Origin of the sequence: Jannaschia sp. M317 (genome assembly GCF_025141175.1) — a bacterium.
In the GTDB taxonomy this organism is placed as follows: Bacteria; Pseudomonadota; Alphaproteobacteria; order Rhodobacterales; family Rhodobacteraceae; genus Jannaschia.
On record NZ_CP081155.1, the window covers coordinates 497,585 to 551,474 of the forward strand.

The following is a 53,890-nucleotide window of genomic DNA, read 5'->3' on the forward strand; positions in this document are numbered from 1 at the left end:
TCGAGATCAACGCAGACTACCGGTCCTGATGCGATGACCAAACCTGTTGTTCTGGTATCTGCCGTGGCCCTGGTGGATGCGGACGGTCGCGTTCTGCTGGCCCAACGCCCCGAGGGAAAATCCATGGCCGGTCTCTGGGAATTTCCCGGCGGCAAGGTCGAACCCGGCGAGACGCCCGAGCAGGCACTCATCCGGGAGTTGCACGAGGAATTGGGGATCGAGACCTGGGAAAGCTGTCTCGCCCCCCTCACCTTCGCGTCGCACAGCTACGATTCGTTCCATCTGCTCATGCCGCTCTTTGTCTGTCGCAAGTGGGGCGGCCAGGTGACGTCGCGCGAAAATCAGGCATTCGCATGGGTTCGCACAAATGATTTGCGGTCCTATCCGATGCCCGCCGCAGACTTGCCATTAATTCCACATTTGAGGGACTGGTTGTAACTTTCTAACAACTGTTTCCTGATCGCAAAAATTTGTGTCACTTAGAGGGGTGACGCGGGCCGAAAATGTCATATTTATGAATGACACTCACAGCCAGTCGGAGGAAACTGGATGCTACGTACGGTCACTATCGGGAACCACCTCTCTATTCAGGGTGTGTTCGTCCAACTTCTGAAAAACGGTCTGATGCAGGTTCGCGTCGGCGATCGGACCGTAACAGGTCGGCCCATCGGATAAGGTTGCCTGACGGCCAACGGAAATAAGTGTGCACAACTTTGGCGGGTATCGGAACACTCACACGAACCGACCAGCCAGCATTTCCCAAGGTCCGCAACCAAGCCGAATGATCCAGTCTGTGACGAGCGCCACCTTTTCAGGTGGCGCTTGGTCTTTTCAGGCCTTGGGCGACAGCCAACCTGACAGGTTTTCCCGAACGATATCGGCCAGGGCGTCCATATGGGCGTCGTCGTCATTCAGGCAGGGAATATAGAGAAACTCTTCCCCGCCGCCTTCCTCAAAGCTTTCCTTGATCTCTTCGTTGATCTCTTCGAGCGTCTCGATGCAGTCGGCACTGAACGCGGGCGCGATCACCGCGATGTTGGTCTTGCCTTCCTCGGAGGCGAGACGCGCGACCTCTTCGACGGTATAGGGCTGCAGCCATTCCTCCGGCCCGAACTTCGACTGAAAGGTCGTCACGATCTCGGTCTTGTCCCAGCCTAGCCGTTCACGCAGCAGGCGCGTCGTTTTCTGGCACTGGCAATGGTAGGGATCACCTTCCATCAGGTACCGCTTGGGCACCCCATGGTAGGAACACACGAGGATCTGCGGTTTCGTTTCGGCTGCCGCATAGGCCCGTTCCACCGACTGCGCGAGCGCCTCGATATAGCGGGGATCGTCGCTGTAGGCAGGCACCGTGCGGACCGAAGGCTGCCACTTCAGCTTCATCAGGACGCGAAAGAACTGATCGTTGGCGGTGGCCGTCGTGGCCCCTGCGTATTGGGGATACAGCGGAAAGAACACGATCTTGGTGCAACCTGCGGCCTGCATCTGCTCGACCTTCGACCTGGTCGACGGATTGCCGTAGCGCATGCAGTAGTCGACCACGACATCGTCGCCGAACATCGCCTGCATCCGCGTCGCCATCTTGGCCGTCTGGGCCTTGGTGATGGTGGCCAGCGGGCTTTCGCCCTGGGCTTCGTTCCAGATCGATTTGTAGGCCGCGCCCGAGCTGAACGGCCGTTTGGTCAGGATGATCCCCTGCAACAGGGGCTGCCAAAGCCAGGGCGAATAGTCGATCACGCGGCGATCCGACAGGAACTCGTTCAGGTAGCGGCGCATCGACCAGTAATCGTAGCCGTCGGGCGTGCCCAGGTTCGCCAGCAGGACGCCCACCTTGCCCATGCGGACCTTGGGGTGATCGGCGGGGGCATGGGGCAGGCTGGTGTCGGTCATCATGTTCATCTCTCGGATCCCTGTTCCGGAACCCCCAACGCATCGGCCAGCCGTGCGGTGGCGGATCCGGGGCGCAGGGGTTTGGGTTGATCGGCGGACGGGGCCCAGCCCGTCAGAAAAATCATCTCGAAGGTGGCGCGAATGCCGTCTGCATCCGGGAAAGCCTTGCCGTAGATCTGTGCCGCCCGCGCGAACAGCGCCCGGCGCGGCGTGCGGCGGTGGCGCGCGTCCAGGGCGTTGGTCTCACCCATGGCGCGCAGGTCGGCCATCAGGCGGAACATGTCGCGATAGCGCACACGGCGCGGCAGACTATCGGCCACCGGCAAAGCCAGCCCGGCCCGCTGCAACAGCCCACCCATGTCACGCACCTCACCCATGGGGGCGACCCGCGGGCTAAGCCCGCCGCTGACCTCGGCCTCGGCCTCGGCCAGGGCGGCGCGCAGCTCGGCCAGGGTCTCCCCTCCAAGGGTCGCGACCAGCAGCAGACCATCGGGGCGCAGGGCGCGGCGGCACTGGATCAGCTGACCCACCGGATCGTCAGCCCAGTGCAAGGACATGGCATGGATCACAAGATCGTGTGCACCCGGCTGCAGATCCAGAACCGAATCGTCGGCCACGACGCGGGCATTCGGCAACAGATCCGACCAGATCCGGGGATGCCCGGTCACAATCGCGGGCACCGTAAACCTTCTGTTAACGTCTATAAGCCTTTCCTGAATCTCATCCATCGCTTCCTCATGCAGGAAGTCGGCGCTGTCGTCGGCGCGTGCGCGGTGTGCAGCCAGCGCCGCGCGGTCGGTCAGGGTCGGATGGGGAGAGGTTTGGGGCATCGAAGGGCATCTAGGCGATGGACGGCACATTGCAAAGGTTTCTCGGCCAGGGTGCGACCGTGCTGCGCGACGCGCTGTATCCCCAAACCTGCGTTCTATGTGACGAACGGGTGGAAGAGGCCCATGGCCTTTGCCCTGCCTGCTGGTCGGAAACGCCGTTTGTGGCCGGGGCGGCCTGTGACCTGTGCGGGGTGCCTTTGCCGGGGGCGGGGGATGGCCATGCGGACCGCTGCGACGACTGCATGACCCACGCGCGACCCTGGGACGAAGGGCGCGCGGTCCTATCCTATACCGGGGGCGCGCGGCGAATGGTGCTTGCGCTGAAACATGGCGACCGAACGGAACTGGCCGAGGCGGGGGCCCGATGGATGCTGCGCCGGGCGCGCGATCTGCTGTCGGATCAGACCGTCTTCGTTCCCGTCCCGATCCACCGCTGGCGGTTGTTGAAACGACGCTACAACCAATCCGCCCTGATCGCCCGCCGACTCGGCCTGCTGACCGGCGGCGACTTTGCGCCCCAGGCGTTGATCCGGCACCGCCAGACGGCCAGCCTGGACCACCGCAGCAACGTGGAACGCTTCGCAGAACTGGAGGGCGCGATTTCCGCCGGGGTGGACGACCTGTCGGGCCGACACGTGGCATTGGTGGACGATGTGATGACGTCGGGCGCGACATTGGCGGCCTGCGCCGACGTTCTGCGCCGCAGCGGCGTATCACGGATCACGGTGCTTCTGCTCGCACGCGTTGCGAAGGACCGCTAGGGGCATATATATCGGGGCCAACCTTTCAAAGGATCCCAAGATGAAGCCCGTCGAAGTCTATACCCAGCCGCTTTGCGGTTTCTGCACCGCCGCACTGCGCCTTCTGGCCAGCAAGGGGGCCCAGATCACCGAGATCGATACCGCGCGCCAGCCCGGCAAACGCGCCGAGATGATCCAGCGCGCCAATGGCAAGCGGACGACCCCGCAGATCTTTATCGGCGACACCCATGTCGGCGGCTGTGACGACCTTTACGCGCTGCAGGACGCAGGCAAGCTCGACGCGCTGCTGCGGGCCTGATGCGTCTCGGCCTTCTGCAACTGACGTCTTCGGACGATCCGGCTGCGAACCTCGACGAGGTTCGCAGCCTGTTGTCGGCGGCCAAGGCCGAAGGGGCAGAGTTCGTTGCCACCCCCGAGGTCACCAATTGCCTGTCGTCGGACCGCGCCCACCAACGCGCCGTCCTGATGCCCGAGGCGCGCGATCCGACGCTTGCCGCGCTGCGCGCCGATGCCAGGACCCATGGTCTCTGGCTGCTGATCGGGTCACTGGCCCTGCGCACGGCGGATCCGCAGGGCCGTTTTGCCAATCGGTCGATCCTGATCGACCCGGACGGCAGGATCGTCGCCCGCTATGACAAGATCCACATGTTCGACGTGGACGTCACCGCCGAAGAAACCTATCGCGAATCGGCCGGATATCGTCCCGGTGCCCGCGCCACCCTGGCAGAAACGCCCTGGGGCAAATTGGGCATGACGGTCTGCTACGACATCCGCTTTCCGATGCTTTACCGGCGGCTGGCGCAGGCCGGGGCGTCATTTCTGACGGTGCCCGCCGCCTTTTCGCCGGTGACCGGCGCCGCTCATTGGGAGGTTCTGCTGCGCGCCCGCGCGATCGAAACCGGGTGTTTCATCATCGCCCCCGCCCAGACCGGCCTGCACGCGGCCTCGGTTGGCAAGGCGCGGCGCACCCACGGACATTCCATGGTCGTCGCACCCTGGGGCGAGGTGCTGCTGGATGCGGGCGAAGACCCCGGACTTTACGTCGGCGACATCGACCCGGCAGAGGTGACGAAGGCGCGCGCGCGCGTCCCCTCCTACCAGGCCGAACCCGGCTGGGACGGCCCATGACAGACGAGATCGAACGCCTCGCCACGGCGCTCTTTTCGGAGATGTTGACCGCGGATCAACTGATCCGCGCCCGGCTCAGCCGCGCCCTGCCCAAGGGGATGGAGCTGAGCCATTTCGTCGTTCTGAACTATCTTTCGGAACACCGCGACGAACGGACCCCCGCCGAACTGGCCCGCATCTTTCACGTCACCCGCGGGGCGATGACCAACACGCTGACCAAACTGCAATGGGCGGGACATGTCCACGTCCGACCTGACTGGGACGATGCACGGCGCAAGCGGGTCGCGATTTCGGGCGCGGGCATCAAGGCACGGGACGCCGCGCTCAGCGTGATCCGCCCCATCCTCGGGGATGCCGTGGCCGAGTTGGGAACCGGCCCCGTGCGCGCCGCAATCCCGGTGCTGCGCGCGATGCGGCAAAGGTTCTCGGAACCCGACAGCTAGGACAGCGGGCCGAAACCCTGCCCCGCCTCCGACCGCGAAATGCGTCAGTCCAGCCGTCGCACCATCAGTTGATTGCCTTCCATCCGCGTTTCCAGCCGTTTGATTTCACGCACCAGGTCCGACAGCTTGCGCTTGCCATAGGTGCGGGTATCAAAATCGGTGACTTCGGCCACGATCTGACTGCCCAGCGCGCCCAGCGCGTACCAGTCGTCATCCTGGTCCATCCGCTCCATCGCGCGCAGGATCAGCGGCAGGGCATCATGGGGTTTCTTCTTGTCGGACGGGGTTCCAGACGATTTCGCCTCTGGCTCGTCCAGCAGGTTTTCGATCTGGATGAACCGGTTACAGACCTTGCGCAGGCTTTCGGGGGCCTTGCCCTCGCCGATGCCGATGACGTCCAGCCCCTCTTCGCGGATGCGCGAGGCAAGCCGGGTAAAGTCGCTGTCCGACGACACCAGCACGAAACCATCGAACCGGCCCGAATGCAGGATGTCCATCGCGTCGATCACCAGCCCGATGTCCGAGGCATTCTTGCCCTTGGTGTTGGCGGTTTCCTGATGCGCCACCAGACCCAATTGCAAAACCTTGTCCGCCCAGGTCCGCAGATGCCCGCCGGACCAATCGCCATAGACCCGGCGCAGGGCAGGCTCTCCCAGGCCGGTGATCTCCTTCATGATCGCCTCGGCGTATTTGGCCGGGATATTGTCGGCGTCGACAAGAACGGCAAGCAGGGGGCGGTCACGTTCGGGCATGGGGGTCCTCGCGGGGTTCGGATGATGCAACCGCCATAGCCGCCGTGGCGGCGCGATCACAAGGTGTCGTTACAGGGCGCGATAGAGGATCAGGGCATCGACCGGGCCGTCGGTCGGATGGTCGAACGCCTGAGGCACGCGGCCGACCATCTCGAAGCCCGCGCGCGTCCAAGCATCGATGGCGCGCGTATTGGTCGCCACCACGAAGTTGAAGACCATGCCGCAAAAGCCCAGCGCCCGCGCCCGGTCCAACGCGTGCTCCAGCATGGCGCGCGCGACGCCCTGCCCCCGTGCGGCAGGGGCCGTGACGAAGCCACAGTTGCAAAGGCGCGCGCCGCCGCCCTTGGCGTTCTCGCGGATATAGAAGGTGCCAACGGGCGCATCGTCCAGACGGGCCAGGTAGCAGCGTTCCGCCAGCCAATAGGTCAGCGCCGCCGCGCGGTCGATGCCGCTGTCGACGGCATAGGTGTCGCCCGCACGGAACACGGGCTCCAGCATCGACCAGATCGCGTCGTCGGCCTCTCCGGGCGCGACCTCCTCTATGTGGACGCTGGCGCTCAATAGAGGACGACGCTGCGGATACTTTCGCCCGCATGCATCAGGTCGAAGCCCTTGTTGATGTCCGACAGCGGCATGGTGTGGGTGATCATCGGGTCGATCTCGATCTTGCCGTCCATGTACCAATCGACGATCTTCGGCACATCCGTCCGCCCCCGTGCGCCCCCGAAGGCCGTGCCCCGCCAGACGCGGCCGGTGACCAGCTGGAAGGGACGGGTGCTGATCTCGGCGCCCGCCGGTGCCACGCCGATGATGACGCTTTCGCCCCATCCCTTGTGCGCGCATTCCAGCGCAGTGCGCATCACCCCCACGTTGCCGGTGGCGTCGAAGGTATAGTCCGCGCCACCCTTGGTCAGGTTCACGAGGTAGGGGACCAAGTCGCCCTCGACCTCCGAAGGGTTGACGAAATCGGTCATGCCGAAGCGGGTCGCCATCTCGATCTTGGAGGGATTGAGATCCACCCCCACGATCTGATCGGCACCCGCCAGACGCAGTCCCTGGATCACATTCAAGCCGATCCCGCCCAGACCGAAGACGATCGCGCGCGACCCGATTTCGACCTTGGCGGTGTTGATCACCGCGCCGATGCCCGTGGTCACGCCGCAACCGATGTAGCAGATCTTGTCGAAGGGCGCGTCTTCGCGGACCTTGGCCAGGGCGATTTCCGGCAGGACGGAATGCTGCGCAAAGGTCGAGCAGCCCATGTAGTGCAGGATCGGATCGCCATCGAGGGTCGAAAACCGCGACGTGCCATCGGGCATCAGGCCCGCGCCCTGGGTTGTGCGGATCGACTGGCAGAGGTTGGTCTTGGGGTTCAGGCAGTATTCGCATTCCCGACACTCGGGCGTGTAAAGCGGGATGACGTGATCGCCCGGCTTGAGCGAGGTGACGCCTGCGCCCACCTCTACCACGACGCCTGCGCCTTCGTGGCCCAGGATCGCGGGGAACAGCCCCTCGGGGTCGGCCCCCGACAGGGTGAACTCATCGGTGTGGCAAATGCCGGTGGCCTTCATTTCGACCAGGACTTCGCCCGCACGGGGACCGTCGAGGTTCACCTCCATCACTTCGAGCGGTTTGCCTGCGGCGATGGCGACGGCGGCTTTGGTGCGCATGGGATCCTCCTGGTTGTTGCGGCGGAAAGTGACCGGTTCCGCGCGGGCACGCAACCCGGCCATGACCTGCCTTCGCCCGAGACCTTCTGACGTGACGGCAACGGCTCAGCCGCGCCGGAACGCCTCGAAGGTGGCGCGGATCCCGGCCTCTGGCGTGACCGACGGATAGTCGCCCAGCAATCCCCGGATCGGTCCGTCGTCCAGATCGGGCGGCACCGGCAGGGGCGTGCCGGTCGTCGTGATGCGGTGACCGGGGACCAGATCCGACAGGATGGCCAGCCCCGCCTCCACCGTCATCGTGCTGCCGTTCAGGTCGAAGACGGGCGCGCCGTCCCCGTCCCGGCAGATCGCCGCCACGAAGGCCGAAGCGCATTCCCCGGCATAAAGCCAGCTGAGCGCACCGCCATAGGGCACCTCGAACGCCGCGCCCTGCACCGCATGGGCGATGGCCGTGGTGAAGGCAGAGGTCATGCCCTGATCGCGGGCCACCCCATAGACCACGTTCGGACGGATCCCTACCGACGGCACGCTCCAATCCAGCCAATAGACCTGCGCCGTGTATTCGTTGGCCAGTTTGTACGCCCCATACAGCGTCGAGATCACCGGCCCGCCCGGCGGCATCCCGTGCACGGCGGTCGAACTGGCATAGGCCAGCCGCTTCAGTCCCAGCCTGCGCGCGGCTTCCAGGATGTTGATCGTGCCCTCGACGTTGACCCGTGCGCCCATCGCCGGATCGGCCTTGCAGAACGGGATCTGCAAACCGGCCAGGTGGATGATCGCCCGGATGCCATGTCGATCACAGATCGCATTCAAGGACCCTGCGTCGGTCACGTCGCAGGTTTCCCACGTCAGGGCCTCCGCGCGCCCTGTGCCCATCACCTGCGCGACGCGTGCCCTGTCGTCGCGCAGATCGCAGGCCACCACCGTCACGCCGGACCGCGACAGGATCGACACCACCCAGGCCCCGATGCAGCCACCCGCGCCCGTGACCAGCACCGGGCCATCGACCCGAGTGCCGTCGATCAGAAAACTATCGGTCAAGTCGTCCATGGCGTGCCCTCCCTTGCCTGCCGCAGGATCACGGTCGCGCGCTGCAGGCATCCTGTCCAGTACAAGCCGCCCTTGCATCCTGCGGCCGACTCCCCTATGTGCCTCTCAACAGCGGCGGCCTTCGGGCCCCACCGGGAAATTCCAACGGGCCGCGGGCCCGTTTTTTTGTGCCCGTGCGCCGCGAGACCAGAACTGGATGTCATGTCGGACCTGATTGCCAAGACCGCGCTGGACAAGCGCCTCGCTGAGATCGTCAGCCCTGTCATCGAAGACATGGGCTATGAGCTGGTGCGCCTTCGGTTGATGACCGGCAAGAACGCCACGCTTCAGATCATGGCCGACCTGCCCGAAGGCGGGATCGAGGTCGACGCCCTGGCCGAGATTTCGACCGCGCTGTCGGCCACGCTGGATGTCGAGGATCCGATCACCGAGGAATACACGCTGGAGGTTTCCAGCCCCGGCATCGACCGTCCGCTGACCCGGCTGAAGGACTTCGCGGTCTGGGCCGATTACGAGGCCCGGATCGAGACCGAGAACCTGATCGACGGACAGCGCCGGTTCAAGGGCTGGCTGCGCGGGGTGGAGGACGACGAGGTCCTGATCGAGATCGAGCAGGGCACCGAGACACCCACCATCGGGCTGAAATTCGACTGGCTGAGCGACGCCAAGCTGATCCTCACGGACGAATTGATCCGCGAAGTGCTGAAGAACCGCAAGGACAAGGGTCAGATCGACGAGACCCAATTCGACGAAGTAGAGACACTCATGGACGGTGAGGAAGACTGAGATGGCCATCACATCCGCAAACCAGCTGGAGCTGCTCCAGATTGCCGACGCGGTCGCCCGCGAAAAGATGATCGACCCCGGCCTCGTGATCGAGGCCATGGAAGAGAGTCTCGCCCGCGCCGCCAAGAGCCGCTACGGCTCCGAGATGAACATCCACGTGTCCATCGACCGCAAGACCGGTCAGGCCACCTTCACCCGCGTCCGCACCGTCGTGGACGAAGAGGTGCTGGAAAACGAAAAGGCGGAATTCACGGCCAAGACTGCCGCGGAATATGTCGCCGCCCAGGGGCGCGACATCTATGTGACCACCCGCAAGGTGCCGATCTACGGCGAAGAGGGTGAGCAGACCGGCACCCGCGAAGTGCGCGTCTTCAACCTGCGCAAGCCGTCCGAGATTGACCGCAAGCTGTCCGAAGGCGTCGATCAGGACACCGCGCCGCAGCTGGGTGACCAACTGGCCGACGTGGTGCCCCCGGTCGACATGGGCCGGATCGCCGCGCAATCCGCCAAGCAGGTCATCCTGCAAAAAGTCCGCGAGGCCGAGCGGGACCGCCAGTACGAGGAATTCAAGGACCGTGCCGGGACCATCATCAACGGTCTCGTCAAGCGCGAGGAATACGGCAACATCATCGTCGATATCGGTGCCGGCGAAGCCGTTCTGCGCCGCAACGAAAAAATCGGCCGCGAAAGCTATCGCCCCGGCGACCGCATCCGCGTCTACATCAAGGACGTGCGCCGCGAACAGCGTGGGCCGCAGATCTTCCTGTCGCGTACCGCGCCTGAGTTCATGAAAAAGCTGTTCGAGATGGAAGTGCCAGAGATTTACGACGGCGTCATCGAGATCAAGGCCTGCGCCCGTGATCCGGGATCGCGCGCCAAGATCGCGGTCATCTCCTACGACAACTCCATCGACCCTGTCGGTGCCTGCGTCGGTATGCGCGGCTCGCGCGTGCAGGCCGTCGTCAACGAGCTGCAGGGCGAGAAGATCGACATCATCCCGTGGAACGAAGACGCGCCGACCTTCCTGGTCAACGCGCTGCAACCCGCCGAGGTGTCCAAGGTCGTTCTGGACGAAGAGGCAGAGCGCATCGAGGTCGTCGTCCCCGAGGAACAGCTGTCGCTGGCCATCGGTCGTCGCGGCCAGAACGTGCGTCTGGCCAGCCAGCTGACCGGTCTCGACATCGACATCCTGACCGAGGAAGAAGAATCGAAGCGCCGCCAGGCCGAGTTCGAGCTGCGCACCAAGCTGTTCATGGACACGCTGGACCTGGACGAGTTCTTTGCCCAGCTGCTCGTCTCCGAGGGCTTCACCAACCTCGAAGAGGTCGCCTATGTCGAGCAGGACGAACTGCTGGTCATCGACGGCGTCGACGAAGGAACGGCGGACGAGCTTCAGGCCCGCGCCCGCGACTACCTCGAAGAGCAGAACAAGAAAGCCCTGGAAGCCGCCCGCGAGGCCGGTCTGCAGGACGATCTGGCCGGGTTCGAGGGTCTGACCCCGCAGATGCTGGAGGCGTTGACCGCCGATGGCATCACCACGCTGGAAGAATTCGCGACCTGCGCCGACTGGGAACTGGCCGGCGGCTGGACCACCGAAGGCGGCGAACGTGTGAAGGACGACGGCCTGCTGGAGAAATTCGACGTCTCGTTGGAGGAGGCTCAGGACATGATCATGACCGCCCGCGTGATGCTGGGCTGGGTGACCCCCGAAGATGCGCTTGGTTCCTCTGACGAGGATGCCGAGCCCGCCGCCGAGGAGGCCGGGGCGTGATCGCCCCGGATTTTTCCCCTGACGCGCGGCGGCAGAGACAAAAATCGCGACGAGCCTGATCGTCGCTGCATCGTAACCGGAGAGGTTGGGCCCAAGGCGGGCCTGATCCGATTCGTCGTCGGACCCGACGATGCGATCTATCCTGACATCACCGGCAAACTGCCGGGGCGGGGCATTTATGTCACCGCCGAGCGTGAGGTCTTGGAAAAGGCCATCGAAAAGCGCATATTCTCCCGCGGGGCGAAACGGCAGGTTGCCGTGCCCGACGGGCTGATCGACCTGATCGAAGCCGGAACCCTGAAGCGGTTGCAGGATGCCATCGGCATGGCCCGCAAGGCCGGTAAGGCCATCGCGGGCTACGAAAAGGTCAAGATCATGTTGGACCGGGGCGAGGCGCAGGTCTTGCTCCAGGCGTCCGACGGATCGGAACGCGGCAAGGGCAAACTGTCCACGCCACAAGGTGGCAAATGGATCGGTTTTCTGACCGCGGATGAGCTGGGCCTCGCCTTTGGCCGGGACCGGGTCATCCACGCGGCGGTGGCCGCTGGCACCTTGGCACGACGTATTGTAGAGGAAGCCGCAAGGCTTCAGGGCATCAGACAGAACAACGGCGGCAAACCGGCTGCCGAGAAGGATATCGGGAACGCATGAGCGATACTGACGGAAAGAAACCCCTCGGCCTCTCCGGAGGCGCGCGGAGCGGCCAGGTAAAGCAGAGCTTTGCACGGGGTCGCACCAAGAGCGTGGTCGTGGAGACCAAGCGTAAACGTGTGCAGGTCCCCAAGCCGCAGGCGCAGTCCGCGGCTGCGGTCAACGCACAAGGTGGCAAGGCCAGCGGCACGACCGACGCCGAAATGGATCGCCGCCTGCGCGCGCTTCAGGCCGCCAAAGCCCGCGAGGCCGAAGACGCGGAGCGTCGCGCCGCCGAAGAGCGGGAGCGCGAAGAAGCCCGCGCCCGTCGTCGCGAAGAGATCGAGACGAAGGAACGCGAAGAGCGGGAGCGCGAAGAGCTGCTCAAGCAGAAGGCTGAAGAAGATGCGCGCCGCAAGCGCGAGGCCGAAGAAGCCAAGAACCGCCCGGCACCCGCCCCGGCCGCCGAAGCCGATGCGCCGAAATCCGACGCCCCCGCGCGCCAGCGGAACCTGGGCCCCGATGCCCGCCCCGGTGGCGGCAACGATGCCAAGCGCAAGCGCGACGACGACAGCGGCAAGCCGCGTGGCGGCGAACGCCGTGGCGGCAAGCTGACCGTCAACCAGGCTCTGGCCGGTGGCGAAGGCGGGCGCCAACGCTCGCTCGCGTCCATGCGCCGCAAGCAGGAGCGTCAGCGCAAGGGCGGCGGCGGCGGCTCTCAGAACCAGGAAAAGGTGGCCCGTACCGTGCAGCTGCCCGAGACGATCGTCGTCTCGGAACTGGCCAACCGCATGACCGAACGGGTTGCGGCCGTGGTCAAGGCGCTGATGCAGAACGGCATGATGGTCACCCAGAACCAGGTGATCGACGCCGACACCGCCGAGCTGATCATCGAGGAATTTGGCCACAAGGTGCAGCGCGTCTCCGAAGCGGACGTCGAACAAGCCATCGAGGTCGAAGCCGACAAGGACGAGGACCTGAAGGACCGCGCCCCCGTCATCACGATCATGGGCCACGTCGACCACGGCAAGACCTCGCTTCTGGACGCGATCCGCAAGACCAAGGTCGTGTCGGGCGAGGCCGGTGGCATCACCCAGCATATCGGGGCCTATCAGGTCGAAACCAACGGCACCAAACTGTCCTTCCTGGACACGCCGGGCCACGCGGCCTTTACCTCCATGCGGGCCCGTGGCGCGCAGGTGACGGATATTGTGGTTCTGGTCGTGGCCGCCGATGACGCGGTCATGCCCCAGACGATCGAGGCCATCCATCACGCCAAGGCGGCAGGCGTTCCGATGATCGTCGCGATCAACAAGATCGATCTGCCCGCCGCCGACGCCAACCGCGTTCGCACGGACCTGCTGCAGCACGAAGTCATCGTCGAAGCGATGTCTGGTGAGGTTCAGGACGTCGAAGTGTCGGCCGCGACCGGTCAGGGCCTGGATCAACTGCTGGAGGCCATCGCGCTTCAGGCCGAGATCCTGGAGCTGAAGGCAAACCCAGACCGCGCTGCACAAGGTGCTGTTATCGAAGCACAACTGGACGTTGGTCGCGGTCCCGTGGCCACCGTTCTGGTGCAGAACGGCACGTTGCGCCGGGGCGACATCTTTGTCGTGGGCGAGCAGTGGGGCAAGGTCCGCGCGCTGGTCAATGACCAGGGTGACCGCGTCAACGAGGCCGGTCCGTCCGTCCCCGTCGAGGTGCTGGGCCTGAACGGCACGCCGGAGGCCGGCGACGTTCTGAACGTTGTGAAGACCGAAGCCGAAGCGCGCGAGATCGCAGAGTACCGCGAGCAAGCCGCCAAGGACAAACGCGCCGCTGCGGGTGCCGCCACGACGCTGGATCAGCTGCTGGCGAACGCCAAAGCCGACGAAAGCGTGTCGGAGCTGCCGATCCTGGTGAAAGCCGACGTGCAGGGGTCTGCCGAGGCGATCATTCAGGCGATGGAAAAGATCGGCAACGATGAAGTACGCGTCCGCGTGCTGCACTCGGGCGTCGGTGCCATCACCGAATCCGACATCACCCTGGCCGAAGCTTCGGGCGCGCCGGTTATCGGCTTCAACGTCCGGGCCAACGCGCCCGCAAGGGCCGCGGCCAACCAGAAAGGCGTGGAAATCCGTTACTATTCCGTCATCTACGACCTTGTGGATGATGTGAAGGCGGCGGCGTCGGGCCTGTTGTCGGCAGAGGTTCGCGAGAACTTCATCGGCTACGCAGAGATCCGCGAGACGTTCCGCGTCACCGGAATCGGCAATGTTGCCGGTTGCCTGGTGACCGAGGGCGTCGCGCGTCGCTCGGCGGGTGTGCGCCTGCTGCGGGACAACACCGTGATCCACGAAGGCACGCTGAAAACGCTCAAGCGCTTCAAGGACGAGGTGAAGGAAGTGCAGTCCGGTCAGGAATGCGGCATGGCCTTCGAGAACTACGACGACATCCGCAAGGGCGACGTCATCGAGATCTTCGAGCGCGAAGAGGTCGAGCGTTCGCTCGCCTGATCCGACATCGGAAATTCACGGATTGGGGCCCTTTCGGGGGCCCCTTTTTACGTTTTGGGGGAAAACTCCGGGCCCTGCGGTCACGCCCTACTTGGGCGGACGCGCCATGAAGATGGGGTGCGGCTCGAACGGCTTGCCCTTGATCGGCTCGGACGTGCTGGCGCGGGATATGGCCGGGGTCACGCGGCGCTTGGCCGGGCCGGGCACGGTCGAGCTGGGGGCATAGGTCGCGGGGGTCTCTTCGGGAGTGACGCGCGGTGCGGGGGCGCGGATCGGGGTGGGGCGTGACTGCATACGCAGCAGGCTCAGCACCTCCAACGTCAGACGCATGTGCACGCCCCGCAGCATCAGGCTGAGGCCCAGGGCGATCAGGAGCGCTGCGGGCAGCGCACGGGTTGCCAGCGCCCCTGGACCGGACGCCACGCCCTCCCCCTGCCCCAGAGCGAGAGCCGCTGCGAACAGTCCCCCTGCGACTGAGAGGACACCCACCGCGATGCCGAGCGCGGCAAAGCTGCGGGGTAGGCGGGCCTGTGTGGGGTCGGTCATCGGTTTGCTCCGGTGTTTTCCCCAGTGTTCGGAAAATCCCGAGTCGCGCCAATGAAAAAGGCCGCCCCCGATGGGAGCGGCCCGATTTCTGCCGATGGTGCCTTAGACCTAGGCGGTTTCCCGCGGGCCCTTGCCTTTGACCGGCGCCCAGATGCGCTTGTTGGTCAGATACAGCAGGACCGACAGGACCAGCAGCATCAGAACGGCGGTAAAGCCCATCTGCTTGCGCGCGGCCAGCTTCGGCTCTGCGGACCACATCAGGAAGGCCGAGACATCGACGGCGATGTTCTCGATATCGGTGGGGGCACCGTCGTCATATTCGACATCGTCGCCGTAGATCGGCGGCGCCATGGAAATCCAGCCCCCCGGAAAGGCGGTGTTCTCATAGAGAACCGTGCCCGCCTGTTCCTTTTCCTCGCCAGTGTAACCCAGCAGCAGGGAAGCGATGTATTCCGGGCCGCCCATACCGTTGACGAACTGGTTGATACCCAGGTTCGCCGGACCGTGGAAACCGGCACGTGCCTTGGCCATCAACGACAGGTCGGGGGCCCCGACCGAGTTGTTGGCCGGGAAGGGATCGGTCCATTCCATCGGGCGCAGACCGTCGATCGACGGATCATAGAGGTGACGGTTCGCGGTTTCGTCCGCAACGAAGATCTCGTTGGCGACATAGGCTTTGGCCTGCGCCTCGGAGAAGCCGACGCCCCCCTCGTCCGCAAGCGTCCGCAGCGGCACGAACTTCAGCCCGTGACAGCCGGCGCAAACCTGAGTGTAGACCTTGAGCCCGCGTTGCAGCTGGTTCTGGTCATAGGTGCCGAACGGCCCCTCGAACGGGAAGTCGAAATCCTCGACGTGGCCCGCCCCCCCGGCGGCCAGAGCCGCCGAGGTGGAGAATGCCAGGACGGCGAGGGTCTTGGTGATGATACGCATCTGTCTGTCCCTCATTCGGCCGGAGTTGCGGATTTTTCAGCGGACGCATCCGCATCCTTGCCGCCGTAGTGCGATTTGAAATCTTCTTCGATGGTCGCGGGCCGAGGCAGCGGCTTCTCGGTGACGCCGAGCAACGGCAGGATCACCAGGAAGTACGCGAACCAATAGGCCGAAGCGATCAGCGAGATGGAGGCCCAAGGCTCCTCTGCGGGCATGGCACCCAGCCACATCAGCAGGAAGAAATCGAGGACCAACAGCCAGAACCAGAACTTGAACCGCGGACGATAGCGACCCGAGCGAACCGACGACGTGTCGAGCCAGGGGGCGAACGCCATGATGGCGATGGCGCCGAACATGGCCAGCACGCCGAAGAACTTGGCGTCGATGATGCCGCCGGTGATCCAGCTGGCCCCGATGACGACCCAGACGTCCGCCGTGAAGGCGCGCAGGATCGCGTAGAACGGCAGGAAGTACCATTCGGGCACGATGTGCGCCGGCGTCGCCAGCGGGTTCGCCTCGATGTAGTTGTCGGGGTGACCCAGGTAGTTGGGCATGAAGCCTACGATCGCAAAGAAGATCAGCAGCACGACCGCAAGCGCGAAGACGTCCTTGATCACGAAGTACGGCCAGAAGGGCAGCGTGTCGGCCTTGGCTTCGGCTTTCGACGTGCGGCGCACCTCGACCCCGGTGGGGTTGTTGTTGCCGGTCGTGTGGAACGCCCAGACGTGCACGATGGTCAGGCCCAGGATCAGGAAGGGCATCAGGTAGTGCAGCGAGAAGAAGCGGTTCAGCGTCGCATTGCCGACCGCCGGTCCACCCAGCAGCCAGGCCTGCAGCGCCTCGCCCACGAAGGGAATCGCGCCGAACAGGCCGGTGATCACAGTCGCACCCCAGAAGGACATCTGACCCCAGGGCAGAACGTAGCCCATGAATGCGGTGCCCATCATCAGCAGGTAGATGACGATGCCGATGATCCACGTGATCTCGCGCGGGGCCTTGTAGGACCCGTAGTAGAGGTTGCGGAAGATGTGGGCATAAACCGCCACAAAGAACAGCGACGCGCCGTTGGCGTGGATGTAGCGCAGGGCCCAGCCACCGTTGACGTTGCGCATGATGTGCTCGACCGAGGCAAAGGCCAGGTCGACCTGCGGGGTGTAGTGCATCACCAGGACGATGCCGGTGATGATCTGCATGACCAGGGTGAAGACCAGGATGATGCCCCAGATCCACATCCAGTTCAGGTTCTTGGGCGTGGGGATCATCAGGGTGTCATAGAGCAGCCCGACGATGGGCAGGCGCTTGTGAACCCAGGTTTCGGCTTTTGTGCCCGGCTCGTAATGGTCGTGGGGAATACCACTCATGGCGTCTCTCCTCAGCCCAGCTTGATGATGGTGCCGTCGAAGACGGCGGGCGGCACAGGCAGGTTGCGCGGCGCGGGGCCACGGCGGATCCGACCGGCGGTGTCATAGTGCGAGCCGTGGCAGGGACAGAACCAGCCACCGAAGTCGCCGGCCCCGTCACCCAGCGGCACGCAGCCGAGGTGCGTGCAGACGCCCATCATGACCAGCCATTCACCGTCTTCCGACAGGGCGCGGTTTTCGTCGGTCGCGGGGGCCGCGTCCTCGATGTTGGAATTGTAGGCCAGCGGATCGGGCAGATCGCCCAGATCGACGGCACGTCCGGCCTCGATTTCCTCGGGCGTGCGTCGGCGGATGAACACCGGCTTGCCCAGCCAGAGCGCGGTGATCTGCGATCCCGGCTCCACCTCGGAGACGTCGACGTCGATGGAGGCAAGCGCCTTCACGTCGGCGGAAGGGTTCATCTGGTTGACCAGTGGCCAGACCGCAGCCCCCGTCGCCACGATCCCCGCGCCAGCCGTGGCGTAGTAGAGAAAGTCGCGGCGGGTGCCTGTGTGATCGTCTGCATGTGACACTGAAGGCATCTCCCGTATCGGTGAGGCGTATCTGCCCCGTCCTTGAAATTCGCAAAGGCGCACCCAAGGCGCACCCGTATCGGTGCCTCTTAGCCCGAACGCGAGGCAAAGTGCCAGCGGACAATCGACCGCAGGGGGGCGGTTATCGCGCCAGTCGCATCAGGGCGACACTGCTCAGTGTCACGAAGGTAGAGGCGTTGCGCGCCAGGTCCACCCGTTCACGCAGGATCAAGGCCCCGGTCAGCACGGCAAAGACGATCGACGTCTCGCGTAGGGCGACCGCCAAGGCCAGCGGGACCAAGGTAAAGGCTTGGACACCAATGGCATAGGCGGCAAGGCTGGCCCGACCGCCGAAAGAGAACGGCAGCAGGGCAGCGACCGGACAGGGCCGGCCGCTTGATCCGGACGCTGGCCCCCAAGGGCAAAGGCCCCGGGGACGGTGATACGGTCGAAGAAGGCGACCGGACGGCCCGACAGGCGCGCCGATCCGGTTGACCGTGCTTTAAGCCGCGATGAAACGCCCGGTTATCAAAGCCGCCACCAGGGCACGGGGATTCGCGCGACCCGCGCGGGCCGGGCCAATGGACAGAATACCGATGGCGCTCAATCCCTTGGCCGCCATCGTCAGCCCCGGCACCATCGCCCCAAGCACCGCGACCGCGACCTGCGCCACGATCAACCGGTCAGCGGACAGACCTGGGTCCGGGCACCCAGATGGCAGGCCTGCGACGGGAACCACCGGGGGCCGAAGGGCAGCACGACGCCCAGCGCCATTCAGGGCCGGGACGCGGCGTCCGGGGTTGGACAGGCCATTACCGCCAGCACGCCGCCGCCCCTATGGCCAATGGACATCCCAGCCATTTCCGTCCGCTTGCCGTCGCCCATTGACCACTGCGGCCCTGGTCGCGTGCAGGAAGGCGGCGAGCGGACCGGTAAGGAACACGGTCACGCTGATGCGGCCATCTGGCGGCACCGCAGGCGCCCCGTCAATTGCCATGGGCCGCGGCGGTGCGCGGGGCGGGGTTCTCCAAGGGAGCGGCGCAGCCCCCTTGGATAGGGGAGCGCGAGGGGACAAGTCCCCTCGTCCCCGCCTCACAGATCGCGCGACAGGTCGCGATGTGGCAGGCCCGCGTCATCGTAGATCGGCCCATGCGCCACGAACCCCAGCCGTTCGTAGAATCGAATCGCCTCGATCTGCGCGCCCAGTGTTGCGCGGGCAAAGGCCATACTGCGCAGCTCTGCCATGACGTGCCGCATCAACGCCGCGCCAAGCCCCCTGCCCCGTGCCCGGCGCAGGACGGCGACGCGCTGGATCTTGGCGGTGGGGCCCAGGATCTTGACCCGCAGGGTTGCGACCGGGCCATCGGCATCGGTGCCCAGCCAATGCAGACAGTCGGGGTCTTCGCCGTCGATTTCATCGGCCAGCGCGATGCCCTGCTCTTCGACGAAGACGACCGACCGGATCGCCAGGGGATCGGTCAGGTCGGTGACCCGTTCGATCTTCATGCAGGGGCCGTACCCGCCATTGCGGGGCGCGTGGCAAAGGTCTCGGCCCAGGCGGTCAGGGCTGGCCGGCCCTCGCGCCAATCGCGATCCGCGTGACGGAAATCCAGGTAGCCCAGCGCGCAGCCGACAGCGATTTGCGCGGCATTCAGAGGTCCCTGAAGCAAGGGCATCGACCGCGCCTCCAACGCGTCCAGCGACCGCGTCACCTTGGTCCACTGCGCGTCCATCCAGGGCGCGTACCACAGCTCTTCGGGACGCAGGCGCCGCTCGTAGACGATGCCGACGGCGGCCTCCATGATCGCATCTGCATTGGCCTCCAGCGCGAGCACGTCCCAAAGCCGCGCCTGCGGATAGAGCGTCCCATCTGCATGATCGTTCAGAAACCGCGTGATGACCCGGCTGTCATAAAGCGCAGGGCCATCGTCGCGGATCAGCGACGGGATCTTGCCCGACGGGTTCGCGGCATTCACCTCTTCTTCGCCGCCCATGGGGTTGGCATGGACATCGCGGACCGTCACGTCGCTCAGGCCCAGTTCCTGCAGGGTGACACGGCATTTACGCGCGAACGGAGAGGCGGGAGAGCTGAGGAGTTGCATCGGTTTCTCCGAAGGACCATGTGGATTTGCGGCCACCCTATCGGCGCATCCCGAAAAGGCAATCGCCGCCCGCAGGGGGACGGCGACCGCACTGCAACGCTACCATGGGGTCACTTGGGCAGAAGCACGCCCTCGACCACGTGGATGACGCCGTTCGATTGCATGACATCGGCGGTCGTGACTTCCCATGCGGTCCCGTTTTCGTCGTAGACGAAGACGCGGCCCGACGGTGTGGTCTGGATCGACAGCGCATCGCCGGAGACGGTCCGAAGATGGTTGAAGTCGCCAGCTGCCAGCCCGCGCGTCAGATCCTCGGACCGCAAGCGCCCCGGCACGACATGCGCTGTCAGGATCTTTTGCAGGCTCTCCAGGTTTTCGGGCTTCAGAAGCGTTTCGACGGTCCCGGCAGGCAGCGCGGCAAAGGCGTCGTCCGTGGGCGCGAAGACGGTGAACGGACCGGGGCCCTGCAGGGTCTCGACCAGACCGGCGGCCTGCACCGCGGCCACCAGCGTCGTGTGGATCGGAGAGTTCACGGCGTTCGAGACGATATCGCGATCCATGAACATCACGGCGCCACCGACGGTCGGGTTCTGACCGGTCCCCGCCTGAGCCGCGGGGGCGTCTTCGGAACCGGGCAAGAGCACCGCGTCGATCACATGAATCACGCCGTTGGACTGCACCACGTCGGCAATGGTCACGCTGGCCACACCGCCTGTTTCATCCTCCAGCTTGATCGTGTCACCGTCCAGGAACGCCTGAAGGGTGCAGCCCCCCACCGTCTCGACCGGATGGCGACCGCCGTCGCCTGCGATCATCCCACCGATGACATCCGACAGCGCATTGGCGGCGACCACGTGACAGGTCAGCACCTCTTGCAGCGCGGCCTTGTTCTCGGGCTTCAACAACGTCTCTACCGTGCCGTCGGGCAGCGCCGCGAAGGCCGTGTCGGTGGGCGCGAAAACCGTGAAGGGGCCCGGCCCCTTGAGGGTTTCGACCAGATCGGCGGCCTGCACCGCAGCCACAAGCGTCGTATGGATCGGGGAATTCACGGCGTTGTCGATGATGTCGCGATCGACCATCATCGCCGCCCCGCCGACGTCAGGATTGGCGGCGACATGGCCGTCGGCTAGCAGTTGCCAGGTGGTGCCAAGTACCAGCGTGGCGGTGAAGGCGGTGGTCAGCGTCAACGTGCCCAGGGTGTTCATCGGTCTCTCCGTGTTGTCTCCGATGTCAGGTGCATCGGTCAGGGACAGTCACGGAGGCGGCACGGGCGGAGTTTCACCGCACCAGATCACGGTTTCGTGAGGGGTGGATTCAGCATGAGCGCAGAAAGGGTCTCGGTCTCGGATCCGACGCCGCCAGCGACCTGGCCTGCGGCCCGGCGGCGGACATCTTCGGGTTTGTTCTGGCCCAGTTTCCAGGTGGCATCGATCCGCGTGATGTCCAGCCGGCAGGGCACGATCTGCCGCATCATGCGGTCCAGCACCTCGGGCGTCATCTTGTCGGCGGTCCAGGGCGTCTTGGGCAGACGGTGTTCGAAGCCCGCGCTCTGACGGTCGAGCATATCGCGCATCGTCTCTTCCGGCAGCCGCGTCAGGCGACCGCGCAGGTGGGCTGCGACATAGTTCCAGGTCGGCACCTGATCGTCGACGCCATACCAATCGGGCGACAGATAGGCATCCGGCCCGGACACGGCGATGACCGCAGGGGCGTCCAGCAGGCGCAGGATCGGGTTCGATCGCACAAGATGCAGATCCGCCGTCGTCGCATCCTCGGACAGAAGAAACGGAACATGCGAGATCAGCGGTCCCTCATCCGCATTCACGGCCAGAACGCCGAAGGCGCGGTCGCGCACGAAGGCCAGGGTGGTCGCGTCGGGGGTCTGTCGAAAGGCGGGGTTCGGATGCATGGCGGATCTGTGCCGCAGGCCGGGCGGCCTGGGCAACGATTATAATGTACCCACACGATCGCGCGGTTGCACGTGTCGTGGGGCGGGCGCAGTCTGTCAGGATGGAACCGGCTGAACATGCCCCCGACCGCCTCGGCTCTGCCGTGGCGCTGCGTCTTCTGGCGGCGGCGACTGCGACGCTTCTGGGGTTTTGCGTCCATGCTGCCTCGGCCCATGCGGGCACCGGACAGGTGGTGTTCCTGCGTTCGGTGCTGTCGATCCCGCCGCTGCTGCTTTGGGCGGTGCTGACCGGGCCCTTGTCGGACATGCGTCCGCGCGCACCGCGCCGCCATCTGATCCGCGGGATCATGGGCGGGGCCACGATGCTTTTGAACTTCTACGCCCTGGCGCAGCTGCCTGTGACCAATGCCCAGACGTTGAGCTATCTGACACCGGTGCTGTCGATCCCCGCTGCGGTGATCCTGCTGGGGGAACGTCTGTCAACGCGCAGCGTGGTGGCCGTGGCCCTTGGCTTCGCGGGTATGATGGCGATGCTTTATACTGCGACCGTCCGACCCGATTGGGGCTGGTCAGAGATGTCGGGGATGATCGCGGGTATCAGTTCGGCCTTCCTGATGGCGCTGACGCGGGTGCAGATCCGGGCGATGACCGCGACCGAGACCATCACCTCTATCGCGCTGAGCTTTGCGGTGATCACGACCGGGATGGGGGCGGTGGCCGTGGCGGTGACAGGATGGACACCGATGACCGGGACGCTGTGGCTCTGGGCCGGTGGCGCGGGGCTGCTGGGGGCGGTGACGCATATCGCGGCGACGGCCTCGGTGGCGCGGGCGCCGATCTCGACGCTTGCCCCGGTGGATTACAGCGGGCTGGTCTTTGCGCTGGTGCTGGATTTCGTCCTGTTCGCGCATCTGCCCGGCGCCTGGGGCTGGTTGGGAATCGCGTTGATCACAATCGCCGGTTTGCTGACGGCGCTGGCCGGGCGGCCCGTCGCCTCGGGCCTGCGCGGACGATAAAAAGGGGGCACCCGGGTGGACTGCGGGTGCCCCGAAGGCATCAGGGCAGCAGAACGCGGTCGATCACGTGGATTGTGCCGTTCGACGCAAAGACATCGGGCGTGGTCACGGTGGCCCCGCCCACATGCACGCCGCCATCGCGACCGTTCACGCGCAGATGCTTGCCGTTGACCGTCGGGATCGAGCCATGGGCCCCGATCAGGGACGAGGCCGGGTAATTCGCGGGGGCCACGTGATAGGTCAGGATCGAAACCAGTTGATCCTTGTTCTCGGGCAGCAGCAGGCGTTCGACCGTGCCGTCCGGCAGCGCGGCAAAGGCGGCATCGGTGGGGGCGAAAACCGTGAAGGGGCCGGGCGATTTAAGGGTGTCCACAAGGCCCGCGGCCTGCACGGCGGCGACCAGCGTGGTGAAGGATCCGGCGGCAACGGCGGTGTCCACGATATCGGCGGGCCCGGCGGTCGCGGTCACGCAGCCCGTCAGGGCGGTGGCCCCGACGAGGCCTGCAGTCAGCGTCAGAAAGCGGCGGCGGTGAAGCGGATTGGTCATGGTGATGTCTCCCTTGTCTCCAGAGCGTTTGGCTTCGGATGGATGGGAAGTGATCCGCGTCCCGGGCGGATCAATCACGAGGGGATCACGGCTACGTGAGTTGGATCAGACCGGGGTCGCGGTCAGGCGGGTGCCGTCCTGTCCGATGATACGGGCGATTACGATCGCACCCTCGGGTTGGTCGGCATCAAACATGACCTCGGCGAACTGCTCCGTCCGGCCCATACGGGGACTTTCCATCAGAACGCGGTGTCCCTGGCCCTGCTGTGCGGCCAGGTGACGGGTGACGGCGGCCTGACCGGCGGCGCGCAGCCGCGCGGCGCGGGTCTTGATCGTCGCACCGTCCACGGCGGGCATCCGGGCCGCAGGCGTGCCGGCACGGGGCGAATAGGGGAACACGTGCAGCCAGGTCAGGTCGCACTCCTCCACCAGGGCCAGGGAGTCGGCGAAATGGGCGTCGGTTTCGGTCGGGAAGCCTGCGATGATGTCGGCCCCGAAGGTCATGTCCGGGCGCAGGCGGCGCGCCTCCTGCACGAACTGGATCGCATCGCCGCGCAGATGGCGACGCTTCATCCGTTTCAGGATCAGGTCCGCCCCGTGCTGTAGCGACAAGTGCAGATGGGGCATCAGGCGCGGTTCTTCGGCAATCGCGCGCATCAATGCCTCGTCCACCTCGATCGAATCGATCGAACTGATGCGCAGGCGGGGCACGTCGGTCAGACGCAGAATCCGGCTGACCAGATCGCCCAGCGGCGGCTGACCGGGCAGATCCCCCCCCCAGGAGGTCAGGTCCACGCCGGTCAGCACGACCTCGTTGAAGCCCCGCGTCACCAGCCGGTTGATCTGATCCACGACCACGCCCGCGGGCACCGACCGGCTGTTCCCGCGCCCGTAGGGAATGATGCAGAAGGTACAGCGGTGATCGCAGCCATTTTGCACCTGCACATAGGCGCGCGACCGGGTGCCGAAGCCGTCGATCAGGTGGCCCGCCGTTTCGGTGACAGACATGATGTCGTCGACCTGCACCGGCTCCGACCCGCCGGTGGCGAGGCCCGCCCAGGTGGCGGGCTGCATCTTTTCGGTATTGCCGACGACGTGGTCGACCTCGGCCATGGCGGCAAAGCTGTCGGGATCGGTTTGCGCGGCGCAACCGGTCACGATCAGGCGGGCGTCCGGGTTCTGACGGCGCAGGCGGCGGATGTCCTGGCGGGCCTTGCGTACCGCTTCGGCGGTGACGGCACAGGTGTTGACGATGACGGCATTGTCCAGACCGGCCTGCCCGGCCAGATCGCGCATCGCCTCCGCCTCGTAGGCGTTCAGACGGCAACCGTGATTCGACAGGATCGGCGCGGTCACAGCCAGTCGCCCCGCAGGACACCATCGAAGACATGGGCGGTCGGTCCGGTCATCCAGACGCCATCGTCGCGCCAGTCGATCTGGATGGTGCCGCCGTCCAGGTCGATGCGCACCGCCCGCCCGGTCAGCCCCCGCCGCGCCGCAGCGACCGCCACCGCACAGGAAGAGGAGCCGGAGGCCAGCGTCACGCCCACACCGCGTTCCCAGACCCGCATGCGCAGGTGATCGGGCGCCACGATATGCGCGACCTGCACGTTGGTGCGTTCCGGGAACAGGGGGTGATGTTCGTGGACGGGGCCGAAGGTCGCCAGATCCACCGCTTCGGCGTCGGCCACGAAGAAGGAGCAGTGCGGATTGCCCATGCCGGTGGCGACCGGATCGCCGTCGATCGGCAGATGCAGGGTGCAGGCGTCCTGCGCCAGGGGAATCGCGCGCCAGTCCAGGATCGGTTCGCCCATGTTCACCGCCGTCAGGCCCTGGCCGCGATCTTCGGCCAGCAGCAGACCGCGTTCCGTGCGCAGGGTCAGCCGGTCGATGCCACGGCGCGCCATTTCCCATGCGGCGACGCAGCGGGTGGCATTGCCGCAGGCGCCCGCCGTGGTGCCGTCGGCGTTCCAGAACAGCAGCTCCAGATCCGCATCCCCGTGGTCCCGGATCACGGCGAGCTGGTCGAAACCCACGCCCCGTTGCCGGTCGCCGACCGCCCGCGCCAGGCCCGAGTCCACGCGTGCGCCGGTGGCGCGTTCGTCCACGACCACGAAATCGTTGCCCAGCCCGTGCATCTTCATGAAGGGCAGATCGGAGGAAGGAGTCACACTCATGTGGCGGCAGATAGCCCTCGTGTCACTTTTTTGAAAGACCCCCGCTTGACGGCATCTGTCCCCGGCGATAGGTCCGCCCCCGGAGAGCCGATAGCTCAGTTGGTAGAGCAACTGACTTTTAATCAGTAGGTCCAGGGTTCGAGCCCCTGTCGGCTCACCACTTTACCCGATCCTGACGTCACCCAATCCTGACAATGCGTCTTGCCGCACGCGGATTGCCTGTGACTACTGTGCGGCATGGAATTGGACATCATCCCTTCGGAACGGCGGGCTGCGTTGGACGGCCGGGACCTGGCCATCGGGGCGCGGGCGTTCGATGTGCTGGCCTTTCTGCATGCCCATAGGGACCGGGTCGTGGCCAAGACCGAGCTGCTGGATCATGTCTGGTCCGGTCTACTGGTCGAGGAAAGCAACCTGTCGGTGCAGATCGCAGGCCTGCGCAAGGTTCTGGGCCGGGATGCGATTCGCACCGTTCCCGGGATCGGTTATCAGCTGACCCTTGGCACCCCCGCCCCGCAGGCCCCCGCCGACCCGCCCCCCGTGCCGGATCGTCCGTCGCTGGCCGTGCTGCCCTTTGCCAATCTGACCGGCACCCCCGATCAGGATTACCTGGTCGACGGCATCGTGGGCGAGATCACCGCCGCGCTGTCGCGCATTCCGGCCTTCCTGGTGATTTCCACGACGTCCAGCTTCACCTATCGCGGGCGTTCGGTCGATCTGGGGCGGGTCGGGCAGGAACTGGGCGTGCGCTACGTGATGGAAGGGTCGATCCAGCAGGCCGGCGCGCGGTTGCGCATCTTTGCCCAGGTGGTCGAGGCCGAGACGGGGCACATGCTCTGGTCGGAACGGTTCGACGGCTCTGACGCCGATATTTTCGAATTGCAGGATGCCGTGGCGGAACAGGTCGCCGGCGCGTTGGAGCCGACGATGATCTGGGCAGAATCCGCCCGTGCCCGCGCCAAGCCGACCGATAGCCTGTCGGCCTACGACCTCTGCCTGCGGGCGGCGCCGATGGTCTACCGCCAGAACAGCCTGGCGGACCTGACCGAAGCGATGACCCTGACCCGCCAGGCCATGGACCTGGACCCCGATTACATCCAGGCCAAGGCCCTGTTTGCCTATGCGCACACCTGCGCCCTGGCGACCCGGTGGTGGACATATGAACAGGCGATCGCGGCCGTGCCCCAGGCCTATGAGGTATTGGAGTCGCCCACGGCGGATGCGCTGGCGCTGACCTATTGCGGTCACTACGTCGCCTATGTCGAACGCGACCGGGCCCGCGGGCGCGAGGCGTTGGAACGGGCGGCCCGGCTGAACCCGAATTCGGCGACGACCGCGATGATGTTGGGATGGGTCTGCAATTACGCCGATGATTCCACCTCGGCCCTGCCCCATTTTGAACGGGTCCTGAGGATCAGCCCGCTGCATCCCCAGATCGGCGTGACGACCTGCGGGATCGGCATGGCGCAGATGCAGCGCGGGGACTTCGAGGCAGCGGCAGAGGCCTATGAGCTGGCGATGTCGCAATACCCGGAATTCGCGACGATCCAGATGGGGCTGCTGTGTGTCTATGTGCGACTGGACCGGATGGAGGAAGCGGCGCGCCTGGCCGATTGGCTGCGCGCGAAGGTGCCGAACTTGAGCGTCGCGCGGTTCCTGAGGACGACGCCGCATACCTCGCCCCTGCATCATGAGCTGATGGTGACGGCGTTGCGGGCGTTCGATTTTCCCGAAGACGATCTGGCCTGACGCGTTTCCCGAAGACCCAAGTCAGTCTTGGCAAAGACCGCCTTTGATCAACGGCGCAGCAACGCGTCTGTGGCGGCACGGGCGGCGGCCTGACGGGCGCGGGCGGATTGCAAGGCGTCGGCGTCGATCTCCGGGCGGGCCAGCCGCAGGGCACGGGCGACGACGCGGGTCAGCAGGGGGCGTAAACCCAAAGCGGGGCGGCGGATCGGGTCGGTGTCGGTGGTCAGCAGGGTCATGGCGGGTATCCTTGGGTGTGTTTGCCCCCTGACTCTCGCATTCGGTCCCTGTTTCCGTCCTGAAACGGATCTTAAGCTGTCCTAAACCGGTCCTAAAAGGTCCAAAGCCCACCGAAAGGGGCGGGCTTTGGCATTGGGTCTCGGGACATGTCGGTCAGCTGCCGCACGGGCGGAAGGGTTCCAGCACGTCGACGTCGATGGTCTTGATGCGGGCGAACCGCTCCGCCCCGTCGTTCTCGACCGTCCAGATGTGCCGGGTCTTGGTCACCAGCTCATTGCCGTCGGGCAGGATACCCTCCCAGTCGAAGTTCATGGTCAGGCGATAGGTGCCCGCGCCGGTGTCTTCGGCCGCGAAGTTGCCGAGGACGTGGGTGCTGGCCCCGACCTGCGAGGCCGGTCCCGCAAGCCAGGCCTTGAAGGTCAGATAGACCGACCGCGACAGGGCGTCCTTGTCGGCGTGGTAGCGATCGACGGTGCCCACCGCGATGCCCGCGTGCCGGGGAATGGTGGCGACAGAGGCTGCGGCGGTGCCGACCTCTGCCACTTCGTCGATGGTGGCGCGATGGATCGCGGCCAGCTTGTCACCTGTCTTGGTTCTGGCCGTGCCCCCCGGCTTCCGGGGCGGACGATGGCGCGCGGCGGGGCCGAGGCAAAGGCGCCGTTCAGAGGTTGGTGGGCAACAGAACCTCGGTTCGGATCTTTTCTTGTGCCTCGAAGATACGGCTGTTGTCGGACAACGCCTTGAGCCTGCGGAAGGCGCTGCGCACCAGGTGTCCCGGGTCCTGGGTGATGACCGCGTCCAGGCACCCGTCGCGCAGGGCGGCCTCGGTCGCGGTCGTCCGTTCGTGGGCGATGCAGACGACGCCCTCGGGCAGGTCGAGGGCACCCAGCGCCTCCAACGCCAGGCGCGCTTCGGAGCCGAGCAGATAGATGCCCAGAATATCGCCGTGAAACCGCAGGGCATTGCCGATCACCGCCTGCGTCCGGTCCGGCGTGCCACCGGTTTCCAGCGAAGGAAGACCAGAAAGATCAGCGTGATAGGCCGTCAGTTGACTGTCAAACCCATGCCGGCGATCCAGACTGTCCTGAGAACGCATGGTGTCCGCCACAACCAGCACCTTGCCCTGTTTGCGCCCGATGAACCGCCCCATCAACAAACCCGCTGTGGCCCCAGCCGCGCGGTTGTCGATGCCGACGAATGGTGCGCCATCGGTGCGGGCCTGGGCCGAGATGAAGGGCAGGACATGGGTCCCCCGTTCGGTCAACCGCCGCGCCGCGTCGCGCAGTTGCGGCGACCGGGGCGCCATGAGCGCCACGCCGTCCCATTCGCCCGGGGCCAGGCCAGTCAGATGATTCGCCAGCGCATGGGGATCGTTGGTGTCCAGATGCGCGACTTCGGCACGGATGCCGTCGCGGGCAAAGGCATTGGCGGCGTCCGAAATCCGCGAGACCAGTTCGCGCAGGAACAGATCGCCGGTGCGCGGCAGCACGAAAAGAAAGCGATAGCTGCGCCGCTTGGCGAGGTTGGCAGCGGCGATATTGCGTTCAAAGCCAAGGTCGCGGATCGCCTGATTGACCCGGTCGACCGTCTTTTGCCGCACACCGTCGCGGCCGTTCAAAACCCGGTCGACGGTCGCGCGACTCACCCCCGCGGCCTTGGCGAGATCCTTGGTGGTGGGCATCGATTCGACGGCGCGGTCCGGCATCTGGCCTGATTTTCCCTTGGTCCGAACAACGGAATACCCCGGAAAACCAAGGGAATCCAGCTTAATGAGGCACGTGTCTCAGAAATCTCTTGTCTTGAGGCACGTGCCTCATTTACGACTGACGAGCCAGAAGGACGCGGCAGGGAGGTCGCGACGGTGGCATTGGGAGATCTGAGAGATGAAAAAGTTTCTGCTTGCAGGCGTGGCCTGCAACGCGATGGTCGCGGCATCCGCCCTGCCCGCGCTCGCCGATGGACATGGCACCGAGCTCACGCTGTGCTGGGCGGCCTGGGATCCGGCCAACGCATTGGTCGAGCTGAGCAAGGATTTCGAAGAGAAATCAGGTCATTCCATGAGCTTTGAGTTCGTGCCCTGGCCCAATTTCGCCGACCGGATGCTCAACGAGCTGAACTCCGGCGGGCAGCTCTGCGACCTGATGATCGGGGACAGCCAGTGGATCGGCGGCGGGGCCGAAAACGGTCACTACGTCAAGCTGAACGCCTTCTTCGACGAGAAGGGGATCAGCATGGATGATTTCATCCCCGCGACCGTCACCGGCTATTCCGAATGGCCCAAGAACACGCCCAATTACTATGCCCTGCCCGCCTTCGGCGACGTCGTCGGCTGGACCTACCGCAAGGATTGGTTCGACCGCCCCGACATCCAGGCCGCCTTCCAGGAGGCCTATGGCCGCTCATTGACCGTGCCCGCCTCGCTCGAAGAGCTGAAGGACATCGGCGAATTCTTTCAGGGACGCGAGATCGACGGCAACACCGTCTACGGGGCCGCAATCTATACGGAACGCGGGTCTGAGGGGATCACCATGGGCGTGACCAACGCGCTCTATAATTACGGCTTTCTCTATGAGGATCCGGAAAACCCCTACCAGATGGATGGTTTCGTCAATTCCCAGGGCGCCGTCGCGGGGTTGGAATACTACAAGGCGCTCTATGATGCCGCCACGCCGCCGGGATCGTCGAACTGGTACATGGGCGAGAATATCGACGCCTATAAATCCGGTCAGGTCGCGATGCAGATGAACTTCGCCTTCATCTGGCCGGGGGTGGAGGCCGATCCGAATGTGGGCGGGGGCAAGTCCGGCTATTTCCCGAACCCCGCCGGTCCTGCGGGTCAGTTCGCGCAGCTGGGCGGTCAGGGCATTTCCGTCGTAGCCTATTCCGAAAAACAGGACGCCGCACTGGAATACATCGAGTGGTTCGCCCAGCCCGAGGTGCAGGCCCGTTGGTGGGAACTGGGCGGCTATTCCGCCCTGCGCGCCGTGGTCGAAGACCCGGACTTCGTCACCAGTCAGCCCTATGCGCAGACCTTTCTCGACAGCATGGCCATCGTCAAGGATTTCTGGGCCGAGCCGGCCTATGCCGATCTGCTGATCGCGATGCAGGATCGGGTCCACAACTATGTGATCGCAGGAACCGGCACAGCGCAGGAGGCCCTGGACGGCCTGGTGCGCGACTGGACCGAGACCTTCGAGGACGAAGGCAAGCTCTGATCACGAGACGGTGCCCCGGTTTCGCCGGTGTGCCCGCCCCCGCGCCGCGGCTCTCTTCCCGCGCGGCGCGGGGCCCTTTCCCCGCAGTCTGCCACGTCGATCTTCGTCGAACGGCGTCGGTATGACCATCTGAAGGATAGAGACATGGGGACAGATTCCCTTGACCGACTGGCCCGCGCGACGCCCGAAGGCGTGGCCCGGCGCGTGCGCGGGTTGTCCGACCGCACGATCGCCTGGATTTTCGTGGCCCCCTCGATTTTCCTGCTGCTTGCCGTGAACATCTTTCCGTTGATCTGGACGATCCGGCTCAGCTTTACCAACTTCCGCGTCAATCGCCCGAACAACGATGTCGAATGGGTCGGTCTGCGAAACTACGAACGCATCCTGACCGATCCCGACGTCTGGCAGACCATGCAGGCGACGGCGCATTTCCTGATCTGGACCATCGTGTTGCAGGTCCTGATCGGGTTCTTCCTGGCCTTTCTGATCAACAAGAAATTCCGGGGCAACGATCTGTGGACGACGATCATCGTGTTCCCGATGATGCTGTCGCCCGCCGTGGTCGGCAATTTCTGGACGTTCCTGTATCAACCCCAGATCGGCCTGTTCAATTACGCGGTGACCTTCTTTACCGGGGGCGATCCCGCCAGTTTCTCGATGATCGGGGATGTGCATCTGGCCCCCTGGGCCATCGTGATCGCCGACACCTGGATGTGGACGCCCTTTGTGATGCTGATTTGCCTGGCGGGCCTGCGGTCGATCCCGGATTCGATCTATGAGGCCGCCGAGTGCGACCGCGCCAGCACGCTGCGGCAGTTCTTTACCATCACCCTGCCGCTGGTCCTGCCGTTCCTGATGCTGGCCGTGCTGTTCCGGGGGATCGAGAATTTCAAGATGTTCGACCTGGTGGTGCAGCTGACCGGCGGTGGTCCTGGCAACATCACCACGCTGACCTCGATCGACCTCAAGCGCGAGGCCTTCGAGAAATGGCGCACCGGCTATTCCTCCGCCTACGCGGTGATCCTGTTCGTGACCGTCTTCGGCCTCGCCTCGATCTACGTCAAAGCCCTCAACAAGGTGAAAGAGAGATGAGCTTCTCCGTCACGGAACCCGCCCCCCGCACCAAGTGGTTCGCCGGCCTGATGGTGATCGGCTATGCCGTCATCACGCTGCTGCCGCTGCTTTGGATCATCGCCACCGGCTTCAAGTCGCCTGCCGATTCCATCGCCTACCCGCCCAAGGTCCTGTTCGAGCCGTCGATGGAAGGCTACGTCAACCTGTTCACCGACCGGACCCGCATCATCGACCCGGCGGACCCCAACCTGCCCCCGGCGGCGACCTGGTACGAACAGATCGCCCGCGACAACGGCCAGATCATCACCGGGGCCTCGCGCTATGGCGAGCGGTTTCTGAACTCGGTTATCATCGGCTTCGGCTCCACCCTGCTGTGCATGGTGCTGGGCACCGCGGCGGCCTATGCGTTCAGCCGGTTCCGGGTGCCGCTCAAGGACGATCTGCTGTTCTTCATCCTGTCGACCCGGATGATGCCGCCCATCGCGGTGGCGATCCCGATCTTTCTGATGTTCCGGCAGATCGGGCTGAACGACACGCACCTGGGCATGATCCTGCTTTATACGGCAGTGAACCTGTCGCTGTCGGTCTGGCTGCTGAAGGGGTTCATCGACGAAATCCCGATCGAATACGAAGAAGCGGCGCTGATCGACGGCTACACGCGGTTTCAGGCGTTTTACAAAGTCGTGCTGCCGCAGGCGGCGACCGGTATCGCCTCGACCGCGATTTTCTGCCTGATCTTTGCCTGGAACGAATACGCCTTTGCGGTCCTGCTGACCTCCGGCACGGCACAGACGGCCCCGCCGTTCATCCCGACGATCATCGGGGTCGGCGGCAAGGACTGGCCCGCCGTGGCCGCGGGCGCGACCATCTTTCTGGTCCCGGTCATGGTCTTCACCATCCTGCTGCGCAAACACCTTCTCAGGGGCATTACATTCGGAGCGGTACGCAAATGACCGATTTCATCAAGGGCATCGTCGCCTTTCGCCGGGGTCCGTGGGAAATGCTTGCCTCGATCCTCATCGCGCTGGGCGTGGTGATGCTGATGCAGCCCTTCGCGCTGGTTCTCTACACCTATTCCTTCCTCGTCACGCTGGTGGGCACGGTGATGTTCATCATCGTCAGCCACTTCCCGGAGTAACCGACATGGCACAGATCAGAATCGACTCTGTCCGCAAGGAGTTCGGGGCCTTCACCGCCGTTCAGTCGTCCAGCTTCACCATCGAGGATGGAGAGTTCTTCATGCTGCTGGGCCCCTCGGGCTGCGGCAAGACGACCACCCTGCGGATGATGGCGGGGCTGGAGCTTCCGACCTCGGGCGACATCTACATCGACGGCCAGGAGGTCGGGCAGAAACCGGCGTCGCAGCGCGATATCGCCTTCGTCTTTCAGATGTTCGCGCTTTATCCGCATATGAATGTGCGCGGCAACATCTCCTACCCGCTCAAGTCGCAGGGCATGCCGCGCGCGCAGATCAAGGCCAAGGTCGGCGAGGTGGCCGAAATCCTGGGCATCACCGACATCCTGGATCGCCCCGTCGGCGGGTTGTCCGGCGGCGACCGGCAACGCGTCGCCCTGGGCCGGGCCATCGTGCGCGATCCCAAGGCGTTCTTCATGGACGAGCCCTTGGGCGCGCTGGACGCCGAGTTTCGCGAACACATGTCCGAGGAGCTGCGTGCGTTGCACGACCGGATGGGGGCCACGACCGTCTACGTGACCCACGACCAGTTGGAAGCGATGCAGATGGGCGACAAGATCGTCGTCATGAACCACGGCGTCGTCGAACAGTTCGGCGTGCCGCAGGACATCTACGACTGGCCCGCGACCAAGTTCGTGGCGCAGTTCATCGGGTCTCCGCCGATGAATTTCCTGTCGCTGCCGGATAGTCTGACGCCCGGCCAGGCCAGCGTTTCGCTGGCGGGCCAGGACATCGCGATCCCCACCCCCATCGAGGGGGCCAGGGGCAGGCTGACCTTCGGCATCCGGCCCGAGTTCGTGTCGCTTGACGACAGTTCCGGCTATCGCGGGCAGGTTGTGGCGTCGGAGTATCTGGGCACCACGCAGATCCTGACCATCGACAGCGCGAACGGGCGGTTGAAGGCGCGGATGCCGTCGTCCACCCCGGTGCGCAGCGGCGCGCAGGTCGGCCTACGGTTCGACCCGCGCACCATCACAATTTTCGATGACGCGACGGGTCAGGCCCTGCGGTCGCACGCAAACGACGGAGTGTTGGCCCATGGCTGAGGTCGAACTGAAAAACGTCACCCGCCGGTTCGGCACGGACGTGGCGCTGGACGATGTGTCGATGACGGTGCCCGACGGATCCTTCGTGGTTCTGCTGGGCCCGACCGGCGCAGGCAAGACGACGACGCTGCGCATGGTGTCCGGGCTGGACCTGCCGGACAGGGGCGAGGTCTTTATCGGTGGGCGGTCCATGGCCGGTTTGACCCCGGCGCAGCGCGACGTGGCGATGGTGTTTCAGCAGTACTCGCTCTACCCGCATCTGACGGTGCGCGAGAACCTGGAATTTCCGCTCAAATCCCCGACCCTGCGCACCCCCGCCGCAGAGATCGCCAAAAAGGTGGGCGAGGTGGCAGAGGTGCTGCAGATTTCGCACAAGCTGGACAACAAGGCGACCGCCCTGTCGGGCGGTGAGATGCAGCGCGTGTCGATCGGGCGCGCGCTGGTGCGGCGACCTGCGGTCTATCTGATGGATGAACCGCTCAGTTCGCTGGACGCCAAGCTGCGCTCCGACTTGCGGGTAGAATTGAAGAGCATTCAGGCCAACTCCGGTGCGACGCTTCTCTATGTGACGCATGACCAGATCGAGGCGATGACGATGGCGACCCACGTGGGCGTTCTGGATCATGGCCGGTTGGTGCAGTTCGGCACCCCGCGCGAGATCTATGAGAACCCGGTCAGCATCTATGCCGCGTCACGTCTTGGCCAGCCACGCATCAACGTGCTGCCTGCTGACGTGTTCGGCCACGCACCGACCGGGGCCACCACAATCGGACTGCGCCCCGAACAGATCCGGCAGGGCGAGGGCGCAGCCAGCACCGTGCGCCGGGTGGAACGGCTGGGCGACGAAACCCGGCTGCACCTGGCGTTCCGCAACCACGACATCATCACCGTCACCGATGCACATACCAAGTTGCGCGGCGGCGACACCGTAATGATCCGGCCGGAAGGCGCGTTCTATTTCGACGCCACCGGCAACCGTATCGCCTGAGGGAGGGACAGATGGCGCATTTCATCAACGACAAGGCCAGCGCGGTCACCGATGCCATCGACGGCACCATTGCCGCGTCGGGCGGGCGGCTGACACGGCTGGACGGCTATCCGCACATCAAGGTCGTGGTCCGCTCGGACTGGGACAAATCCCGCGTGGCCATCGTCTCGGGCGGGGGGTCGGGGCATGAACCGGCCCACGCCGGGTTCGTGGGCGCGGGTCTGCTGACGGCGGCGGTCTGTGGCGACGTCTTTGCCTCGCCTTCGGTCGACGCGGTACTGGCGGCCATTCTGGCAGTCACCGGCGAGGCCGGCTGCCTGCTGGTGGTCAAGAACTATACCGGCGACCGGCTGAACTTTGGTCTGGCGGCAGAACGGGCGCGGGCCTTTGGACACAAGGTGTCCATGGTCATCGTGGATGATGACGTGGCCCTGCCCGACCTGGCGCAGGCGCGCGGCGTGGCGGGCACCTTGTTCGTGCACAAGATCGCGGGGGCCATGTCCGAGGCGGGTGCGGATCTGGATGCGATCACCCAGACCGCCTTGCGCATCATTGCCGAGACCCGGACCATCGGCATGTCGCTGGACACCTGCACGATCCCCGGCTCTCCGAAGGAGGATCGGATCGCGCCCGGCAAGGTCGAACTGGGCCTTGGCATTCATGGCGAGGCGGGGGTCGAACAGATCGCCTATGAAACCGCACGCCAGGCCATGACCGCCGTTGTCGCCAAACTGGGGCCGACCTTGGGCGACGGGCCGCATGTGGCCTTGCTCAACAACCTGGGCGGGCTGTCGGTTCTGGAAATGGCGGTCCTGTCAAAGGAGCTTCTGGCCTCGGGCATGGCCTCGCGCATCGCGCTGACCGTTGGGCCCGCTTCGATGATGACCTCGCTCGACATGCGTGGTTTTTCAGTCTCGCTTCTCGCACTTTCGGGTCAGGATGCCGAACATCTGGCGGCGCCGGTCGCCCCCTCGGCCTGGCCCGGTTGCCTGCCTGTGACGCAGGCCCCGGTCTTGCCGGTGCCGGACGGGTTGAAGCCGATCCGGGCCATGGCCTCCGCCCACGCGCCAACCCGGATCTTCCTGACCGACTGTTGCGAGACCCTGATCGCGGCCGAAGCGGATCTGAACGCATTGGACGCGAAATCGGGCGACGGTGACACGGGATCGACCCTGGCGAACGCGGCGCGCGCCCTGATCACGGCGATGGACGATCTGCCGCTTGCGGATCACACCCAACTGTTCCGCGCCATCGGGCAGGAGCTGTCGCAAACCATGGGGGGATCGTCGGGCGTGTTGTTGGCGATCTTCTTTGCGGCCGCAGGCGACGCCGCCTCTTCCGGCTATCCCATGCGGGAGGCGCTGCAGGCGGGCCTGCGACGCATGCAGGAAATCGGTGGCGCCAAGCTGGGCGACCGCACCATGGTCGACGCCCTGGCCCCTGCGCTGGACGCGTTGGAGGATGGGCCGCAGGAGGCCGCCAAGGCGGCGCGCGCAGGGGCGAATGCCACCGCCAGCATGCGCCGCGCGAACGCGGGTCGCGCGTCCTACATCAGCGCCGAACAGCTGGACGGGCACACCGATCCGGGTGCCGAAGCCGTCGCCCGTCTGCTTGAGCATATCGCCGCCTGACGCGACCCGTACCGGTTCCCTGTGCGGGGGACCGGTGCGATGCGGCGGTCAGGTGCAGGTGTCGTCACCCAGAACGCGGGCCAGCCCGGTCGCGGGGGTGCAGGCAGGCACCGGAGGGAGCAGGTTGCCAGCCTCGTCGATCGGCGGGATTTCCGCTTCGCCCCGGTCGACGCGCTGCCACAGCTCACCGCGCAACCCGGTTTCCTGCAGCAGACCCTTGCGCTTGGCCTCGTAATAATAGCCGCGCGCGTACCACATCATCGCCTCGTGCTCATCCCCGTCCGCGACCATCCAGGCCCCGCGCAGGTAGCGAACCGAGTATTTCAGGGCCTTGTCCGCCTCCAACAACTGCGACGGGGTCCCCTGCATCCCCATGTTGCGGGCGGTGGCGGGCAGGATCTGCATCAGGCCCCAATATGGACCGTTGCGCGCAGCCGGGCGGTAATCGCTTTCGCGCTGAATGACGCGATGCACCAGGCTGCGGGGCAGGTCGTAATGATCGGCCCACTTGTTGACCAACGCACGCACGCGCGGTGTCTCACCGGGGTACAGGGCCACGGCGGGCACCACGGGCGTCTCGACGGGGTCGGGGGCAGAAGAACAGGCAGCCAGCAGCAGGCAAAGCGGTATCAGGACTCGAAGCATCTTGGATCACATCGTGGATTCGAACTGATTGCAGTATCCCCGCTGTCGCTGTTGCGCCAAGCCTGTCGTTTCGCGATGCGCGGCGAATTGCCAATCGGCCTTGCGCCGCGCGACGGTCTGGGCCACGCGGGTGGGGTGAGAAACCTGTCCTATTGGCTCCAGAGCGCGGCGCTTCGCCTGATGCTCCTGATCGTTTCGGTCTTTCCGTTGCGGGTGCGCCGCGCAATCGTGGGCCGGGTTGCGGAACGGGCCGTGCGTCTGCTGCCGCCGCTGCGGAACCGGGTGATGTCGAACCTGGCCCTGATCTGGCCCCAGATGCCGGAGGCCGATCGTCGGGCGCTTGCCGCGCAGGCCGCGCGAAACGCGGGCCGCACCCTGACCGGGATCTGGTTCAACGCCGACCTGGCAAAGGAAGCAGCGCAGCTGACGCCCGAAGGCCCCGGCCTCGCCACCTTGCGCGCGGCCCGCGCCGAGGGGCGCGGCGCGATCATCGTCTCGGGCCATTTCGGCCAGTGGGAAGCAATCCGCCACGTCCTGAAACGCGAGGGGCTGGAGACGGGCGCGCTCTACCGACCCAACAACAACCCCTATTACGAGCCGATCTTTCGCGCGGGGATCGAACTGGGCGGTGCCCCGATCATCCCCAAGGGCGCGCCGGGAATGCGGGTGATGCTGAAGCATCTGAAGGCGGGCGGCTTTGTCGCGCTGCTGGCCGATCAATATGTGACCGACGGCCCCTTCATCGACTTTCTGGGCGAACCTGCGGCGACCTCCCTGTCGCCTGCCGAACTGGCGCTGCGCTACAAGGTGCCGCTGGTGCCCGCCTTTGCCCCTTGGGAAGATGGCGCGCCGCGCATCGTCTTCGAAGACGCCATCGCACCGTCGGACCCTTTGACCATGATGACGGACTTCAACATGCGGCTGGGGTCGTGGGTCGCCCGCCATCCGTCGCAATGGCACTGGCTGCACCAGCGCTGGAAGTATTACGACCATAACGCAGAGGCGCGGCAGGCTGCGCTCCACCGGTGAGGGCCCCATGTTTCTGAGCATCTTCGATATCTTCAAGCCGGGCATCGGACCGTCGTCGTCCCACACCATGGGTCCGATGGTCGCCGCGGCTCGGTTTCTGGACGCGCTGCGCGGCGGCGCAGAGCCAGAACCGGGGGCCGGTCCCGCCGCCCGGCTGGAGGCGACGCTGCACGGGTCGCTGGCCTTTACCGGCAAGGGCCACGCCACCGACCGCGCGGTACGCCTGGGCCTGTTGGGCTATGCGCCCGCGACCGTCGACATCGACGCGGCCGAGGCGGCACTGGTCACGCTGTCGCGGACCAGGATGGTGACCCCCGATGGCCTGCCCGAGATGGCCTTCGACCCGGAGGCGGGCGTGGTGTTCGACTATGACGTCACGCTGCCTGGCCATGCCAACGGCATGGTTCTGCGCGCCTTCGACGCCGCCGGGAACCTCCACATGGAGGAGACGTATTATTCCGTCGGCGGCGGCTTTGTCGTCACCACCGCCGAGCTGACCAGCCCCCCGGACCTGCACGCAGCGAAAGCGGCCGAGGGCTTCCCTTACCCTTTCGGCACTGCCGTGGAGATGTTGGAAATGGGCGCGGCCAATGCCCTGACCATCGCCCAGATGAAGTGGCGCAACGAGGCGGTAGGCACGCCGGAGCGGGAGCTGGGCGCCAGGGTCGACGCCATCTGGGAGGCGATGGACGGTTGCATCGACCGGGGTCTTGCCATGGACGGCGTCCTGCCCGGCGGCCTGTCGGTGAAACGCCGCGCGCGCGCGATCCACGAACAACTGAAGGCAGAGGCCGGGATGAACCTGGCGCAACCGCATGTGGTGAACGACTGGCTGTCGGTCTACGCCATGGCCGTCAACGAAGAAAACGCGGCGGGCGGCAAGGTCGTGACGTCGCCCACCAACGGGGCCGCGGGCGTGGTGCCTGCCGTGATCCGCTATTACCGCGACCATTGCGTCGGTGCCACGCCAGAAGGCATCCGCACCTTTCTTCTGACGGCCGCCGCCGTGGGTGGATTGATCAAGCACAACGCCTCCATTTCCGGTGCCGAAGTCGGCTGTCAGGGAGAGGTCGGGTCGGCCTCGGCCATGGCCGCCGCCGGATTCTGCGCGGCGCTGGGCGGGACCAATGCGCAGATAGAAAATGCCGCCGAAATCGCGCTGGAACACCATCTGGGCATGACCTGCGACCCGGCGGGGGGGCTGGTGCAGGTGCCCTGTATCGAGCGTAACGGCCTGGGCGCGATCAAGGCGGTCTCGGCAGCATCTTTGTCACTGCGCGGCGACGGCACGCATTTCATGCCCTTGGACAATTGCATCGAAGCCATGCGCCAGACCGGCCGCGACATGTCCGAGAAATACAAGGAAACCTCTCAGGGGGGGCTGGCGGTCAATCTGCCCGAGTGCTGAGCGGTCTCTTGACGCGCGGAGCAAGGGGGCCCTGACCCCCGTCGTCTTTTGCGACTCCCCCCGAGCGTCCGACTCACCCCGTCATAGCGACCTATCCCCTCACCTTTGTTGCGGTTTCGCGGGGTTCGATAACGCCCGCGTGAGGCCTCGTCGCGTGGGCGTGAGGGGGGTGCGGGGCGGAGAGGTTTATGTGCATATGTGCACGTTTATCGCGTCATCCTCACGGGTTCGTTTGTTGAATGTCAGGTCCCCAAGGCGCAAATAGGGTTCATCAGCAGGGCGACACACACCGCGCCCCGCACCAAACCCAAACGGGCCCGCCGCAACCACAGGGTCCACCGAAAAAGGACTAACGTTATGAAAACCCTCATCATCTCCGCCCTCGTCGCTTCCGCCGCTCTGACCGGTGCCGCTTCTGCTCAGGTCGGTTCGGGCGCTGCCGCCGCCATCGCACACTTCAACCAGGACGTGGACGTCGCGAACGACGCCGTTTCGCTGATCAACCTGGACGGCGACCGGGTCGTCGTCTCCAGCCGCTCGGGCGGTCTGGGCGCGGTCTTCGCGCTGTTCAACTCGGACGCCGACGTGGCCAACAACTTCACCGGCCAGAACGGCGCGACGCTGGTGTCGGGCACCCCGGCCTACAACGCCGACATCTTCGCCGAGATCGAGCGTCAGCGCGAACTGGACGACTGATTTCACGCACGCCTCACTCACATGACACGACGGGCCGCGCGACAGCGCGGCCCGTTTGTTGTCTGCGGCCTCGCTCCGATCAGGCGGGCTTTGGGCGCATCGTGTCGCCGGGAAGGAACGTGGGTGTCAGCTCGACACGCCGGTCGTCGCCTTCAAAGACATGTTCGCCGGTGATGATCCGGGCCGCCATCTCTCCGACTTCGCGTCGTCGGCTGTCCACCGTCGCCAATTGGCGCGGCAAGCCATTGAGAAGATCGAAGGCATTGAAGCCCGCCAGACCCAGCGCGCCGCCGACATCCAGCCCCTTGTCGAGACAATAAAGCAGGCCGCCCGCCCCGGTCAGGTCATTGGTATAGAACAGGAAGTCCACATCCGGCGCACGGTCCAGCATCTGGGCCGTCATCTCGCGCCCCTTGGCGAAACCGGACCAGCCGGAATAGGCCATGGAATCGACGACCGAGATGCCCGCCTCGCTCAGCGCACGTTCCAACCCCTCGATCCGCTTTCGGGCCCGGTGGTCGCCATCCATCTTGGTGCCGAGAACCCCGACCCGGCGGTATCCGCGGGCCGCGATCTCTTGCCCGACCTCGAACCCCGCGCGCCAGTGGCTGATCCCGACGGCTGCGTCGATCGGGTCGCCGTCCACGTCCATCACCTCGATCACCGGCACGCCGGAATTCGCCAGCATCGCACGCGTTGCATCGCTGTGTTCCAGCCCGGCAATGATCACGCCCGATGGCCGCCAGGACAGCATCTCGAACAGCGTCTTCTCTTCCTTGACGGGATCGTAATTCGTGGCACCGATAACGGGCTGAAGCTCCGTCTTGTCGAGCACGTCGGAGATTCCGGCCAGAACTTCCGGGAAGACCAGGTTGGCCAGACTGGGTACGATCACGGCCACAAGATTCACGCGGTTGGAAGCCAGCGCCCCGGCGATCTTGTTGGGCACGTAACCCAGCATGCGCGCCGCCTCCAGCACCTTGGCACGGGTCTTGGCAGACACATCGCCCCGGTTTCTCAGAACCCGGCTGACAGTCATCTCACTCACCCCGGACGCTTCGGAAACGTCGCGCAGGGTCAGGGGCCGTTTCGAGCTGTCGCGCATGAGTGTCCCTGGGTCTAGGCGGCCTTTAGTGTTTACCTAAAGTGAGGTTGATGCAAGCTGTAGCCAGGAAATTGAGGGGGAGGTCGTCACGGTTAATACGGTCGAGAGATGTGACGATTTTTTCCGGAGGGACCTGGGCAACCGGTCACCGGCGTCTTTGGCGAAGACACCCTCAGGGGCCTTGACAAGGATGATGGTGTGAACGCGCCGGTGCAGGGCGATGACACAACCGAGGGCGGGTTTGGAAACAACGCGCTGCGGGGCGATACGGGCGGCGACAGCATCGCGGGCGGCTTCGGGGCCGAAACGGTGATTGGCGGCGCGGGGAACGACAGGCTGACCAGGTCGGCCTTTAGGGACGTGATCTTTGGCGGGGACGGGATGGATTTCGTCAACGGCGGGTTCGGGTCGGACCGGGTCAATGGCGGCGCCGGAACGGATACCTTCTTCCATCTGGGGGTGGCGGATCACGGCTCCGACTGGGTGCAGGATTACGACGCGGCACAAGGCGATGTTCTGGTCTACGGCGGCAATGCCACCCGCGACCAGTTTCAGATCAACGTCACCACCACCCCCACGGCGGGCGCGGATGAGGTGCAGGAAGCCTTCGTCATCCACCGTCCAACAGGACAGATCCTCTGGGCGTTGGTGGATGGGGATGGACAGGGCGAGATCAACTTGCGTCTGAACGGACAGGTCTTCGACCTGACGGTTTGACTTCGGCACACTTGCTGCGCCAAACAGGCGCTGCCGGGGCCGGATGCCATTCCGGTCCCGCCTGCATGGCCCCGTGGCTCAACTGGATAGAGCAGCCCCCTCCTAAGGGGCAGGTTGCAGGTTCGAATCCTGCCGGGGTCACCATGCGGAACAACAGGGTGAACGCAGGCAGCCTCGACTGAGACGTATGTCTTCCGTCCTTACAGCCGCAGTTCAGGGCGCAATGCCGCGCAGACGGGTGGGCGCGCGCCCGCGGGCGCGCAAACCTGGCAGCCGGTCAGGCTGATGCAAGCGCCTTGCCCGCAGAGGCCCGGATCAGGTCAGAGACCTTCTCGCCGATCATGATTGCCGGGGCATTGGTGTTGCCAGACACGATTTCCGGCATGATCGAGCAATCTGCCACCCGCAGCCCGGCAATGCCGTGCACCCGTAGTTGATCGTCGACGACAGATCCGCCGTCGGATCCCATCTTGCAGGTCCCCGTCGGGTGATAGATCGACACGCTGTTGTTGCGCGCCCAGTCCAATGTGCCCGCATCGTCGTCCAGGTCCAAGGCGGACGTCGGTCGGAACTCCTCGGAGATCTTGCTGGACAGGGGGGCGTGCTGCGCGATGCGGCGTGCGATCTTGACCCCCTCGACGATGGTGGCACAGTCACCCTCGGTCGACAGATAGTTCGGGTGGATCTTGATCTTGGACCGGGCATCCGGCCCATCCAGGCGCAGCTCACCGCGGCTTTCGGGGCGTAGCTGACAGACGGACATGGTGAACGCCGAGAAGGGGTGAACCCCTTCGCCGGGGCTGTCCGCCGACCAGGGCTGCACGTGGAACTGAATGTCCGGGGTCGCCACATCGGGGCGGGTTTTCATGAAACCCGTCGCCAGGCTGGCCGCCATGGTCATAGGACCGGACCGGAACAACGCGTATTTCAGCGCGATTCGCGCCTGATTCGGCAGGCTGCGCACCTCATCGTTCAACGTCGGTTCGTTGCATTTGTAGACCAGCCGCGCCTGCAGGTGGTCCTGCATGTTGCGCCCCACGGCGGGCAGGGCATGCAGCGGCTCGATTCCGTTCTCGCGCAGGTGATCCGGGTCGCCGATGCCCGACAGCATCAGGATCTGGGGCGAGTTGATCGCCCCCCCCGACAGGATGACTTCGCGCCGTGCCTTGATGGTTTTCTCGGCCCCGCTCTTGTCGCGGTAGGTGACGCCGGTGGCGCGTTTGCCGTCCAGATTCACGCGCTGCACCAGGGCGTTGGTGATGATCGACAGGTTCTGGCGATTGCGAGCTGGCTTCAGATAAGCGACCGCCGCGCTGCACCGGCGCCCGTTCTTGGTGGTCAGCTGGAAATAGCCCACCCCCTCCTGGGTGGCCCCGTTGTAGTCGGGATTGAACGGGTATCCAGCCGCCTGTGCCGCAGCGACCCAAGCATCACAAATCGGCCGTTGAATCCGCATGTTAGACACGGCCAGAGGCCCATCTTCCCCGTGAAATTCGTCCGCGCCGCGCTCGTTGGCTTCGGCGCGTTTGAACAGCGGCAGAACATCGTCCCAAGCCCAGCCGCGATTCCCCATCTGGGCCCAACGATCGTAGTCCTCGGCCTGGCCGCGCACATAGAGCAGCCCGTTGAGCGACGAGGATCCCCCCAGAACCTTGCCGCGTGGCCAGTCGATCGCGCGCCCGTTCAGACCGGGATCGGGTTCCGTGCGATAGCACCAGTCGACCGTCGGGTTATGCATCGTCTTGAAATAGCCGACGGGGATGTGAATCCAGGGGTTCCGGTCAGGTGGCCCCGCCTCCAGCAAGACAACCTTGACCGTAGGATCTGCACTCAACCGGTTCGCCACCACGCAGCCCGCTGACCCCGCGCCCACGACGATAAAATCCGCTTCAATAATCTGGTCTGCCACGTTTGTTCCCCTTCGCTCCGAAAAAAATTCTATGCAAAGCTTGAACTCCATACTAGTCTTTTTTGGAACGTAAGGTCTCAATAATGAGCATTAAGGGAGGAAGTTATGGGAGTGAGTGATAAGTTGAGCCGGATCTCCCGGCGAGATTTGTTCAGGGTTGCAGGGACTTATGGTATGTCCTCGACCCTCTTGGCAGCAGGTGCCTTTGGCGGGGCGATGAGCCTTGGCAACTTGGCGAAAGCCGCCGAATCCACCTACGAGCGGCGCTTTGCCAAGGAACCGAAGCACACGCTGAAATTCGGTGCCTCCGGATTCAACGCCCGCAACCTGCTGATCGAGCGCGCTGGCGCGCTGGAATTTGCACGTGACCTGGAGGCGCGCACCCAAGGGGAAATCCGCGTCGAATTCATCGGTGACAACCAGATCTGCGGGCAGCTGTCCTGCGTCGAAAAGGCCCAACAGGGCATAATCGACATCTATGCTGCCTCGACCCAGAACTCGGCAGGCGGCGCGCCTTACCTGAACGTGCTGGACTACGCCTACATGTTCCCCAGCCGGGCGGCGCAGTATCACTTCCTCTACAGCCCCGAAAGCCAGCGCATCCTGCGTGACCCGTTCGAAAAGCGGCATGGCCTGAAATTCCTGTTCAGCCACTGCGAATTGCGCGGCATCCAACTGGGCCTGGGCTGGGAAGATCGCCCGACCGTCACCAAGGTCGAGGAACTGTTCGGCACAAAGAACCGCGTCACGGGCACCCAGCTGGGTCGCATCGCGATGCAGGCGCTGAACCTCAACCCGGTGCCGGTTGCCTGGGAAGAAACCCTCGACGGTCTCAAGCAGGGCCTGATCGACGGGGCGGAGACCTGGGCCTCGGCCGTGGCTTACGCCAACATGTCGCCGGTGGTCAGCCAGTCGGTCGACCTGAAGTTCTTCTGCGGCACCGAGCATACCGCCATGTCCGCGTCGATCTTCGACGGCATGGACGGCGAATTGCAGGACGCCATCATGGAGAGCGCCTACTGGACCCAGGCCCACATCCAGGCCGCCAACGAAGTCGCGCTGATCCGGACCGTCGGTCATTCCGACCCGATGTTCCCGGACACGATCTTTGCGCAGAACAACGTGCGCAACGCCTTCCTGGCGGACGATCAGATCAAGATCGCCGAAGAGATGTGTTCGCCCGAGTTCCAGCCGCAGCTCTGGGAAGAGTGGCGCGAGCGGATCAACGGCTGGGCCGGTGGCATCGACACCTACCAGGAAATCTACGACATCGCGCGCGAGATCCCCAAGGATATGCTGCCCGAGAACGTAGAGCCGCGCCGCTGGTGGCAGAGCTGACCGCAGTTCGGACCTAAGACGAGAACCGGTCCGCGCCCAGCGCGGGCCGGTTTCTCACGACCAACAAGGCGGGGAGGAGCCCGCCGGTTTTTCAGGGGGAGGAAGCCATGTCAGTCATTGCTGATATCGGCGCAATTTTCAGCGCATTTGCGACACAGGACTCTTTCGAGATCCGCAACGCGCTGCGGTCCGAAGCGGCTTGGTATGTCGGCACGCTCATCGGGCTGGCCGGCGGACTGGGCATCATGATGATCTATCGCAGCGTGCCGCTGCTCGACCGATATCTGGAACGGACGGTGATGGTTTTCAGCTATCTGGCCATCGCCTTCATCATTTTCTGGGGCGTCGTCGACCGCTTTATCTTTTCCAACCAACAGCCCTGGTCGACCACGATCCCGCCGCTGCTGTTCATGATCATGGCCTGGTTCGGCGCGACCTATAACGTCCGCCTGCGCACGCATCTGTCGTTTTCGGAATTCCGTACCGCCATGCCGCGCCCCCTGCAGATGGCCTGCCTGACGCTGGACGCCGTGCTCTGGTTCGTCTTCGCGATTATCGTGATCGTCACGACGACACGGCTGACGGCACTGTCGGCGTCGAACTTCCAGATCGTTCTGGGAACCGACAACACGATGCAGTGGTGGTTCCTGCTGACTGCGCCCGTGGCCTTCATCCTGATGTGCGGGCGGGTGTTCGAAAACTTGTTCGAAGACCTCGAAAACTATCGCACTGGCGAGCCTTTGATCCGCCAGGCCGTCATCGGGGAGGACGCATAATGGACGTCTCATTCTGGGTCACCACGATTTCTATCGGGGTCACGCTGCTGTTCATGCTGGGCGTGCCGGTCCTGCTGGTGATCGCCTATTGGGTGATCGGCTGTTCCTTCGTGCTTGGCCTCACGCTCGACAACATGGGTGCAGAGCTTTTGAACGTGTTCAACAAGGGCTTTGCCCTGTTAGCCATGCCGCTGTTCATCCTGACCGGAGACCTGATCAACCAGTCGGGCATCGCCCGAAGGCTATCGGACTTTGCCTATTCCTGCCTTGGCTGGCTGCGCGGCGGTCTGGCGATGGCGGCCCTGGGGGCCTGCGGGTTGTTCGCGGCCATTTCGGGTTCCAACTCGGCCACGACGGCAACCATCGGTTCGATGTTGCACCCCGAAATGGTCAAGGGCGGCTACGACGAACGCTTCTCGGCGGCCACTGCGGCGGCGGGCGGCACGGTGGGGATCATCATCCCGCCGTCGATCATCTTCATCGTCTACGGGTTCCTGATGAACCTGCCGATCTCGGACCTGTTCGTCGCGGGCATCCTGCCGGGCACCTTGATGGTGGTCGGCATGCAGCTGGCCTGCTGGATCATCTGCCGCCTGAACGGCTGGGGTTTCCTGATCCCGCTGCAACTGAACCGCGTGCTCAAGACCGCCTTTGGCGCCTGGCTCGGCTTCTTTGCCATCGGCCTGGTCCTCTGGGGGATCTACACGGGCAAGTTTTCGCCCACCGAAGCGGCGGGCGTGACCGTGGCGTTCTGTGTGTTCGCAGGGGTCGGCAGCTGGCTGATCTGCAAGATCTTCCGCGTTCGCACGGACAAGGAATGGCACGAGAAATCCTACCTGGAGATGCTGGTCGTCGAAGGTTTCACCGTGCCGCAGATCCCGGGGATCGTCATGCGCTCGGCGCAGATCACGGGCATCCTGGCCCCGCTGATCGCCATCTCGGTGGTGATGCAGCAGATCCTGTCGTTGCTGGGGGCACAGCAGGTGATCGGCGATTTCGTGACCTCCATGGGCGGCTACTACGCGGTGCTGTTCACGGCGATGGTGATCGTCTTCTTCTCGGGCATGGTTCTGGAATCCCTGCCAGTGACGATCATCCTGGCCCCAATCCTGGCACCCATCGCGGCCAGCGTGGGGATCGATCCGATCCACTTCTCGGTGATCTTCCTGGTGGGGGCCTCGATCGGCTTCATCACGCCGCCTTACGGGTTGAACCTCTATGTGGCCTCGGGTGTGACAGGCGTTCCGTACTTCCGCCTGCTGCGCTATACGGTACCCTATCTGGTGGCTCTGATCAGCGTCTGGCTGATTGTGGCTCTGGTGCCTGATATCGCCTTGTTCCTGTTGCCGGATCGGTAAGCCCTGTATGAATGCCTGAAGATCAATCATCCCAAGGCGCGGATCAGATCCCGACCAATCTGAGGTTGCTGATCCTTCTGGAGGAGACCGTGCGCGCAGGCGTCCCGGTCTCCCCCAGGACGCTGGTGGAACACCTTGGCCTGCCCAAGGCGACGATCCACCGGCTGCTGGCCACGGCCGAGGCAGAAGGCTTTCTGCAACGCGACGTGGATGGAAGATCCTACGGCCCCGGTCAGCGTCTTCGGATGCTGGCCGCAAACACTCTCTCTTCCCAACGTATTCGAACCGACCGGCTGGCCATCATGAAGGCCCTCGCCGACGAAATCGGCGAGACCTGCAACCTTGCTACACCGGGTCGCTACGGCATGGTCTACCTGGATCGGGTCGAAACCCATTGGCCCCTGCGCATCCAACTCCCTGCCGGCACCCAGGTCCCGTTCCACTGCACCGCCAGCGGCAAGATGTATCTGTCCTCGCTGCGCCCGGACCGGTTGAACCGCCTGCTGACCTCCGGCCCGTTGCAGCCACAGACCTCGCGCACGAACACCGATCCGGTTTCCTTGGCCGAAGAACTCTCGCTCACGCGGCGGCGTGGGTATTCCACCGACACCGAAGAGTTCATGGACGACATGGTCGCCATCGCCGTCCCGATCGAGGATAACCTGGGCCGGCTCCTGTCCACGCTGTCGGTCCATGCGCCTAAGCAACGGCAGTCACTGGTTCAGCTGGAACGGTCACTCGACAGAATCCGTCAGGCCGCCGACAACCTTGCCAGCCTCGTCAGTCCCGTCACCGAAGACGACGATCTGCGATCCTAGTCGAAGAACCCGGACTCCTCGTAGAACCGCTCTGCCCCGGGATGCAGCGGCAGCCCGATCGCGTCGAGCGCGGTTTCCCGCTGGACCAATGCAGCCTTTTGATGACCACCATCGAGAAGCTGTCGGCTGGTCTCGTTCCAAAGCGCGGCGGTCACCGCGTAGATCAGCTCTGCGGGTTGGTCCATCGTGGTGATCCACTGGGCGTTGACGCCGATGGTCCAGACGTCGTCTGGCTGACCCGCATAGGTGCCACCCGGTATCAGGTCGTAGGTCAGGAATTCATGCTCGACCAGGATCATCTCGGTCGCATCCTCGTCGAAGGGCAGGATGCGGATGTCGATCTCTGCGGCCAGTTCGCTGATGGCGCGGGCGGGATAGCCGCCGACAAAGAAGAACGCATCCAAGGTGCCCGCGCGCATCGCGTTGGCGGCATCGACCGTCTTCAGATACTGCGCCTCCATGTCCGTGACCGACAGGCCGACGGCCTGCAGGATGAATTCCGCCTCGACCAGGGTGCCTGACCCCGGTTCGTCCAATGACACCCGCGCCCCCTTCAGACCGGCCAGGGTGTCGATACCGCTGTCGGCGCTGACAACCACATGGATGGATTCCGGATAAAGGTTCGCAATCGCCCGCAGCTCCTCGACCGGGGCACGGGGGGCCCAGATGCCGGTGCCGGTCCAGGCCCAGGTGGCCACGTCCGATTGCACAAAGGCGCTTTCGATCTGACCCGCGGCCAGGGCCTCTACGTTGGACACGGATCCATTGGTCGAAATCGCGGTCGCGGTCAGCCCCGGCACACCACAGGCCCCGCCGTCGGCACAGGGGCGCGACCCGGGGGGCGCGGAAATCGCGGCGGCCACGATGGTGCCCACCGGAAAATAGACCCCGGCCGTACCTGCCGTGGCGATCCGGAACGACTGCGCCTCCTGCGCGGCCGCCAGACCCGGAAGCACCCCTAGAAACAGCCCGAAAACGGCCCCGATCCATCGCGTCATGAAAACCCCCATCCAAACCCCGGCAGGCTTGCCTATCCGGGGCCCTGAGGGAAGAGAGCGATTGCAATCGGTCTTGGGGCGTGGCCGTCAGACCATGCGGATGACCTTGGGGTCCAGCGCAAGGACATATCCTTGCCGCGTGATGTTTCGGATCAGCAGATGCGTCACGATCTGATTGCCCAGCGCATCGCGCAGCCGCTTGATCCGGGTGGCCCCGGCCGCCTCGTCGCAGTCGGCCTCGTGCTTGCCGGAAATCATCGCCTCGATCTGCGCGCCGGTAAGCATGTCACCGTCCAGCCGCGCCTCGGCCAGGACGCTCAGCGTCTCCATCGCCGCTTCGGTCAGCTTCAACTCGATATCGTTGAGCATCACGGCATTTTCGGCACGGGCCAGGACCAATGACGTCACCTGTATGCCCGACCGCTGAATCTCGCCCATGCGGCGGTTCAACATCACCATGGCCAGCAACAGAACGACGCAGGCGATCAGCAGGGCCGTCGCAAAGACCAGCAGAACAAAGATGATCACACGGTAGCTGCCAAGCACCTCGGAAAAGGCAGTGCCCGACTGGGCCAGAACCTCCAGCAGGCCAATCTCGGCCGGGGTGGTCAGGTCGCTTTCGACAAACAACTGTTCCACCCGCGCGTTGAAGGCGTTGGCGTCCGGCAGGGTCGCGAACAGGAACACCGCCGCCGCCAGCAGGATGACGACGATGGCCCCGATGCCAATGGCAACGATACGGGCCGAGGCGGCGCGGGTCTCAGTAACGGAGGAAGTAGGGGCCTGCACTGGCTCTCCTCTGATCTAGGCCTTCGGGACCGAAGACCGAGACGATATTCAGCAATTGCCACCCGTCCTGCAACCGCTCGGCGATCAAACCTGCGGCTGCCTGCGGGTTGCAGGCGCTGTCGGGCAGTTCGGCGACGCCGTAATGCAGGCGCAAGGGGTCGTCCTGCTTGGCCTTGTAGTCGGCGTAGCAGGCCGCGTTGGCGGTGCCGGCGCTGATGCCCAGCGCAAACAGAAGCGGGATGAGGCGTATCATGACCCGACTGTGGGCGAGGTCGGGGCCGCAGGCAATAACAGCAAGGCGGATATGCCATGGCAAACCGGCGTTATTGAGGCGCAACGGCAACGGGTCCGACCCTTGGGGGTATCCGAAACCCAAGCCGGAGATGTTCCATGTTCCTCGCCCCTATCAAGCCCATCCTCGCCGCCGTCCTGTCGCTGGCGCTGGCCCTGCCGCTTACAACAACACCCGCCAACGCGGAGCTGAGCGGCCGCGAAGCCGCACAGCTCCTGGGTGGCCTCGCCTCGATCTACATCCTGAAGGAAGCGCTGGATGATCGTCGCGACCGTCGTCAGGTGCAACACGCGCCGCGCAGGACAGACCCCTTGCATCGCCACCGGGATGGCACACGCCATTCCCACGGCGGCCCCGCCAGTCACCGCCATGATCGGGGGTACGATCGCGGGCAGGCCCATGACCGGGGACAAAGACGCCTGCACCGCACGGTGCCAGACACCTGCCTGGCCCGGTTCGAGACGCGCAATGGCCCGATCCGCGCCTTCGGCCAGCGCTGCCTGAGCCGCCACACGATCCAGCCGCACACGCTGCCGGCGCAATGCCTGCGCGAGGTCCGGACCGATCGGGGCTGGCGCAAGATCTATCGCCCGCGCTGTCTCAACCGCCATGGCTGGACGATCCGCGCGGCCCGACACTGATCGGTGTCATGCGATAACAGCGCGGCAAAGTTGGCCCTTGCCGCGCAGACCCCCACCTTGACCGCACCCGACAGGAGACATGCCATGACCCGCTTCCTCGCCCTGATCCTCTGTGCACTACTCACTCTGCCGTTTTCTTCCGGGCCTGCACGGGCCGATCTGGATGGGGACGATGCAGTCAGGATACTCGGGGGGCTGGCCGCGCTCTATCTCCTCAAGGAGGCGTTGGAGCGCGATCAGACCCGCAGCGAACGCGCGCGCCCTCCGGTCCGCAGCCAACCGCGCGGCACCTATGACCACATTCATGCCGACGGCAGCGGCGGTGGCGGATGGCACAGCCATCCGGTCGGCAGCCCTCATGCGGCCGCAGCCCACCCGGCGCGCCCCCTGCCCGTCCCAGCCCCGGTCCAGGTCACCCGCCTGCCAGCCCCCTACGAGGCCCCGCGCGACCGGGTGGATGTTCGCCTGATCCCGTCGCAGTGCCGCGCCGCCCTGCCCAATGCCATCGAAGTCATCGAGGGGCATGACGCGACCTGCATGCAGAACGCTGTCGTCCTGCCCGGGTCCCTGCCGCCGCAATGCCTGCGCCGGGCCGGCGGTCGTGCCCTCTATGAGGACCGTTGCCTGCGCGCGGAGGGATGGAGCCCGCGCACCGCCCGCAATTGACGCGACGGGCACGGGACGACAGGTGTCTGCCATGTCACGCACACCGCCCCCTGCCCCCGACCTTCGCTTCGAAACCGCCGCATCCGCACAGGGGGCCCGGATCATCGCGGGCGTCGACGAGGTGGGGCGCGGGCCCTGGGCCGGGCCGGTCGTGGCCTGTGCCGCGGTCCTGCGCGGCCCCGCGCCTGCGGGCCTCAACGACAGCAAGAAGCTGACGGCCAAGCGCCGCGAAGCCCTGGTGCCTCTGTTGCAGGCCTGTTGCGACGTGGGCTTCGGCGAGGCCAGCGTGGAGGAGATCGACCGCCTCAACATCCGCCAGGCGACCCATCTGGCCATGCGCCGCGCGGTTGAGTCCTTGCCGCAACAGCCCGATCATTTGTTGATTGACGGAAACGACTGCCCCGCCTGGGTGATTTGCCCCCGAGATGTGATCAAAGGTGGCGATGGGCGGTCATTGTCCATCGCGGCAGCATCGGTTCTGGCCAAAACAAGGCGGGATCAAGGCATGGTGGCCCTGGCGCAACAATTCCCCGGCTACGGCTGGGAACGAAACGCGGGCTACGGCACGGCGGCCCATCAAGAAGGTCTTCGCATCCTTGGCGTGACACAACATCATCGGCGGTCCTTTGCCCCCATACGCAAGATGTTGTGTCCGTAGCCCTGCCCCAATTCTGACACAGCCACCCTGTGGACCATTAACTAACAGCCCGTCATCTTGGCCTCATAACAACAAGACGACCCCAAAGAGGGCGTCAATGAGGCGACAGACATGGCAAGATCTACCCCGGAGGCGCAGGCGCTTCCGCTCGATACAATATTGTCCGGCGACTGCGTGGCAGCGATGGACGCCCTCCCCGAAAACTCGGTCGATCTGATCTTTGCCGATCCGCCCTATAACCTGCAGCTCAAGGGCGATCTGCACCGTCCCGACAATTCCGCCGTGGACGCCGTCAACGACCACTGGGACCAGTTCGACAGCTTTGCCGCCTATGATCAGTTCACCCGTGACTGGCTGCGCGCCGCCCGGAGGATTCTGAAGCCCGACGGCGCGATCTGGGTCATCGGCAGCTATCACAACGTGTTCCGCGTGGGTGCATCGTTGCAGGACGCAGGCTACTGGATTCTCAACGATGTGGTTTGGCGCAAGACCAACCCGATGCCGAATTTTCGCGGCAAACGGCTGACCAATGCCCACGAGACGATGATCTGGGCCTCGAAGTCGGAAAAATCGAAATACACCTTCAACTACGAGGCGATGAAGGCCCTGAACGAAGGCGTGCAAATGCGGTCTGACTGGACGTTCCCGATCTGCACCGGGCACGAACGGCTCAAGAACGAGCGCGGCGAAAAGGCCCATCCGACCCAAAAGCCAGAGGCGCTCCTGCACCGTGTGCTTCTGCAATCGACCAACCCCGGCGATGTGGTGCTGGACCCGTTCTTCGGCACCGGTACGACGGGTGCCGTCGCCAAGATGATGGGACGCCACTTCATCGGCATCGAGCGCGAGGCCGAGTATCGCGACCTGGCCGCCGCGCGCATTGCCGACGTCCGCCCCTATGAAAAAGCCGCGCTGGAGGTCACGACCTCCAAACGGGCCGAACCCCGCGTGCCCTTTGGCACCCTGGTCGAACGCGGCATGCTGCGCCCCGGAGAAGAGCTGTTGTCCGGCAACGGTCGGCATCGCGCCAAGGTCCGCGCCGATGGCACGCTTGCCGGCAAGGACGTGAAAGGTTCGATCCACCAGGTCGGGGCGGCCTATGAGGGCGCGCCCAGCTGCAATGGCTGGACCTACTGGCACTTCAAACGTGAAGGCAAACGCGTGCCGATCGACATGCTGCGCCAGCAGATCCGCGACGAGATGGCCGGCAAGCGCCTGAGCTAGCGAACACCAACAACAAGTTACCGCCTGCACCTGCTGTCCAATGTCCGGCGGGTGCAACTTAAACCCCTGTTCCCGCCTGTCGGGTTCAGGGGTTCTTTTTTACGCGGGACCGGATCAGGAAACCGGATGCCGCAAACGAAAAACGCGCCCCGGGGGGCGCGCTTTCCTAGTAGGTAGATCCGGCTGAATTCAGTCGGAAGCCACAGCAGCGGCCAGCAGAACCAGCGCCAGCAGCGGAACCAGGATGCCACCGGCGGAGGACGAGGTGTCCTCGACGATGACGACCGGCTCAACCGGGGCGGGCGCGATGTTGCCAGCGAAA

60 protein-coding genes, 2 tRNA genes and 1 pseudogene (2 of these 63 cut by a window edge) are annotated in these 53,890 nt (G+C 64.9%); 33 read left to right on the forward strand and 30 right to left on the reverse strand.

What is annotated here, in order from left to right; genetic code table 11:
• Both argJ and mutT read left to right on the forward strand, forming a co-directional pair.
• Window positions 1-29: the end of a bifunctional glutamate N-acetyltransferase/amino-acid acetyltransferase ArgJ gene (argJ, locus tag K3551_RS02605; RefSeq protein WP_259917445.1), read on the forward strand. It extends 1,387 nt beyond the left edge of the window; only the last 29 of its 1,416 coding nucleotides appear in the window; the start codon falls outside the window, past its left edge; the stop codon is at window positions 27-29.
• 4 nt (window positions 30-33) lie between these two features.
• Window positions 34-438, forward strand: a complete 405-nt coding sequence (gene mutT, locus K3551_RS02610) for an 8-oxo-dGTP diphosphatase MutT (protein ID WP_259917446.1) — start codon at window positions 34-36, stop codon at window positions 436-438.
• Window positions 439-831: 393 nt separating this feature from the next.
• Here the strand turns inward: mutT and hemH are convergent, their stop codons facing one another.
• Complete coding sequence (gene hemH, locus K3551_RS02615) at window positions 832-1,890, reverse strand: ferrochelatase (RefSeq protein WP_259919423.1); 1,059 nt, start codon at window positions 1,888-1,890, stop codon at window positions 832-834.
• 5 nt (window positions 1,891-1,895) lie between these two features.
• The gene (locus tag K3551_RS02620) at window positions 1,896-2,720 is read right to left on the reverse strand and encodes a methyltransferase domain-containing protein (RefSeq protein ID WP_259917448.1); all 825 of its coding nucleotides are present in this window, start codon (window positions 2,718-2,720) and stop codon (window positions 1,896-1,898) included.
• Window positions 2,721-2,737: 17 nt separating this feature from the next.
• Between K3551_RS02620 and K3551_RS02625 the strand changes: the two genes are divergently transcribed.
• From K3551_RS02625 to K3551_RS02640, 4 genes are read left to right on the forward strand one after another with little or no spacing between them, the layout of a single operon-like run.
• A complete protein-coding gene (locus tag K3551_RS02625) occupies window positions 2,738-3,481 on the forward strand; it encodes a ComF family protein (RefSeq protein WP_259917449.1) in 744 nt (247 codons plus the stop codon).
• Window positions 3,482-3,521: 40 nt separating this feature from the next.
• A complete protein-coding gene (gene grxC / locus K3551_RS02630) occupies window positions 3,522-3,779 on the forward strand; it encodes a glutaredoxin 3 (protein WP_259917450.1) in 258 nt (85 codons plus the stop codon).
• The gene (locus K3551_RS02635; RefSeq protein WP_259917451.1) at window positions 3,779-4,609 is read left to right on the forward strand and encodes a carbon-nitrogen hydrolase family protein; all 831 of its coding nucleotides are present in this window, start codon (window positions 3,779-3,781) and stop codon (window positions 4,607-4,609) included. The genes grxC and K3551_RS02635 overlap by 1 nt, the downstream gene beginning before the upstream one ends.
• On the forward strand, window positions 4,606-5,052 hold the full coding sequence (locus K3551_RS02640; RefSeq protein ID WP_259917454.1) for a MarR family winged helix-turn-helix transcriptional regulator: 447 nt from the start codon (window positions 4,606-4,608) through the stop codon (window positions 5,050-5,052). The genes K3551_RS02635 and K3551_RS02640 overlap by 4 nt, the downstream gene beginning before the upstream one ends.
• Window positions 5,053-5,096: 44 nt before the next feature.
• On the opposite strand, the gene K3551_RS02645 is transcribed toward K3551_RS02640, so the two are convergent.
• The 4 genes from K3551_RS02645 to K3551_RS02660 form a co-directional block, all read right to left on the reverse strand.
• Window positions 5,097-5,804: an NYN domain-containing protein gene (locus K3551_RS02645; RefSeq protein ID WP_259917456.1), complete on the reverse strand. Its 708-nt coding sequence runs from the start codon at window positions 5,802-5,804 to the stop codon at window positions 5,097-5,099.
• Between the two features lie 69 nt (window positions 5,805-5,873).
• Window positions 5,874-6,365: a GNAT family N-acetyltransferase gene (locus K3551_RS02650; protein WP_311199754.1), complete on the reverse strand. Its 492-nt coding sequence runs from the start codon at window positions 6,363-6,365 to the stop codon at window positions 5,874-5,876.
• Window positions 6,362-7,474: an S-(hydroxymethyl)glutathione dehydrogenase/class III alcohol dehydrogenase gene (locus tag K3551_RS02655; RefSeq protein ID WP_259917458.1), complete on the reverse strand. Its 1,113-nt coding sequence runs from the start codon at window positions 7,472-7,474 to the stop codon at window positions 6,362-6,364. The genes K3551_RS02650 and K3551_RS02655 overlap by 4 nt, the downstream gene beginning before the upstream one ends.
• 105 nt (window positions 7,475-7,579) lie before the next feature.
• A complete protein-coding gene (locus K3551_RS02660) occupies window positions 7,580-8,524 on the reverse strand; it encodes an NAD(P)-dependent oxidoreductase (protein WP_259917459.1) in 945 nt (314 codons plus the stop codon).
• A gap of 201 nt (window positions 8,525-8,725) precedes the next feature.
• Between K3551_RS02660 and rimP the strand changes: the two genes are divergently transcribed.
• The 4 genes from rimP to infB are packed head-to-tail and all read left to right on the forward strand — an operon-like array spanning window position 8,726 to window position 14,206.
• On the forward strand, window positions 8,726-9,310 hold the full coding sequence (gene rimP, locus K3551_RS02665) for a ribosome maturation factor RimP (RefSeq protein ID WP_259917461.1): 585 nt from the start codon (window positions 8,726-8,728) through the stop codon (window positions 9,308-9,310).
• 1 nt (window position 9,311) lies between these two features.
• Complete coding sequence (gene nusA / locus K3551_RS02670; protein ID WP_259917463.1) at window positions 9,312-11,081, forward strand: transcription termination factor NusA; 1,770 nt, start codon at window positions 9,312-9,314, stop codon at window positions 11,079-11,081.
• Between the two features lie 18 nt (window positions 11,082-11,099).
• Window positions 11,100-11,732 carry an RNA-binding protein gene (locus K3551_RS02675; RefSeq protein WP_259919429.1) on the forward strand — a complete coding sequence of 211 codons (633 nt, stop codon included), beginning with the start codon at window positions 11,100-11,102 and terminating at the stop codon, window positions 11,730-11,732.
• Window positions 11,729-14,206, forward strand: coding sequence for a translation initiation factor IF-2 (gene infB / locus K3551_RS02680; RefSeq protein WP_259917465.1), 2,478 nt, complete (start codon window positions 11,729-11,731; stop codon window positions 14,204-14,206). The genes K3551_RS02675 and infB overlap by 4 nt, the downstream gene beginning before the upstream one ends.
• Window positions 14,207-14,293: 87 nt before the next feature.
• Here the strand turns inward: infB and K3551_RS02685 are convergent, their stop codons facing one another.
• The 11 genes and pseudogenes from K3551_RS02685 to K3551_RS02735 form a co-directional block, all read right to left on the reverse strand.
• Entirely contained in the window at window positions 14,294-14,752 is a 459-nt protein-coding gene (locus K3551_RS02685; protein WP_259917468.1) for a hypothetical protein, read from the reverse strand.
• A 108-nt stretch (window positions 14,753-14,860) separates the two neighbouring features.
• Window positions 14,861-15,682, reverse strand: a complete 822-nt coding sequence (locus K3551_RS02690) for a cytochrome c1 (RefSeq protein ID WP_259917469.1) — start codon at window positions 15,680-15,682, stop codon at window positions 14,861-14,863.
• 11 nt (window positions 15,683-15,693) lie between these two features.
• Window positions 15,694-17,043: a cytochrome b N-terminal domain-containing protein gene (locus tag K3551_RS02695; RefSeq protein WP_259917470.1), complete on the reverse strand. Its 1,350-nt coding sequence runs from the start codon at window positions 17,041-17,043 to the stop codon at window positions 15,694-15,696.
• Window positions 17,044-17,054: 11 nt separating this feature from the next.
• Window positions 17,055-17,615: a ubiquinol-cytochrome c reductase iron-sulfur subunit gene (petA, locus tag K3551_RS02700; protein WP_259917471.1), complete on the reverse strand. Its 561-nt coding sequence runs from the start codon at window positions 17,613-17,615 to the stop codon at window positions 17,055-17,057.
• Window positions 17,616-17,757: 142 nt separating this feature from the next.
• Entirely contained in the window at window positions 17,758-17,916 is a 159-nt protein-coding gene (locus K3551_RS02705; RefSeq protein ID WP_259917472.1) for a hypothetical protein, read from the reverse strand.
• A gap of 201 nt (window positions 17,917-18,117) precedes the next feature.
• Complete coding sequence (locus K3551_RS02710; protein WP_259917473.1) at window positions 18,118-18,288, reverse strand: hypothetical protein; 171 nt, start codon at window positions 18,286-18,288, stop codon at window positions 18,118-18,120.
• Between the two features lie 419 nt (window positions 18,289-18,707).
• Complete coding sequence (locus K3551_RS02715; RefSeq protein WP_259917475.1) at window positions 18,708-19,121, reverse strand: GNAT family N-acetyltransferase; 414 nt, start codon at window positions 19,119-19,121, stop codon at window positions 18,708-18,710.
• On the reverse strand, window positions 19,118-19,717 hold the full coding sequence (locus K3551_RS02720; RefSeq protein WP_259917478.1) for a glutathione S-transferase family protein: 600 nt from the start codon (window positions 19,715-19,717) through the stop codon (window positions 19,118-19,120). Before K3551_RS02720 ends, K3551_RS02715 begins: the two co-directional genes overlap by 4 nt.
• A gap of 110 nt (window positions 19,718-19,827) precedes the next feature.
• On the reverse strand, window positions 19,828-20,361 hold the full coding sequence (locus tag K3551_RS02725) for a fasciclin domain-containing protein (RefSeq protein WP_259919431.1): 534 nt from the start codon (window positions 20,359-20,361) through the stop codon (window positions 19,828-19,830).
• A pseudogene (locus tag K3551_RS02730) lies at window positions 20,350-20,922 on the reverse strand (fasciclin domain-containing protein); the annotation flags it as partial. The pseudogene K3551_RS02730 and the gene K3551_RS02725, both read right to left, overlap by 12 nt.
• 86 nt (window positions 20,923-21,008) lie before the next feature.
• Window positions 21,009-21,626 (reverse strand): FMN-binding negative transcriptional regulator, encoded by a 618-nt coding sequence (locus K3551_RS02735; RefSeq protein ID WP_259917480.1) that lies wholly within the window; start codon window positions 21,624-21,626, stop codon window positions 21,009-21,011.
• Between the two features lie 101 nt (window positions 21,627-21,727).
• Here K3551_RS02735 and K3551_RS02740 point away from each other — a divergent pair, with 101 nt between their 5' ends.
• Entirely contained in the window at window positions 21,728-22,642 is a 915-nt protein-coding gene (locus tag K3551_RS02740) for a DMT family transporter (protein WP_259917482.1), read from the forward strand.
• A 40-nt stretch (window positions 22,643-22,682) separates the two neighbouring features.
• Here the strand turns inward: K3551_RS02740 and K3551_RS02745 are convergent, their stop codons facing one another.
• From K3551_RS02745 to dapF, 3 genes are all read right to left on the reverse strand, one after another.
• Entirely contained in the window at window positions 22,683-23,189 is a 507-nt protein-coding gene (locus K3551_RS02745; protein ID WP_259917484.1) for a fasciclin domain-containing protein, read from the reverse strand.
• Between the two features lie 105 nt (window positions 23,190-23,294).
• Window positions 23,295-24,545, reverse strand: a complete 1,251-nt coding sequence (mtaB, locus tag K3551_RS02750) for a tRNA (N(6)-L-threonylcarbamoyladenosine(37)-C(2))-methylthiotransferase MtaB (RefSeq protein WP_259917486.1) — start codon at window positions 24,543-24,545, stop codon at window positions 23,295-23,297.
• On the reverse strand, window positions 24,542-25,366 hold the full coding sequence (gene dapF / locus K3551_RS02755; protein WP_259917487.1) for a diaminopimelate epimerase: 825 nt from the start codon (window positions 25,364-25,366) through the stop codon (window positions 24,542-24,544). Before dapF ends, mtaB begins: the two co-directional genes overlap by 4 nt.
• Window positions 25,367-25,450: 84 nt before the next feature.
• Between dapF and K3551_RS02760 the strand changes: the two genes are divergently transcribed.
• Window positions 25,451-25,526: transfer RNA gene (locus tag K3551_RS02760), tRNA-Lys, on the forward strand.
• Between the two features lie 77 nt (window positions 25,527-25,603).
• Window positions 25,604-27,115, forward strand: a complete 1,512-nt coding sequence (locus K3551_RS02765; RefSeq protein WP_259917489.1) for a winged helix-turn-helix domain-containing protein — start codon at window positions 25,604-25,606, stop codon at window positions 27,113-27,115.
• 47 nt (window positions 27,116-27,162) lie between these two features.
• Here the strand turns inward: K3551_RS02765 and K3551_RS02770 are convergent, their stop codons facing one another.
• From K3551_RS02770 to K3551_RS02780, 3 genes are all read right to left on the reverse strand, one after another.
• Window positions 27,163-27,351 (reverse strand): hypothetical protein, encoded by a 189-nt coding sequence (locus K3551_RS02770; protein WP_259917491.1) that lies wholly within the window; start codon window positions 27,349-27,351, stop codon window positions 27,163-27,165.
• Between the two features lie 154 nt (window positions 27,352-27,505).
• Window positions 27,506-27,895: a TetR/AcrR family transcriptional regulator gene (locus K3551_RS02775; RefSeq protein WP_259917493.1), complete on the reverse strand. Its 390-nt coding sequence runs from the start codon at window positions 27,893-27,895 to the stop codon at window positions 27,506-27,508.
• 118 nt (window positions 27,896-28,013) lie between these two features.
• The gene (locus K3551_RS02780; RefSeq protein WP_259917494.1) at window positions 28,014-29,057 is read right to left on the reverse strand and encodes a LacI family DNA-binding transcriptional regulator; all 1,044 of its coding nucleotides are present in this window, start codon (window positions 29,055-29,057) and stop codon (window positions 28,014-28,016) included.
• Window positions 29,058-29,274: 217 nt separating this feature from the next.
• Between K3551_RS02780 and K3551_RS02785 the strand changes: the two genes are divergently transcribed.
• From K3551_RS02785 to K3551_RS02815, 7 genes are all read left to right on the forward strand, one after another.
• Entirely contained in the window at window positions 29,275-30,567 is a 1,293-nt protein-coding gene (locus K3551_RS02785; RefSeq protein WP_409197418.1) for an ABC transporter substrate-binding protein, read from the forward strand.
• 144 nt (window positions 30,568-30,711) lie between these two features.
• Window positions 30,712-31,659: a carbohydrate ABC transporter permease gene (locus K3551_RS02790; protein WP_259917498.1), complete on the forward strand. Its 948-nt coding sequence runs from the start codon at window positions 30,712-30,714 to the stop codon at window positions 31,657-31,659.
• Window positions 31,656-32,594, forward strand: a complete 939-nt coding sequence (locus tag K3551_RS02795) for a carbohydrate ABC transporter permease (protein WP_259917501.1) — start codon at window positions 31,656-31,658, stop codon at window positions 32,592-32,594. Before K3551_RS02790 ends, K3551_RS02795 begins: the two co-directional genes overlap by 4 nt.
• Window positions 32,591-32,779 (forward strand): hypothetical protein, encoded by a 189-nt coding sequence (locus tag K3551_RS02800; RefSeq protein ID WP_259917502.1) that lies wholly within the window; start codon window positions 32,591-32,593, stop codon window positions 32,777-32,779. The genes K3551_RS02795 and K3551_RS02800 overlap by 4 nt, the downstream gene beginning before the upstream one ends.
• A 5-nt stretch (window positions 32,780-32,784) precedes the next feature.
• Window positions 32,785-33,882 (forward strand): ABC transporter ATP-binding protein, encoded by a 1,098-nt coding sequence (locus K3551_RS02805; protein WP_259917504.1) that lies wholly within the window; start codon window positions 32,785-32,787, stop codon window positions 33,880-33,882.
• Window positions 33,875-34,870 carry an ABC transporter ATP-binding protein gene (locus K3551_RS02810; RefSeq protein ID WP_259917506.1) on the forward strand — a complete coding sequence of 332 codons (996 nt, stop codon included), beginning with the start codon at window positions 33,875-33,877 and terminating at the stop codon, window positions 34,868-34,870. The genes K3551_RS02805 and K3551_RS02810 overlap by 8 nt, the downstream gene beginning before the upstream one ends.
• An 11-nt stretch (window positions 34,871-34,881) precedes the next feature.
• Window positions 34,882-36,501 (forward strand): dihydroxyacetone kinase subunit DhaK, encoded by a 1,620-nt coding sequence (locus K3551_RS02815; RefSeq protein WP_259917508.1) that lies wholly within the window; start codon window positions 34,882-34,884, stop codon window positions 36,499-36,501.
• A 48-nt stretch (window positions 36,502-36,549) separates the two neighbouring features.
• Here K3551_RS02815 and K3551_RS02820 read toward each other — a convergent pair whose 3' ends face one another.
• Window positions 36,550-37,146: a lytic transglycosylase domain-containing protein gene (locus K3551_RS02820; protein WP_311199755.1), complete on the reverse strand. Its 597-nt coding sequence runs from the start codon at window positions 37,144-37,146 to the stop codon at window positions 36,550-36,552.
• 180 nt (window positions 37,147-37,326) lie between these two features.
• Here K3551_RS02820 and K3551_RS02825 point away from each other — a divergent pair, with 180 nt between their 5' ends.
• From K3551_RS02825 to K3551_RS02835, 3 genes are all read left to right on the forward strand, one after another.
• Window positions 37,327-38,175, forward strand: coding sequence for a lysophospholipid acyltransferase family protein (locus K3551_RS02825; protein WP_259917510.1), 849 nt, complete (start codon window positions 37,327-37,329; stop codon window positions 38,173-38,175).
• Between the two features lie 7 nt (window positions 38,176-38,182).
• A complete protein-coding gene (locus K3551_RS02830; protein WP_259917511.1) occupies window positions 38,183-39,583 on the forward strand; it encodes an L-serine ammonia-lyase in 1,401 nt (466 codons plus the stop codon).
• Between the two features lie 357 nt (window positions 39,584-39,940).
• The gene (locus K3551_RS02835; RefSeq protein ID WP_259917513.1) at window positions 39,941-40,279 is read left to right on the forward strand and encodes a hypothetical protein; all 339 of its coding nucleotides are present in this window, start codon (window positions 39,941-39,943) and stop codon (window positions 40,277-40,279) included.
• A 79-nt stretch (window positions 40,280-40,358) separates the two neighbouring features.
• Here the strand turns inward: K3551_RS02835 and K3551_RS02840 are convergent, their stop codons facing one another.
• Window positions 40,359-41,384 (reverse strand): LacI family DNA-binding transcriptional regulator, encoded by a 1,026-nt coding sequence (locus K3551_RS02840; RefSeq protein ID WP_259917514.1) that lies wholly within the window; start codon window positions 41,382-41,384, stop codon window positions 40,359-40,361.
• Between the two features lie 198 nt (window positions 41,385-41,582).
• Here K3551_RS02840 and K3551_RS02845 point away from each other — a divergent pair, with 198 nt between their 5' ends.
• Together K3551_RS02845 and K3551_RS02850 are read left to right on the forward strand one after the other, a co-directional pair.
• On the forward strand, window positions 41,583-42,101 hold the full coding sequence (locus tag K3551_RS02845; RefSeq protein WP_259917515.1) for a hypothetical protein: 519 nt from the start codon (window positions 41,583-41,585) through the stop codon (window positions 42,099-42,101).
• A 67-nt stretch (window positions 42,102-42,168) separates the two neighbouring features.
• Window positions 42,169-42,245, forward strand: a tRNA-Arg gene (locus K3551_RS02850).
• Between the two features lie 133 nt (window positions 42,246-42,378).
• Here the strand turns inward: K3551_RS02850 and K3551_RS02855 are convergent.
• Window positions 42,379-43,995 (reverse strand): GMC family oxidoreductase, encoded by a 1,617-nt coding sequence (locus tag K3551_RS02855; RefSeq protein WP_259919434.1) that lies wholly within the window; start codon window positions 43,993-43,995, stop codon window positions 42,379-42,381.
• Window positions 43,996-44,115: 120 nt separating this feature from the next.
• On the opposite strand from K3551_RS02855, the gene K3551_RS02860 reads away from it, so the two are divergent.
• The 4 genes from K3551_RS02860 to K3551_RS02875 all read left to right on the forward strand — a co-directional run bounded on the left by K3551_RS02860 (window position 44,116) and on the right by K3551_RS02875 (window position 48,300).
• Window positions 44,116-45,348, forward strand: a complete 1,233-nt coding sequence (locus tag K3551_RS02860; protein WP_259917516.1) for a TRAP transporter substrate-binding protein — start codon at window positions 44,116-44,118, stop codon at window positions 45,346-45,348.
• A 107-nt stretch (window positions 45,349-45,455) separates the two neighbouring features.
• The gene (locus tag K3551_RS02865; RefSeq protein ID WP_259917518.1) at window positions 45,456-46,124 is read left to right on the forward strand and encodes a TRAP transporter small permease; all 669 of its coding nucleotides are present in this window, start codon (window positions 45,456-45,458) and stop codon (window positions 46,122-46,124) included.
• Window positions 46,124-47,482 (forward strand): TRAP transporter large permease, encoded by a 1,359-nt coding sequence (locus K3551_RS02870; RefSeq protein ID WP_259917519.1) that lies wholly within the window; start codon window positions 46,124-46,126, stop codon window positions 47,480-47,482. The genes K3551_RS02865 and K3551_RS02870 overlap by 1 nt, the downstream gene beginning before the upstream one ends.
• A gap of 11 nt (window positions 47,483-47,493) precedes the next feature.
• Window positions 47,494-48,300 carry an IclR family transcriptional regulator gene (locus K3551_RS02875; RefSeq protein ID WP_259917521.1) on the forward strand — a complete coding sequence of 269 codons (807 nt, stop codon included), beginning with the start codon at window positions 47,494-47,496 and terminating at the stop codon, window positions 48,298-48,300.
• Here the strand turns inward: K3551_RS02875 and K3551_RS02880 are convergent.
• The 3 genes from K3551_RS02880 to K3551_RS02890 all read right to left on the reverse strand — a co-directional run bounded on the left by K3551_RS02880 (window position 48,297) and on the right by K3551_RS02890 (window position 50,340).
• A complete protein-coding gene (locus K3551_RS02880) occupies window positions 48,297-49,298 on the reverse strand; it encodes a TAXI family TRAP transporter solute-binding subunit (RefSeq protein WP_259917523.1) in 1,002 nt (333 codons plus the stop codon). The two genes, K3551_RS02875 and K3551_RS02880, sit on opposite strands and share 4 nt — an antisense overlap.
• A gap of 87 nt (window positions 49,299-49,385) precedes the next feature.
• Window positions 49,386-50,087 (reverse strand): hypothetical protein, encoded by a 702-nt coding sequence (locus tag K3551_RS02885; protein WP_259917525.1) that lies wholly within the window; start codon window positions 50,085-50,087, stop codon window positions 49,386-49,388.
• Complete coding sequence (locus tag K3551_RS02890) at window positions 50,059-50,340, reverse strand: hypothetical protein (protein ID WP_259917526.1); 282 nt, start codon at window positions 50,338-50,340, stop codon at window positions 50,059-50,061. The genes K3551_RS02885 and K3551_RS02890 overlap by 29 nt, the downstream gene beginning before the upstream one ends.
• 137 nt (window positions 50,341-50,477) lie before the next feature.
• Here K3551_RS02890 and K3551_RS02895 point away from each other — a divergent pair, with 137 nt between their 5' ends.
• The 4 genes from K3551_RS02895 to K3551_RS02910 all read left to right on the forward strand — a co-directional run bounded on the left by K3551_RS02895 (window position 50,478) and on the right by K3551_RS02910 (window position 53,568).
• Entirely contained in the window at window positions 50,478-51,020 is a 543-nt protein-coding gene (locus K3551_RS02895; RefSeq protein ID WP_259917527.1) for a hypothetical protein, read from the forward strand.
• A gap of 84 nt (window positions 51,021-51,104) precedes the next feature.
• On the forward strand, window positions 51,105-51,686 hold the full coding sequence (locus tag K3551_RS02900) for a hypothetical protein (RefSeq protein ID WP_259917529.1): 582 nt from the start codon (window positions 51,105-51,107) through the stop codon (window positions 51,684-51,686).
• 31 nt (window positions 51,687-51,717) lie between these two features.
• A complete protein-coding gene (locus tag K3551_RS02905) occupies window positions 51,718-52,344 on the forward strand; it encodes a ribonuclease HII (RefSeq protein ID WP_259917532.1) in 627 nt (208 codons plus the stop codon).
• Window positions 52,345-52,455: 111 nt separating this feature from the next.
• Window positions 52,456-53,568, forward strand: a complete 1,113-nt coding sequence (locus K3551_RS02910) for a site-specific DNA-methyltransferase (RefSeq protein ID WP_259917534.1) — start codon at window positions 52,456-52,458, stop codon at window positions 53,566-53,568.
• A 189-nt stretch (window positions 53,569-53,757) separates the two neighbouring features.
• Here the strand turns inward: K3551_RS02910 and K3551_RS02915 are convergent, their stop codons facing one another.
• Window positions 53,758-53,890, reverse strand: partial view of a hypothetical protein gene (locus K3551_RS02915; protein ID WP_259917536.1) — the 3' portion only. Its footprint extends 50 nt past the window's final position; only the last 133 of its 183 coding nucleotides appear in the window; its start codon lies beyond the right edge, outside the window — the gene reads right to left on this strand; it ends in the stop codon at window positions 53,758-53,760.

What these genes read in the sequence shown, in the direction of transcription:
- K3551_RS02825 (WP_259917510.1), top strand. Translation starts at nt 37,327, where the DNA reads ATGCTCCTGATCGTTTCGGTCTTTCCGTTGCGGGTGCGCCGCGCAATC.
- K3551_RS02660 (WP_259917459.1), bottom strand. Translation starts at nt 8,524, where the DNA reads ATGGACGACTTGACCGATAGTTTTCTGATCGACGGCACTCGGGTCGAT.
- nusA (WP_259917463.1), top strand. Translation starts at nt 9,312, where the DNA reads ATGGCCATCACATCCGCAAACCAGCTGGAGCTGCTCCAGATTGCCGAC.
- K3551_RS02880 (WP_259917523.1), bottom strand. Translation starts at nt 49,298, where the DNA reads ATGACGCGATGGATCGGGGCCGTTTTCGGGCTGTTTCTAGGGGTGCTT.
- K3551_RS02900 (WP_259917529.1), top strand. Translation starts at nt 51,105, where the DNA reads ATGACCCGCTTCCTCGCCCTGATCCTCTGTGCACTACTCACTCTGCCG.
- K3551_RS02735 (WP_259917480.1), bottom strand. Translation starts at nt 21,626, where the DNA reads ATGCATCCGAACCCCGCCTTTCGACAGACCCCCGACGCGACCACCCTG.
- K3551_RS02745 (WP_259917484.1), bottom strand. Translation starts at nt 23,189, where the DNA reads ATGACCAATCCGCTTCACCGCCGCCGCTTTCTGACGCTGACTGCAGGC.
- K3551_RS02740 (WP_259917482.1), top strand. Translation starts at nt 21,728, where the DNA reads ATGGAACCGGCTGAACATGCCCCCGACCGCCTCGGCTCTGCCGTGGCG.
- K3551_RS02690 (WP_259917469.1), bottom strand. Translation starts at nt 15,682, where the DNA reads ATGCGTATCATCACCAAGACCCTCGCCGTCCTGGCATTCTCCACCTCG.
- K3551_RS02685 (WP_259917468.1), bottom strand. Translation starts at nt 14,752, where the DNA reads ATGACCGACCCCACACAGGCCCGCCTACCCCGCAGCTTTGCCGCGCTC.
- K3551_RS02865 (WP_259917518.1), top strand. Translation starts at nt 45,456, where the DNA reads ATGTCAGTCATTGCTGATATCGGCGCAATTTTCAGCGCATTTGCGACA.
- K3551_RS02840 (WP_259917514.1), bottom strand. Translation starts at nt 41,384, where the DNA reads ATGCGCGACAGCTCGAAACGGCCCCTGACCCTGCGCGACGTTTCCGAA.
- K3551_RS02780 (WP_259917494.1), bottom strand. Translation starts at nt 29,057, where the DNA reads ATGCCGGACCGCGCCGTCGAATCGATGCCCACCACCAAGGATCTCGCC.
- K3551_RS02790 (WP_259917498.1), top strand. Translation starts at nt 30,712, where the DNA reads ATGGGGACAGATTCCCTTGACCGACTGGCCCGCGCGACGCCCGAAGGC.
- K3551_RS02635 (WP_259917451.1), top strand. Translation starts at nt 3,779, where the DNA reads ATGCGTCTCGGCCTTCTGCAACTGACGTCTTCGGACGATCCGGCTGCG.
- K3551_RS02640 (WP_259917454.1), top strand. Translation starts at nt 4,606, where the DNA reads ATGACAGACGAGATCGAACGCCTCGCCACGGCGCTCTTTTCGGAGATG.
- K3551_RS02620 (WP_259917448.1), bottom strand. Translation starts at nt 2,720, where the DNA reads ATGCCCCAAACCTCTCCCCATCCGACCCTGACCGACCGCGCGGCGCTG.
- K3551_RS02830 (WP_259917511.1), top strand. Translation starts at nt 38,183, where the DNA reads ATGTTTCTGAGCATCTTCGATATCTTCAAGCCGGGCATCGGACCGTCG.
- mutT (WP_259917446.1), top strand. Translation starts at nt 34, where the DNA reads ATGACCAAACCTGTTGTTCTGGTATCTGCCGTGGCCCTGGTGGATGCG.
- K3551_RS02795 (WP_259917501.1), top strand. Translation starts at nt 31,656, where the DNA reads ATGAGCTTCTCCGTCACGGAACCCGCCCCCCGCACCAAGTGGTTCGCC.
- dapF (WP_259917487.1), bottom strand. Translation starts at nt 25,366, where the DNA reads ATGAGTGTGACTCCTTCCTCCGATCTGCCCTTCATGAAGATGCACGGG.
- K3551_RS02890 (WP_259917526.1), bottom strand. Translation starts at nt 50,340, where the DNA reads ATGATACGCCTCATCCCGCTTCTGTTTGCGCTGGGCATCAGCGCCGGC.
- hemH (WP_259919423.1), bottom strand. Translation starts at nt 1,890, where the DNA reads ATGACCGACACCAGCCTGCCCCATGCCCCCGCCGATCACCCCAAGGTC.
- K3551_RS02810 (WP_259917506.1), top strand. Translation starts at nt 33,875, where the DNA reads ATGGCTGAGGTCGAACTGAAAAACGTCACCCGCCGGTTCGGCACGGAC.
- K3551_RS02770 (WP_259917491.1), bottom strand. Translation starts at nt 27,351, where the DNA reads ATGACCCTGCTGACCACCGACACCGACCCGATCCGCCGCCCCGCTTTG.
- K3551_RS02645 (WP_259917456.1), bottom strand. Translation starts at nt 5,804, where the DNA reads ATGCCCGAACGTGACCGCCCCCTGCTTGCCGTTCTTGTCGACGCCGAC.
- K3551_RS02765 (WP_259917489.1), top strand. Translation starts at nt 25,604, where the DNA reads ATGGAATTGGACATCATCCCTTCGGAACGGCGGGCTGCGTTGGACGGC.
- K3551_RS02820 (WP_311199755.1), bottom strand. Translation starts at nt 37,146, where the DNA reads ATGCTTCGAGTCCTGATACCGCTTTGCCTGCTGCTGGCTGCCTGTTCT.
- K3551_RS02720 (WP_259917478.1), bottom strand. Translation starts at nt 19,717, where the DNA reads ATGCAACTCCTCAGCTCTCCCGCCTCTCCGTTCGCGCGTAAATGCCGT.
- K3551_RS02625 (WP_259917449.1), top strand. Translation starts at nt 2,738, where the DNA reads ATGGACGGCACATTGCAAAGGTTTCTCGGCCAGGGTGCGACCGTGCTG.
- K3551_RS02875 (WP_259917521.1), top strand. Translation starts at nt 47,494, where the DNA reads ATGCCTGAAGATCAATCATCCCAAGGCGCGGATCAGATCCCGACCAAT.
- K3551_RS02835 (WP_259917513.1), top strand. Translation starts at nt 39,941, where the DNA reads ATGAAAACCCTCATCATCTCCGCCCTCGTCGCTTCCGCCGCTCTGACC.
- K3551_RS02785 (WP_409197418.1), top strand. Translation starts at nt 29,275, where the DNA reads ATGGTCGCGGCATCCGCCCTGCCCGCGCTCGCCGATGGACATGGCACC.
- K3551_RS02870 (WP_259917519.1), top strand. Translation starts at nt 46,124, where the DNA reads ATGGACGTCTCATTCTGGGTCACCACGATTTCTATCGGGGTCACGCTG.
- K3551_RS02910 (WP_259917534.1), top strand. Translation starts at nt 52,456, where the DNA reads ATGGCAAGATCTACCCCGGAGGCGCAGGCGCTTCCGCTCGATACAATA.
- rimP (WP_259917461.1), top strand. Translation starts at nt 8,726, where the DNA reads ATGTCGGACCTGATTGCCAAGACCGCGCTGGACAAGCGCCTCGCTGAG.
- K3551_RS02905 (WP_259917532.1), top strand. Translation starts at nt 51,718, where the DNA reads ATGTCACGCACACCGCCCCCTGCCCCCGACCTTCGCTTCGAAACCGCC.
- K3551_RS02695 (WP_259917470.1), bottom strand. Translation starts at nt 17,043, where the DNA reads ATGAGTGGTATTCCCCACGACCATTACGAGCCGGGCACAAAAGCCGAA.
- K3551_RS02860 (WP_259917516.1), top strand. Translation starts at nt 44,116, where the DNA reads ATGGGAGTGAGTGATAAGTTGAGCCGGATCTCCCGGCGAGATTTGTTC.
- K3551_RS02815 (WP_259917508.1), top strand. Translation starts at nt 34,882, where the DNA reads ATGGCGCATTTCATCAACGACAAGGCCAGCGCGGTCACCGATGCCATC.
- K3551_RS02800 (WP_259917502.1), top strand. Translation starts at nt 32,591, where the DNA reads ATGACCGATTTCATCAAGGGCATCGTCGCCTTTCGCCGGGGTCCGTGG.
- K3551_RS02895 (WP_259917527.1), top strand. Translation starts at nt 50,478, where the DNA reads ATGTTCCTCGCCCCTATCAAGCCCATCCTCGCCGCCGTCCTGTCGCTG.
- K3551_RS02715 (WP_259917475.1), bottom strand. Translation starts at nt 19,121, where the DNA reads ATGAAGATCGAACGGGTCACCGACCTGACCGATCCCCTGGCGATCCGG.
- infB (WP_259917465.1), top strand. Translation starts at nt 11,729, where the DNA reads ATGAGCGATACTGACGGAAAGAAACCCCTCGGCCTCTCCGGAGGCGCG.
- grxC (WP_259917450.1), top strand. Translation starts at nt 3,522, where the DNA reads ATGAAGCCCGTCGAAGTCTATACCCAGCCGCTTTGCGGTTTCTGCACC.
- K3551_RS02805 (WP_259917504.1), top strand. Translation starts at nt 32,785, where the DNA reads ATGGCACAGATCAGAATCGACTCTGTCCGCAAGGAGTTCGGGGCCTTC.
- K3551_RS02655 (WP_259917458.1), bottom strand. Translation starts at nt 7,474, where the DNA reads ATGCGCACCAAAGCCGCCGTCGCCATCGCCGCAGGCAAACCGCTCGAA.